General features: G+C 47.5%; 62 protein-coding genes and 2 other annotated features (2 of these 64 running past the window's edge). Of the genes, 11 read left to right on the top strand and 51 right to left on the bottom strand.

Annotated elements, in window-relative coordinates; all coding sequences use genetic code 11:
- The 5 genes from abc-f to KNP96_RS08340 form a co-directional block, all read left to right on the top strand.
- Positions 1-1620, top strand: the 3' portion of a protein-coding gene (gene abc-f, locus KNP96_RS08360; protein ID WP_239456857.1) for a ribosomal protection-like ABC-F family protein. The gene continues 237 nt to the left of window position 1, outside the view; only the last 1620 of its 1857 coding nucleotides appear in the window; its start codon lies beyond the left edge, outside the window; its stop codon occupies positions 1618-1620.
- 224 nt (positions 1621-1844) lie between these two features.
- Positions 1845-3314 carry an alanine/glycine:cation symporter family protein gene (locus KNP96_RS08355; protein ID WP_029333096.1) on the top strand — a complete coding sequence of 490 codons (1470 nt, stop codon included), beginning with the start codon at positions 1845-1847 and terminating at the stop codon, positions 3312-3314.
- A gap of 128 nt (positions 3315-3442) precedes the next feature.
- Positions 3443-4330 (top strand): diacylglycerol/lipid kinase family protein, encoded by an 888-nt coding sequence (locus KNP96_RS08350; RefSeq protein WP_088836635.1) that lies wholly within the window; start codon positions 3443-3445, stop codon positions 4328-4330.
- Positions 4331-4606: 276 nt separating this feature from the next.
- Positions 4607-5329, top strand: coding sequence for a M23 family metallopeptidase (locus KNP96_RS08345; RefSeq protein WP_088836634.1), 723 nt, complete (start codon positions 4607-4609; stop codon positions 5327-5329).
- A gap of 137 nt (positions 5330-5466) precedes the next feature.
- On the top strand, positions 5467-7458 hold the full coding sequence (locus KNP96_RS08340; RefSeq protein ID WP_214769961.1) for a penicillin-binding transpeptidase domain-containing protein: 1992 nt from the start codon (positions 5467-5469) through the stop codon (positions 7456-7458).
- 160 nt (positions 7459-7618) lie between these two features.
- Here KNP96_RS08340 and trpA read toward each other — a convergent pair whose 3' ends face one another.
- The 15 genes from trpA to KNP96_RS08265 form a co-directional block, all read right to left on the bottom strand.
- Positions 7619-8398 (bottom strand): tryptophan synthase subunit alpha, encoded by a 780-nt coding sequence (gene trpA, locus KNP96_RS08335; RefSeq protein ID WP_088836632.1) that lies wholly within the window; start codon positions 8396-8398, stop codon positions 7619-7621.
- Positions 8398-9594, bottom strand: a complete 1197-nt coding sequence (gene trpB, locus KNP96_RS08330) for a tryptophan synthase subunit beta (protein ID WP_088836631.1) — start codon at positions 9592-9594, stop codon at positions 8398-8400. Before trpB ends, trpA begins: the two co-directional genes overlap by 1 nt.
- A 5-nt stretch (positions 9595-9599) precedes the next feature.
- Positions 9600-10169, bottom strand: coding sequence for a phosphoribosylanthranilate isomerase (locus KNP96_RS08325; protein ID WP_088836630.1), 570 nt, complete (start codon positions 10167-10169; stop codon positions 9600-9602).
- On the bottom strand, positions 10156-10932 hold the full coding sequence (trpC, locus tag KNP96_RS08320; protein WP_214765368.1) for an indole-3-glycerol phosphate synthase TrpC: 777 nt from the start codon (positions 10930-10932) through the stop codon (positions 10156-10158). The genes KNP96_RS08325 and trpC overlap by 14 nt, the downstream gene beginning before the upstream one ends.
- Positions 10929-11948, bottom strand: coding sequence for an anthranilate phosphoribosyltransferase (gene trpD, locus KNP96_RS08315; protein ID WP_214769958.1), 1020 nt, complete (start codon positions 11946-11948; stop codon positions 10929-10931). Before trpD ends, trpC begins: the two co-directional genes overlap by 4 nt.
- Positions 11949-11954: 6 nt before the next feature.
- Positions 11955-12521, bottom strand: a complete 567-nt coding sequence (locus KNP96_RS08310) for an anthranilate synthase component II (protein ID WP_088836627.1) — start codon at positions 12519-12521, stop codon at positions 11955-11957.
- Positions 12518-13912, bottom strand: coding sequence for an anthranilate synthase component I (trpE, locus tag KNP96_RS08305; protein ID WP_088836626.1), 1395 nt, complete (start codon positions 13910-13912; stop codon positions 12518-12520). Before trpE ends, KNP96_RS08310 begins: the two co-directional genes overlap by 4 nt.
- A gap of 51 nt (positions 13913-13963) precedes the next feature.
- Positions 13964-14210: a binding site (T-box leader), on the bottom strand.
- A gap of 52 nt (positions 14211-14262) precedes the next feature.
- Positions 14263-14496, bottom strand: a binding site (T-box leader).
- Positions 14497-14546: 50 nt separating this feature from the next.
- The gene (locus tag KNP96_RS08300) at positions 14547-15821 is read right to left on the bottom strand and encodes a dihydrolipoamide acetyltransferase family protein (protein ID WP_214769955.1); all 1275 of its coding nucleotides are present in this window, start codon (positions 15819-15821) and stop codon (positions 14547-14549) included.
- A 13-nt stretch (positions 15822-15834) separates the two neighbouring features.
- Positions 15835-16818 carry an alpha-ketoacid dehydrogenase subunit beta gene (locus tag KNP96_RS08295; RefSeq protein ID WP_214769952.1) on the bottom strand — a complete coding sequence of 328 codons (984 nt, stop codon included), beginning with the start codon at positions 16816-16818 and terminating at the stop codon, positions 15835-15837.
- Positions 16815-17828, bottom strand: coding sequence for a thiamine pyrophosphate-dependent dehydrogenase E1 component subunit alpha (locus tag KNP96_RS08290; protein ID WP_029333083.1), 1014 nt, complete (start codon positions 17826-17828; stop codon positions 16815-16817). Before KNP96_RS08290 ends, KNP96_RS08295 begins: the two co-directional genes overlap by 4 nt.
- A 13-nt stretch (positions 17829-17841) precedes the next feature.
- Positions 17842-19263, bottom strand: coding sequence for a dihydrolipoyl dehydrogenase (gene lpdA, locus KNP96_RS08285; protein ID WP_088836622.1), 1422 nt, complete (start codon positions 19261-19263; stop codon positions 17842-17844).
- Complete coding sequence (buk, locus tag KNP96_RS08280) at positions 19233-20336, bottom strand: butyrate kinase (protein WP_088836621.1); 1104 nt, start codon at positions 20334-20336, stop codon at positions 19233-19235. Before buk ends, lpdA begins: the two co-directional genes overlap by 31 nt.
- A 13-nt stretch (positions 20337-20349) precedes the next feature.
- Complete coding sequence (locus KNP96_RS08275) at positions 20350-21474, bottom strand: Leu/Phe/Val dehydrogenase (protein WP_088836620.1); 1125 nt, start codon at positions 21472-21474, stop codon at positions 20350-20352.
- A 13-nt stretch (positions 21475-21487) separates the two neighbouring features.
- Positions 21488-22408 carry a phosphate butyryltransferase gene (gene yqiS / locus KNP96_RS08270; RefSeq protein ID WP_088836619.1) on the bottom strand — a complete coding sequence of 307 codons (921 nt, stop codon included), beginning with the start codon at positions 22406-22408 and terminating at the stop codon, positions 21488-21490.
- A gap of 144 nt (positions 22409-22552) precedes the next feature.
- Positions 22553-24208: a sigma-54 interaction domain-containing protein gene (locus tag KNP96_RS08265; protein WP_088836618.1), complete on the bottom strand. Its 1656-nt coding sequence runs from the start codon at positions 24206-24208 to the stop codon at positions 22553-22555.
- A gap of 121 nt (positions 24209-24329) precedes the next feature.
- On the opposite strand from KNP96_RS08265, the gene KNP96_RS08260 reads away from it, so the two are divergent.
- Positions 24330-24584 carry a DUF2627 family protein gene (locus KNP96_RS08260; protein WP_088836617.1) on the top strand — a complete coding sequence of 85 codons (255 nt, stop codon included), beginning with the start codon at positions 24330-24332 and terminating at the stop codon, positions 24582-24584.
- A 782-nt stretch (positions 24585-25366) separates the two neighbouring features.
- Here KNP96_RS08260 and spo0A read toward each other — a convergent pair.
- From spo0A to aroQ, 15 genes are all read right to left on the bottom strand, one after another.
- Positions 25367-26080, bottom strand: coding sequence for a sporulation transcription factor Spo0A (spo0A, locus tag KNP96_RS08255; protein ID WP_029333077.1), 714 nt, complete (start codon positions 26078-26080; stop codon positions 25367-25369).
- Positions 26081-26083: 3 nt separating this feature from the next.
- Positions 26084-27790 (bottom strand): DNA repair protein RecN, encoded by a 1707-nt coding sequence (recN, locus tag KNP96_RS08250; RefSeq protein WP_088836616.1) that lies wholly within the window; start codon positions 27788-27790, stop codon positions 26084-26086.
- A gap of 12 nt (positions 27791-27802) precedes the next feature.
- Positions 27803-28252 carry a transcriptional regulator AhrC/ArgR gene (gene ahrC, locus KNP96_RS08245; RefSeq protein ID WP_088836615.1) on the bottom strand — a complete coding sequence of 150 codons (450 nt, stop codon included), beginning with the start codon at positions 28250-28252 and terminating at the stop codon, positions 27803-27805.
- 143 nt (positions 28253-28395) lie between these two features.
- Positions 28396-29202: a TlyA family RNA methyltransferase gene (locus KNP96_RS08240; protein WP_088836614.1), complete on the bottom strand. Its 807-nt coding sequence runs from the start codon at positions 29200-29202 to the stop codon at positions 28396-28398.
- Between the two features lie 6 nt (positions 29203-29208).
- Entirely contained in the window at positions 29209-31095 is a 1887-nt protein-coding gene (gene dxs / locus KNP96_RS08235; protein WP_029333073.1) for a 1-deoxy-D-xylulose-5-phosphate synthase, read from the bottom strand.
- 119 nt (positions 31096-31214) lie between these two features.
- Positions 31215-32084, bottom strand: coding sequence for a polyprenyl synthetase family protein (locus KNP96_RS08230; protein WP_214769950.1), 870 nt, complete (start codon positions 32082-32084; stop codon positions 31215-31217).
- A complete protein-coding gene (locus KNP96_RS08225; protein ID WP_029333071.1) occupies positions 32081-32302 on the bottom strand; it encodes an exodeoxyribonuclease VII small subunit in 222 nt (73 codons plus the stop codon). The genes KNP96_RS08230 and KNP96_RS08225 overlap by 4 nt, the downstream gene beginning before the upstream one ends.
- Before the next feature lies 1 nt (position 32303).
- A complete protein-coding gene (xseA, locus tag KNP96_RS08220) occupies positions 32304-33623 on the bottom strand; it encodes an exodeoxyribonuclease VII large subunit (protein WP_214769948.1) in 1320 nt (439 codons plus the stop codon).
- Complete coding sequence (folD, locus tag KNP96_RS08215; RefSeq protein WP_088836611.1) at positions 33620-34453, bottom strand: bifunctional methylenetetrahydrofolate dehydrogenase/methenyltetrahydrofolate cyclohydrolase FolD; 834 nt, start codon at positions 34451-34453, stop codon at positions 33620-33622. The genes xseA and folD overlap by 4 nt, the downstream gene beginning before the upstream one ends.
- 65 nt (positions 34454-34518) lie before the next feature.
- Positions 34519-34920, bottom strand: coding sequence for a transcription antitermination factor NusB (gene nusB, locus KNP96_RS08210; protein WP_239456902.1), 402 nt, complete (start codon positions 34918-34920; stop codon positions 34519-34521).
- A 121-nt stretch (positions 34921-35041) separates the two neighbouring features.
- Positions 35042-36394 (bottom strand): acetyl-CoA carboxylase biotin carboxylase subunit, encoded by a 1353-nt coding sequence (gene accC / locus KNP96_RS08205; RefSeq protein WP_239456856.1) that lies wholly within the window; start codon positions 36392-36394, stop codon positions 35042-35044.
- Positions 36395-36408: 14 nt separating this feature from the next.
- On the bottom strand, positions 36409-36870 hold the full coding sequence (accB, locus tag KNP96_RS08200) for an acetyl-CoA carboxylase biotin carboxyl carrier protein (RefSeq protein WP_088836609.1): 462 nt from the start codon (positions 36868-36870) through the stop codon (positions 36409-36411).
- Positions 36871-37037: 167 nt separating this feature from the next.
- A complete protein-coding gene (efp, locus tag KNP96_RS08195) occupies positions 37038-37604 on the bottom strand; it encodes an elongation factor P (protein ID WP_088836608.1) in 567 nt (188 codons plus the stop codon).
- A 28-nt stretch (positions 37605-37632) separates the two neighbouring features.
- On the bottom strand, positions 37633-38697 hold the full coding sequence (locus tag KNP96_RS08190) for a M24 family metallopeptidase (RefSeq protein ID WP_029333064.1): 1065 nt from the start codon (positions 38695-38697) through the stop codon (positions 37633-37635).
- 19 nt (positions 38698-38716) lie between these two features.
- Entirely contained in the window at positions 38717-39142 is a 426-nt protein-coding gene (gene aroQ, locus KNP96_RS08185) for a type II 3-dehydroquinate dehydratase (protein ID WP_088836607.1), read from the bottom strand.
- 156 nt (positions 39143-39298) lie between these two features.
- On the opposite strand from aroQ, the gene KNP96_RS08180 reads away from it, so the two are divergent.
- Both KNP96_RS08180 and KNP96_RS08175 read left to right on the top strand, forming a co-directional pair.
- On the top strand, positions 39299-40231 hold the full coding sequence (locus KNP96_RS08180) for a DUF1385 domain-containing protein (RefSeq protein WP_088836606.1): 933 nt from the start codon (positions 39299-39301) through the stop codon (positions 40229-40231).
- A 20-nt stretch (positions 40232-40251) separates the two neighbouring features.
- The gene (locus tag KNP96_RS08175; protein ID WP_088836605.1) at positions 40252-40659 is read left to right on the top strand and encodes an SA1362 family protein; all 408 of its coding nucleotides are present in this window, start codon (positions 40252-40254) and stop codon (positions 40657-40659) included.
- Positions 40660-40738: 79 nt separating this feature from the next.
- Here KNP96_RS08175 and hpt read toward each other — a convergent pair whose 3' ends face one another.
- The 3 genes from hpt to KNP96_RS08160 form a co-directional block, all read right to left on the bottom strand.
- Positions 40739-41266, bottom strand: coding sequence for a hypoxanthine phosphoribosyltransferase (gene hpt, locus KNP96_RS08170; protein ID WP_088838449.1), 528 nt, complete (start codon positions 41264-41266; stop codon positions 40739-40741).
- Positions 41267-41411: 145 nt separating this feature from the next.
- Positions 41412-41834 (bottom strand): transcriptional regulator MntR, encoded by a 423-nt coding sequence (gene mntR / locus KNP96_RS08165; protein WP_029333059.1) that lies wholly within the window; start codon positions 41832-41834, stop codon positions 41412-41414.
- Between the two features lie 24 nt (positions 41835-41858).
- Positions 41859-42689, bottom strand: coding sequence for a lipoate--protein ligase family protein (locus tag KNP96_RS08160; RefSeq protein WP_214769946.1), 831 nt, complete (start codon positions 42687-42689; stop codon positions 41859-41861).
- Between the two features lie 138 nt (positions 42690-42827).
- On the opposite strand from KNP96_RS08160, the gene KNP96_RS08155 reads away from it, so the two are divergent.
- On the top strand, positions 42828-43208 hold the full coding sequence (locus KNP96_RS08155) for a rhodanese-like domain-containing protein (RefSeq protein WP_029333057.1): 381 nt from the start codon (positions 42828-42830) through the stop codon (positions 43206-43208).
- A 239-nt stretch (positions 43209-43447) separates the two neighbouring features.
- Here the strand turns inward: KNP96_RS08155 and gcvPB are convergent, their stop codons facing one another.
- From gcvPB to KNP96_RS08090, 13 genes are all read right to left on the bottom strand, one after another.
- Positions 43448-44926 carry an aminomethyl-transferring glycine dehydrogenase subunit GcvPB gene (gene gcvPB / locus KNP96_RS08150; protein ID WP_088836604.1) on the bottom strand — a complete coding sequence of 493 codons (1479 nt, stop codon included), beginning with the start codon at positions 44924-44926 and terminating at the stop codon, positions 43448-43450.
- Positions 44919-46265: an aminomethyl-transferring glycine dehydrogenase subunit GcvPA gene (gcvPA, locus tag KNP96_RS08145; RefSeq protein WP_214769944.1), complete on the bottom strand. Its 1347-nt coding sequence runs from the start codon at positions 46263-46265 to the stop codon at positions 44919-44921. The genes gcvPB and gcvPA overlap by 8 nt, the downstream gene beginning before the upstream one ends.
- Positions 46266-46278: 13 nt before the next feature.
- Positions 46279-47361, bottom strand: a complete 1083-nt coding sequence (gene gcvT, locus KNP96_RS08140; RefSeq protein ID WP_214765385.1) for a glycine cleavage system aminomethyltransferase GcvT — start codon at positions 47359-47361, stop codon at positions 46279-46281.
- A gap of 182 nt (positions 47362-47543) precedes the next feature.
- Entirely contained in the window at positions 47544-47858 is a 315-nt protein-coding gene (locus KNP96_RS08135) for a hypothetical protein (protein ID WP_088836601.1), read from the bottom strand.
- On the bottom strand, positions 47855-48340 hold the full coding sequence (locus tag KNP96_RS08130; protein ID WP_088836600.1) for a shikimate kinase: 486 nt from the start codon (positions 48338-48340) through the stop codon (positions 47855-47857). The genes KNP96_RS08135 and KNP96_RS08130 overlap by 4 nt, the downstream gene beginning before the upstream one ends.
- Positions 48333-48566 (bottom strand): hypothetical protein, encoded by a 234-nt coding sequence (locus KNP96_RS08125; RefSeq protein ID WP_239456854.1) that lies wholly within the window; start codon positions 48564-48566, stop codon positions 48333-48335. The genes KNP96_RS08130 and KNP96_RS08125 overlap by 8 nt, the downstream gene beginning before the upstream one ends.
- Positions 48567-48601: 35 nt before the next feature.
- Positions 48602-49033 carry a hypothetical protein gene (locus KNP96_RS08120; protein WP_235195262.1) on the bottom strand — a complete coding sequence of 144 codons (432 nt, stop codon included), beginning with the start codon at positions 49031-49033 and terminating at the stop codon, positions 48602-48604.
- Positions 48918-49274: a type II secretion system protein gene (locus KNP96_RS08115; RefSeq protein WP_214769941.1), complete on the bottom strand. Its 357-nt coding sequence runs from the start codon at positions 49272-49274 to the stop codon at positions 48918-48920. The genes KNP96_RS08120 and KNP96_RS08115 overlap by 116 nt, the downstream gene beginning before the upstream one ends.
- 6 nt (positions 49275-49280) lie before the next feature.
- The gene (locus tag KNP96_RS08110; protein WP_251132127.1) at positions 49281-49742 is read right to left on the bottom strand and encodes a prepilin-type cleavage/methylation domain-containing protein; all 462 of its coding nucleotides are present in this window, start codon (positions 49740-49742) and stop codon (positions 49281-49283) included.
- Positions 49711-50022: a competence type IV pilus major pilin ComGC gene (locus KNP96_RS08105; RefSeq protein WP_088836598.1), complete on the bottom strand. Its 312-nt coding sequence runs from the start codon at positions 50020-50022 to the stop codon at positions 49711-49713. The genes KNP96_RS08110 and KNP96_RS08105 overlap by 32 nt, the downstream gene beginning before the upstream one ends.
- A 20-nt stretch (positions 50023-50042) precedes the next feature.
- Positions 50043-50981, bottom strand: a complete 939-nt coding sequence (locus KNP96_RS08100) for a type II secretion system F family protein (protein ID WP_251132126.1) — start codon at positions 50979-50981, stop codon at positions 50043-50045.
- Positions 50982-50998: 17 nt separating this feature from the next.
- Positions 50999-51841, bottom strand: a complete 843-nt coding sequence (locus KNP96_RS08095) for an ATPase, T2SS/T4P/T4SS family (protein WP_214769938.1) — start codon at positions 51839-51841, stop codon at positions 50999-51001.
- A 60-nt stretch (positions 51842-51901) separates the two neighbouring features.
- Positions 51902-52288, bottom strand: a complete 387-nt coding sequence (locus KNP96_RS08090) for a Spx/MgsR family RNA polymerase-binding regulatory protein (RefSeq protein WP_029332995.1) — start codon at positions 52286-52288, stop codon at positions 51902-51904.
- 225 nt (positions 52289-52513) lie between these two features.
- Between KNP96_RS08090 and KNP96_RS08085 the strand changes: the two genes are divergently transcribed.
- On the top strand, positions 52514-52777 hold the full coding sequence (locus tag KNP96_RS08085; protein ID WP_012369782.1) for a DUF2626 family protein: 264 nt from the start codon (positions 52514-52516) through the stop codon (positions 52775-52777).
- Positions 52778-52830: 53 nt separating this feature from the next.
- On the opposite strand, the gene KNP96_RS08080 is transcribed toward KNP96_RS08085, so the two are convergent.
- Entirely contained in the window at positions 52831-53448 is a 618-nt protein-coding gene (locus KNP96_RS08080) for an MBL fold metallo-hydrolase (protein ID WP_088836596.1), read from the bottom strand.
- 167 nt (positions 53449-53615) lie between these two features.
- Between KNP96_RS08080 and KNP96_RS08075 the strand changes: the two genes are divergently transcribed.
- Positions 53616-53795 (top strand): DUF2759 domain-containing protein, encoded by a 180-nt coding sequence (locus KNP96_RS08075; protein WP_029332993.1) that lies wholly within the window; start codon positions 53616-53618, stop codon positions 53793-53795.
- A gap of 154 nt (positions 53796-53949) precedes the next feature.
- Here KNP96_RS08075 and KNP96_RS08070 read toward each other — a convergent pair whose 3' ends face one another.
- The 4 genes from KNP96_RS08070 to KNP96_RS08055 form a co-directional block, all read right to left on the bottom strand.
- Positions 53950-55875: an LTA synthase family protein gene (locus KNP96_RS08070; protein WP_034801229.1), complete on the bottom strand. Its 1926-nt coding sequence runs from the start codon at positions 55873-55875 to the stop codon at positions 53950-53952.
- A 216-nt stretch (positions 55876-56091) separates the two neighbouring features.
- A complete protein-coding gene (locus tag KNP96_RS08065; protein ID WP_214769935.1) occupies positions 56092-57048 on the bottom strand; it encodes an ROK family glucokinase in 957 nt (318 codons plus the stop codon).
- A gap of 84 nt (positions 57049-57132) precedes the next feature.
- A complete protein-coding gene (locus KNP96_RS08060; protein ID WP_214765394.1) occupies positions 57133-57330 on the bottom strand; it encodes a YqgQ family protein in 198 nt (65 codons plus the stop codon).
- On the bottom strand, positions 57314-57671 hold the end of the coding sequence (locus KNP96_RS08055; RefSeq protein WP_214769933.1) for a M42 family metallopeptidase. The gene runs 680 nt beyond the window's last position; 358 of the gene's 1038 nt are visible here — the last part of the coding sequence; its start codon lies beyond the right edge, outside the window; its stop codon occupies positions 57314-57316. The genes KNP96_RS08060 and KNP96_RS08055 overlap by 17 nt, the downstream gene beginning before the upstream one ends.

Genomic DNA, 57671 nt, shown 5'->3' with positions numbered 1-57671 from the left:
TTGACGGGCCTTGATGTTCTCTGGACCGCATTTGCCCAAATCGTCGCCTTACGGACGACGATGCATCAGCTTGAACAACAAATGGCAAGTGCTGACCACCTGGACGATGTGCTAAATGAGTATACGCGTGTGACCGAACAATTCGAACAACAGGACGGTTACCTGCTCGACTCGAAAATCCAGCGCATGATTAACGGACTCCACCTCGATGCCTTGCTGACACGTCCCTTTTCTCAATTAAGTGGTGGCGAACAAACGAAAATCTGCCTCGGCCGGATGCTGCTGGTGGAACCAGACTTGTTGATTCTCGACGAACCGACGAATCACCTCGATCTCGCAGCAATCGAATGGCTCGAACAATTTTTAAACAGTTATCCGGGCGCTGTCATCATCGTCTCGCATGATCGCGTGTTTCTTGACGCAAGTGTCAACTTGATCGCTGAACTTGAAGATGGTGAACTGACAATCTACCCAGGAAATTATTCGGCGTACACGGTCGCGAAAGAACGCCTGCTCCTCGAACAATTCCACGCCTACACGGAACAACAAAAGAAAATCAAACAGATGAAGGATGCGATTCGGCGCTTGCGCCAGTGGGCAAATGAATCCTCTCCGCCAAGCGAAAAACTGTTCCGAAAAGCAAAAGCCATGGAACGGGCACTCGAACGGATTGAGCGACTCAAACGGCCACTCCTGGAAAAAGCGGTGCCTGACATCCGCTTTTCGTCGCAAGGGCAACTCAGTCAAATCGTTTACCGTCTTGAGGATGTCACGCTTTCCGTCGCCGGCCGGAAGTTGTTCGCGTCGCTCGATTTCGAAGCCGCGGCACGTGACCGGATTGGAATCGTCGGTGCGAACGGAAGTGGGAAAACGACGTTATTACGTGTCTTACTTGGACAACTCCAGCCGACGAACGGACGTGTCACGCGTGGTCCGTCAAATCAGGTCGGATTTTTATCGCAACACGTCGATATGCCGGGTGAAGAGCGACTGATCGATTACTTCCGCTCACACGTTTCGGCGGACGAAGGAACAGCTCGCTCCCTGTTGGCCCGTTTCCTCTTTTTCGGTCCACGTGTCTTCTTACCGATTACTGCGTTAAGCGGCGGGGAAAAGATGCGCTTGATGCTCGCGATTCTTGTCCATTCGCCGCTTAATGTCCTGATTCTTGACGAACCGACGAATCACCTCGACATTGAATCCCGCGAGGCGCTTGAAGAAGCACTCGAGCACTTTGACGGAACGCTGATTGCCGTATCGCACGACCGTTATTTCTTGAACCGACTCTTCTCGAAAACCTATTGGCTAGATGACACGACAGAAATCTTTCACGGTTCTTACCAATATGCTGCCGAAAAACGACATGCCCGGTCAATCGTCGAATCAGCGGCACCCACGCCCCGCGCTACCCGGACGCCGGTAGCCGGGAAACATCCGGCTTTAAATGCAGGCGAACTCGAACAGCAGATTCAACAGCTAGAGGATGAGGTGGCTTTACTCGATACATCACTCGCGGCGACACATGATTATGAAGTCCTCACGACATTATTCTCAGAACGAGAACAGCTCGTTAGTCAAATTGATGACTTCTATGAAAAATTGTTGGCAGTCGATCACTAATCAAAAAACGCATCATTTCACCACCGCTGCTTCATTAAGTGCGGTGGTTTTTTAAATTAAAAATGCTTTGATGACGATCTGTTTTTCTGAACCCGAAAAAATATATTTTAAATATTTTAAAAGAAAGTTTCGAAAAAAAGCTTGCAAGTTGTCTGAAAATTCGTATAATTCAACTTATAGCTATTATCAGTTTTTAGCAAAAACACTTTGGGAGGAACTATCACATGGATGCATTTCAACAAGCTGTACAATCGGGCGTCGATTTCGCCAACAACATCTTATGGTCTTATATCTTAATCGCCGCTTTAATCGGAGTCGGCATCTACTTCACCATTAAAACGAAGTTCATCCAATTCCGTTACTTGAAAGAGATGTTCCGTGTCACACTCGATAAAAATGAAAAGACAACAGATGATGAAGGTCAGAGTATTACATCCCTTCAATCATTCTTCATCGGTGCCGCGACTCGAATCGGTACAGGGAATTTGGCCGGTGTTACGATCGCTGTTACACTTGGTGGACCCGGAGCGGTCTTCTGGATGTGGATGGTCGCCCTCCTTGGTGGAGCAACAGCCCTTATTGAAAGTACGCTTGCTCAAGTGTATAAAGTACGTGATACAGGCAATAACGCTTACCGCGGTGGTCCTGCTTACTACATCGCAAAAGGATTGAACAACCGCGTCCTCGGAATCATTTTTGCAATCTTAATCGCCGTCACATTTGGTCTTATTTTTAACTCGGTTCAATCGAACACGATTGCCGCTGCTTTTGACAACGCCTTTGGAATCGACAAAATGATCGTCGGTGGGATCTTAGTCGTTCTTACAGGTCTCGTCATCTTCGGTGGTGTCCACCGTGTCGCGAAAGTTTCAGCAATCGTTGTACCAATCATGGCGTCACTCTACTTGATTGCTGCCATCTTTGTTGTCATCACGAACATCACTGAACTTCCAGGGGTTTTCGCAATGATCTTTAAGAGTGCATTCGGTATCGACCAGGCTGTTGGTGGATCTGTCGGTGCTGCAATCTCGCTCGGTGTTAAACGTGGTCTCTTCTCGAACGAAGCCGGTATGGGTTCTGCTCCGAACGCTGCTGCTGCCGCTGAAGTTTCTCACCCAGCAAAACAAGGATTCTTACAAACACTTGGTGTTTTCCTTGATACGTTGATCGTCTGTACAGCAACAGCGACAATCATCTTACTCAGTGACAGCTACGCTGCCGGTAATGGTGAAGGTATCGCCATGTTACAAAATGCGCTTTCTGAGCAACTCGGTGCCGTCGCACCAGCCTTTATCGCAATCAGTGTCTTCTTGTTCGCTTTCAGTTCAATTGTCGGTAGCTACTACTACGGTGAAACGAACATTGAATTCATCAAGAAAAGTAAATCAACTGTCTTTGGCTTCCGAATTGCTACGATGGCATTCGTCTTCATCGGATCGCTCCTCAGCCTCGGAATGGTTTGGAGTTTCGCCGACCTCTTCATGGCCGGTATGACATTAATCAACTTAACAGCCATCTCGCTCTTAGGTGGAGTCGCAATCAAAGTCATCAATGACTACCAAAACCAACGTAAGCAAGGTCTTGATCCTGTCTTCTCTGCTAAAGCATTAGGTATCGAAAATACCGAATGTTGGGACGATGAAGAAGAAGCGCGTCCAGCTGCTGGTGAAGCACCACCTGTCGCACGACGGTAAACATTTCTTTTCTACTAAAAACCTTGGAGGCGCGTGTAATCGCCTCCAAGGTTTTTTTGCTGCGCTAGGATTATCTTGGTCGTGAGTTGGGAAAATAGGAACAGAGAGTCACTAAGGAGGAATTGAATGTGTCGAAGGCCATGTTAATTATTAATCCCTCATCCGGGAAAGAATTAGGTAAAAAATACGCAGAATTTGCAGAAGGTACACTCGCTCAGCGCTTTGCAACGGTCGATGTCCGGTTCACTGAAAAAGAACTCGACGCAACAGAATTTGCACGTACTGCTTCGACTGAGCAGTATGACGCCGTCATCGCAATGGGCGGTGACGGAACGGTCAATGAAGTCATCACGGGAATCGCAGAACAAGACCACCGTCCGACGCTCGGCATCGTTCCACTCGGGACGGTCAACGATTTAGCACGTGCGCTCCATATTCCGACGGATGCCCGCGACGCGATCAACGTTCTCGAAGATGCTCCGATTCGTCCTTTTGACATCGGTAAGTATGGATCACACTATTTCATGAACGTGATTGCGATTGGGCTGATTGCCGATGCCGTCGAAGAAGTGAGTGTCGAACAGAAGACATCACTCGGTTCTATCGCATATTTCATTGAAGGATTAAAAGCCTTCAAGGATCATAGTCCCTACCCGCTCCAGTTAACAGCCAGAGAAAAATCTTTCGACGGCGAAACACCGTTACTTATCGTTTCGTTGACGAATTCCGTCGGCGGTTTCGAATCATTTGCGCAAGAGGCGCGTGTCGATGACGGATTACTTCATGTTTTTCTTGTAAAACAACTTGGTATTTTAGACGCCTTACAAGCGCTACCTAAACTATTGAAAGGTGATTTATCTGAAGCAGATCAAGTCGAGTACTTTACAACGAAGGAAGTCAAAATCGAATCTTCGGAAACACTTCCGATTAATGCTGATGGCGATACGGCAGGCAAACTTCCGATTACGGTCCAAGTTCTTGGTCAGCACTTAAACGTCATCGCTCCCACGTCCTAAGTACTATCCTTTATGAATATAAGCCCACCAAGCTGCATAGAATCGGTGGGCTTTTTAGCATGGACAAAATAAACCAAAAATGACCATTACAATATATGTTATAGAGTGATAACTTTGAAACAAAACTGAAATATTTCCCCTTTATTTCCGATGCTATAATCATTCTATCAAGAAAACATTTTCTACCTTAACTACATAGAACCTTCACCTTACAATATTGAAAGACTTAGTTTTACTGACGTCCGTCGCCTTTTCCCAATTAGGAGGAACTCACATATGAAGCGTATGTTAACAACAATGACAATGACAGCACTAATGGTTTCAGGCTTCGCTACGACAGGCATCGAAAAAGTCGAAGCAGCAACTACATATAAAGTAAAAGTAATGGCTGACGGTCTCCGTGTTCGAACGGGTCCTTCGACTGCCTATAAAGCAGTCGGAACCGTCAATAAAGGAAAAACATACAAGTACCTCGGCGTATCCGGATCATGGACGAAAATTTCATACTCAGGTTCTTCCCGTTATGTCGCTTCCAAGTATGTCAAAAAGTATAAAGTCACAACAACGACGGCAACAAAAGCATCGAGTGGCTTTTCGCGACCGACAAGTGGTCCAATCACACAAGGATACGGTGCAGCGAGCGGCGTTTACGGTTATACGTTCCATAACGGAATCGATATCGGCGCTGCAACAGGAACGCCCGTCTATGCTTCTGCTGCCGGTAAAGTCATCACGTCCCGTAATTACGGTGCTTATGGCAATTACGTTATGATGACGCACACAATCAATGGACTTGCTTACACGACGGTCTACGCTCACTTGAACAGTCGCTCGGTATATGCCGGTCAAACGATTGCAAAAGGAGCAAAAATCGGGACGGTCGGTGCAACCGGAAACGCCTTCGGCGCCCATCTTCACTTTGAACTACACCGTGGTTCATACGTCTACAGTGCGTCATCTGCTGCAAGCAGTATCAATCCATTAAACTACTTCAATTAACTCAACCACCACTGACTTAAATTCGTCAGTGGTTTTTTTGTGCCTTACGTTTCTCGTGCGTCAAGGGTGTCTTAGGTGAAAGTTAGACAAAACAATGGTACGGTGATTAAATAAATGCTTTTAAGGAGGGATTCACCTTGAAATCACGCTCACTTTTGCTTGCCGCAACAAGTGCTGCGAGCATCGGAATTCTTGTCGGCTGTCAAGATCAGCCGACAGCAGAAGAACGACTCGCTTCCTATTCAAAGCTTTGGGAAAAACAAGACTATGACAAGATGTATGCCGATTATGTCAGTCAAACGACACAAAAAGAGTACGGAGAAAGTCAGTTCATCGAACGAACGAAAAAATTGAACGATACGCTTGAAATCAAAAATATTTCCATTACACCGGGAAAAGCACCCGACACAGATGATGAGAAGAAACAACTATTGCCTGTCACCGTCAAATTCGATACGGTCGCGGGACCTGTATCGTTCAAGAAAGAGGTCCCGCTCGTCTACGAGACAAACAAAGACACAGACAATTGGTACGTCGACTGGGATCCTTCCTTCCTGTTCGAAGACTTTGAACAAGCGGATCAAATCAAATTGAACACGCTTACCGCAAAACGCGGTGATTTAATTGACCGGAATGAAAAACCGCTCGCGACGACCGGTCAAGGCTTTGAAGTCGGTGTGACAGCTGGCCAGCTGGATGACACGACCAAAAAGAAAGTCGCTTCTCTCCTCGACCGGTCGACGAATTCGATTGACGACGCTCTATCGGCATCTTGGGTCAAGGACGGTCAGTTCGTTCCGTTAAAAATATTTGATCCGTCTGACGAAGCAACCGTTAAGCGCTTGACGGCACTTAAAGGGGTCAGCGCCAAGGAAACAGAAGTGCGGACTTACCCATACGGTGAAGCGACGTCCCACTTAATCGGCTATGTTGGATCGGCGACCGCTGAAGACGTCGAACAATCGAACAATAAAATCCAAGCTGGTGAACAGGTTGGTAAACGCGGACTTGAACAGGTTTTCGATGATGAACTTCGTGGCCAGTCCGGAACGAGCATCGAAATCGTGAAGTCGGACCAGGACGAACCGGTAACCGTCGCCGAGACGAAGGTCAAAGACGGGAAAGACATTACGCTGACGATCGATGGTGCGCTCCAACAATCGACGTACGAGACGATGAACGGTGAACCGGGTGTCGCAACTGCACTTGATCCAAGGACCGGTGAAACACGGACCCTCGTCAGCTCCCCCGGTTTTGATCCGAGTGAGTTCACACTCGGCATCTCGCAAGACCGACTCGACACATTGACGAATGATTCAGATCAACCGTTACTCAATCGTTTTACGAGTGCCTTTGCACCCGGATCGACACAAAAACCGTTGACGGCTTCCATCGGTCTAAACGCCGGAAAGTTAAATCCCGATAAAGCCTATTCGATTGACGGCTTAAAGTGGAAAAAGGATGGCTTCAATGTCACCCGGATCCACGAGACACCGGACCCTGTCGATTTACACAATGCGCTAGTCTACTCGGATAATATTTATTTCGCGCAATCGACACTTGAAGTAGGTGCTGACACCTTTACGAATGGACTGGAGGCACTCGGTTACGGTGAAAAAATTCCGTTCGCCTATCCGATGCGGGCTTCACAGATTTCAAACGACGGGACCATTTCATCTGACGGTCAATTAATGGATACATCGTACGGACAAGGTCAGATGTTGACGAACATCGTCCACCTCGCTTCGATGTACGAAATCTTTTTGACAGACGGAATCATCTATCAGCCAACGTTACGGGCGGATGAAAAAACAAAACAGATCTGGAAACAGGATTTAATCTCTAAGAACGACGCCTCGATGATCCGGAAAGACTTGTATGATGTCGTCCATGCCGGATATGACTTACCTGCCGACATACAGGAAGTCGCCGTTGCCGGTAAGACGGGAACGGCTGAACTTAAGCAAGCTGGAGAAACAAAGGGGAAGGAAAATGGCTTTTTCGTTGGTTATGACAACGATGACCCGACGCTACTCGTCGCGATGATGATTGAATCGGTCGAGCAGGAAGACCGGGGCAGTCCGTATGTTTCCGGTCTCGTCGCCGAAGTCTTGAAAGAGGCCAAGTAAAGCGATTGGTCAAGGGTGCGATTTCAGCTGATGTTTGCTGCAGGGTCGCCCGTCACCGCTTTTTATGAAGAAACGTAAAATGGCCGATGATTCCGTAAAAAGTGGAATCATCGGCCATTTGATTGATGTCGGTCTGACGGATGCGTCAGATCTTTTTTAGTTAGACGTGAAGATCGGGTAACCGGGCTGCCATCAATTGCTCAATCGCTGATGTATCTTCTTGTTGTAACAACTCAACGATTTTACTACCGACGATGACACCTGCGACCGAAGCCCCTAACTGTTTGACGTGTGCCGGCGTACTGATTCCAAACCCGGCGAGGACCGGAACAGGACTCAGTTCCGCGACATTTGCAAGATGCGCTTCGAGCGACTCGCCGAACGTCGTCTGCCCTCCTGTCGTCCCGTTGACGGTGACGGCATAGAGGAACCCTTCACTTTGATTCGCGATTTTTTGAATCCGTTCGATCGGACTCGTCAGTGAAACGAGTTGGACGAGGGCGATGTCTTGTTTGTCATGCTTCGCAAAAAACTGCGCACTCTGTTCGAGTGGTAAGTCCGGAATGATTAAGCCATCGACCCCGACTTCACGACAGGTCGCAAGAAAGGCATCGATGCCAAAGCGGAAAATCGGATTCAAGTAGGTCATGACGACGATCGGGACCGTCGTTTCTTGACGGGCGACCCGAATCGCCTCGAGGACGTCGTGTAAGCTGACTTCGTGTGCAAGCGCGCGAAGACCGGCTTCTTGAATGACCGGACCGTCCGCAACAGGGTCCGAGAACGGGACACCGACTTCGATTGCTGTGGCCCCACTCCGTTCGAGGAATGCCAAAATGTCCGGCAGACGGTCGATTCCGCCGTCACCTCCCATGACATACGGGATAAACGCTTTTTCACCGCGGTCATTGACTGTTCGGATTGCTTGTTCTAATCGCATCACGCTTCCCCCTTTAAGGCCGATCTGACCGTCATGACATCTTTATCACCGCGACCGGATAAACAGATGACGAGAATCTCGTCTTCCGACATGTCTTTCGCAAGCTTCGTCGCATAGGCGACGGCATGTGCTGTTTCGAGCGCCGGAATGATGCCTTCTTTTTGGCATAACAACTGGAGCGCATCGAGTGCTTCTTGATCGGTGACGGCTTCATACTGGACACGACCGATGTCTTTTAAGAGACTATGTTCCGGTCCGACGCCTGGATAATCGAGCCCGGCTGAAATCGAATGGGCTTCCGTGACTTGACCGTGTGCATCCTGTAGCAAGTACATCATCGACCCGTGTAAGACACCGACTTCACCTTTCGTCATCGTCGCTGCGTGTTTGTCCGTCTCAATCCCGTCTCCTGCTGCTTCAATTCCGTACAGCGCAACCGTTTCATCATCGATGAACGGATGGAACATACCAATCGCGTTACTCCCGCCACCGACACAAGCGACGATCGCGTCCGGCAAGACACCCTCTTTTTCAAGGATTTGCGCCCGCGTCTCTTTCCCGATGACGGATTGGAAATCACGGACGAGCTCCGGGAACGGATGCGGTCCGAGAACCGATCCCATCAAATAGTGTGTATCCTCAACATGTTTGACCCAGTAACGTAACGCTTCATTGACGGCATCCTTCAGGGTCCGACTGCCCTGTGTGACCGGGATGACCTTCGCCCCAAGCAGTTCCATCCGGAAGACGTTCAATTCTTGACGCCGGACATCCTCTTCCCCCATGAAGATGACACATTCTAAATCAAGTAGGGCACAGACGGTCGCCGTGGCAACACCGTGTTGTCCGGCACCGGTCTCGGCGACGATTTTTCGTTTCCCCATCCGCTCTGCGAGTAGAGCTTGTCCAATCGTATTATTGATTTTATGAGCGCCCGTATGGTTCAGGTCTTCCCGTTTCAAGTAAATCTTCGCGCCACCGATTTCCCGCGTCAAGTGTTCCGCGAAGTAGAGTGGCGTCTCACGCCCGACGTAATTTTTTAAGAGATCGTTCATCCGTTCATAAAACGCCGGGTCCTCTTTGACTTCGGCATAGGCCTGTTCCAGTTCAAGGACGGCTTGCATCAATGTTTCCGGAATGTAGCGTCCACCATAAACCCCATATTGACCAAGTGCATCTGGTTGTGAATAACCCATCGTGCTCATCTCCCCTTTACGGCATGTGCGAATGCCAGCATTTTTTGTTGATCTTTTTGAAACTCCGTTTCGATTCCGCTCGAGACATCCACTGCGAACGGTTGATAGCGCGCGATTGCTGCTGCGACGTTCGATGGTGTCAAACCACCTGCGACGAACATCGGTCGTGTACTTGTTAAATCCGTCGACCAATCGAACGGTTGTCCGCTTCCAGCTTGGGGCGCGTCATAGAGAATGTAATCAGCCTCCGTATCGATTGAAGTGGCGCCCGCGACGAGTGCCTGAATGATCGGAACTTTCGTTTGTGTACGAATCGCTTCGTCCACCATACCGTGAATTTGAATCAAATCCAGTCCAACCGTTTCAATCGCCGCTTCGACTTCTTGTAAGGTCGGCGAGACGAACACACCGACGACTTGGACCGTTGCCGGAACCAATTGCCGCAATTTAGCTGCTTGTTCGAGCGTGACCTGACGTTTACTCGGCGCGAACACGAAACCGATGTAGTCGGCGAGTCGGCTCGCGACCACCACATCATCGGCGCGCCGTAACCCGCAAAATTTAATGCGTGTCATAGACCGGTCCGTTGACTGCTTGGATGAAGGCGGTGGGATCCTCTGCGCGCATCAGCGTTTCACCGACTAAAATGCCGTCTGCCCCGTCCTGATGGAGCTGACGTGCCTGCTCGACCGTCTGAATCCCGCTTTCACTGATATACCGGACGCCCGGGCGCTTCGTCTGCAACAGCCGTGTCGATGTCGCTAAGTCGACGGCGAACTTTTTTAAGTTTCGGTTGTTGATGCCGATGATGCGTGCACCGAGCTGTTCTGCTTGCTTCAGTTCCGCTTCATCATGGACTTCCACTAAAACTTCGAGACCGTTTGCGTAGGCATAGTGATACAAGTCTTCCAGTGTCGCTTCGTCAAGTGCCGCGACGATCAACAGGATTAAGCTCGCTCCATGCGCTTTCGCAAGGTCGATTTGAATCCGGTCAATCATAAAATCTTTACACAGGATGGGCACATCGACTGCATTTGCGACTGCCTCAAGGTCTGCCATGCTTCCTTTGAAATACGTCGTATCCGTCAAAACCGAGATGACCGTTGCCCCGCTTGCTGCATACCGTTTTGCTTGAGCGACAGGGTCGACGTCGAGCGAGATGTCGCCTTTTGAAGGAGATGCCCGTTTAATTTCCGCGATGACCGACAGGTCGTCTTGGCCGAGTCGTTCGTGAATCGAACGGTGTAACGGTGACCGTTCGATTTGCTTGACTCCTGCCACCTTGAGTTCAGCTACTTCGCGTTTCTTCGTTTCAATGATGCGGTCTAAAATATTCATCCGATTGCCTCCTGTCGTTTCGTCTGTTGCAATTGTCGCAGTTTTTCTCGTGCTTGTCCGGAATCGATACTGACGATCGCACAATCGATTCCTTCCCGAATCGTTTTGACCCGTCCTTCCGCGAACAGGGCGATGCCGGCGTTGAGTAAGACCGTATCCCGGTAGGGTCCCGCTTCCCCGTCAAGGACACGTAGTAAGATGTCGGCATTTTCTTGTGCCGACCCGCCACGGATTGCTTCGAGTGGGGCGACGGTCAATCCGACTTCTTCCGGGTGAAGACTGAAGCGAATCAGTTCTCCGTCGTCGAGTAACACAAGTTGGTTCGTTCCGACGAGAGACGCTTCATCCATTCCATTCGCTCCGTGTAAGACGATTGCCCGTTTGCGTCCGAGACGGTGTAACGTCAACGCCATCGTCTCGAGTAAATCTTCCCGGTAAATCCCGAGCAATTGTGTTTTTAAAGAGACCGGGTTCGTTAACGGACCAATCAAGTTGAAGATCGTCGGGATCCGTAAATCGCTCCGGACCTTCATGATTTGTTTGACACGCGGGTGCATCCGCTGAGCGAATAAGAACGCAATCCCGTTTTCTTCGAGTCGGTTTGCGAGTTGCTCGGGTGTTTCATCCAGTTTAACACCTAATGCCTCGAGGACATCGGCACTGCCCGTTTTACTCGAGATACTCCGGTTACCGTGCTTGGCGACTTTCGAGCCTGCACCTGCGAGAACGAAGGCGGCTGTCGTACTGATGTTGAATGACTGTGAGCCATCGCCACCCGTCCCACAGTTGTCGATGAAGTCCGTTCCTGTGACGGGAATGTCGAGTGCGACTTCCCGCATGATTGAGGCGAGTCCCGCCAGTTCATCCGCTGTTTCGCCTTTTGCTTTTAAGGCGACGAGGAAGGCGGCGATTTCGCTGTCCGTCACGTTCGGTTCAAACAGTTGTCGTGCTGCTTGTTGCATCTCTTCGTATCGTAAATGCTTCGCAGCTGCTAGTTTCGTTAATATCTCTTTCATGTCTTGTCACTCCCCTGTCAGTTCAATGAATCGTTTAACGATTTGTTTTCCGTCGATCGTTCCGACCGACTCTGGGTGAAACTGAATCCCGTACGTCGGGTGTTCGATATGTTCAAATGCCATGATCGTCCCGTCTACTGTTTCCGCCGTAATGCGTAACACGTCGGGTGCGGTCTGCCGGTCGACAATCAGTGAATGATACCGCATGACTTCGAATTGTTCTGCGAGTCCCTTAAATAAGTTCCCGTTCTGTCGAATCATCGATGTCTTGCCGTGCATGATGTCCGTTGCCTGGACGACTTGTCCCCCGAAGGCTTGTCCGATTGCTTGGTGACCAAGACAGACGCCAAGGATTGGAATCGAACCGGACAGTTGTTTGATGACATCTAGACAAATCCCGGCATCATTCGGATTACCTGGTCCCGGCGATAAAATGATTCCGTCCGGTTGCAAGTCTTGAATGCCTTCGATTGTCATCGCATCGTTACGGACGACTTGTACGGCGGTATGTTCCGCCGCATATTGATACAGGTTATAGGTAAAGGAATCATAGTTATCAATCAATAAAATCATTTCCAAACCTCCAGTAACGACTTCGCTTTATGCAATGTCTCTTCATATTCGAGCGTCGGGTCCGAGTCATAGACGATTCCGGCACCGGCTTGGACATAGGCCGTACCGTCCTTGATGACCATCGTCCGGATTGCGAGTGCAAAATCAAGATTTCCACTGACATCGAAGTAACCGACGGCGCCCGCATACACTTCCCGCTTCAACGTTTCATACTGTTCAATCAATTGCATCGCCCGAATTTTCGGCGCCCCGGAGACCGTTCCAGCGGGTAAACAAGAAATCAAGGCGTCGGCTCCTGTCTGCCCGTTCGCTAACGTCCCTTCGACGACGGAGACAAGATGCATCACGTTTTTGAAACGTTCGATTTCCATGTAGCGCGATACGTTAATGCTTCCGACCTGACAGACCTTGCCGAGATCGTTGCGGCCAAGATCGACGAGCATCCGATGTTCGGCACGCTCCTTCTCGTCTGCAACGAGCTCAGCTGCCAACCGTTCGTCTTCTTGTTTCGTTTGTCCTCTGCGCCGTGTCCCGGCGATCGGATTCGTCGTCACGCGTCTTCCCTTGACCTGAACGAGACTTTCCGGCGATGCCCCAAGGACAATCAACTCGCCGAGGTCGATATAAAAGAGATAAGGGCTCGGGTTGTCTTGCCGTAACTTCCGGTAGAAGTGAAACGGATCCCCCGCGAAGGTCGCATCGAGTCGTTGCGATAACACCAGTTGGAAGACGTCTCCTTGCCGAATATGTTGTTTCGCTTGTTCCACGAGCTGGATAAAATCTTCCTTCTCCATCTGCGGCTGATATGAAATGTTTTCAAGGGGACGTTCCAGTAAGGTTTGCTCCCCTGTCCGTTCGAGTTGTTGCTTTCTTTGTTCTAACCGCTCCATCATTTCACTGCGGTCCGTCACACCACCGAGTGACGTATGGACCAAGTGGACGCGATGTTCAAGATGATCGTATAAAATGATTTCATCATAGACGGCGAGTAACGCATCCGGTAGGTTCCGGTCAATCTTTGGCATCACTCCGATGTTTTCATAGGCGCGAATCGTGTCATAGCCGACGTAACCGATCGCCCCACTTAAAAAGGGTAAGTCCAGTTCACTTGTTGGTCGTGTGATGTAGTGTTGCAGTAAATGGACCGGATCGCCGATCGTCGTAACCGATTCGTCCGTCTTTAAATCATGCCGCGTGACTTGATTCCCCTCTGCCCGTAGCAAAGCGACTGGGTCGACCCCGATGATTGAGTAACGTGCATTCCCGGACTGGGTCGAACTTTCGAGTAAACACTTTCGATTCCCGTCGATCCGTCGAAAAATCGAAATTGGTGTCAGCTCGTCCCCGTTCATCTCAAGTCGTTCGATTACTAATTCTTCTGTCTGAATCATCCTGATTTCGCCTCCTGGTATAAAAAAAGTCCTCCACATAGCAATTGCTACATGGAGGACGATTAACTCGCGGTGCCACCTCGATTGGAACGGTTGTTGCGTTCCCACTTTTCCGGTGCTTCCTCATTTCAAGGACACCGTAGCCTGCGATAACGGGGGCTTCCGTCATGACCTACTGTAAATTCAGCCATGCTCTCATGAGACCATTCATTAAACCTCCCTGTGCCGAAGTCCCACCTTTCTCCGGCTCTCTGAAACAGTGATGTGTTTAACTACTTAACTCATTCATCGATTTTTTTATGTTGTTGTATACGAAAAGGGTCTTCCTGTCCATTCATGTGATCATTCACATGAAGGACGGGAAAACCCGCGGTACCACCTTCGTTGACTATCCAATAGTCCCCTCGAACGAACCGGCGCACCTGATTCGTCGTCCTCGATAACGGGAGGTCACCGTCAGAGCCTACTTCAAGTTCGGTCTGATGCTCAAAAGCCCATTCACCTGTTTCCCGATACTGATTCGCACCACCCATCAGCTCTCTTCAATCGTTTCACGGGCTACTCTTCTTCGTCGTAGCGTTATGTTGTTCAATTGTTTATTATATTACGTCGCTTCGGGCGACCTGTCAACTATTTAGTATAAAGCGAGTTGATCCGGGTCAATCGATTCGAGCGCCTGCTTGACGGTCTGCAGGAATTGACCGGCCACTAACCCGTCAAGTACACGGTGATCAATCGACATACATAAGTTGACCATGTCACGTGCTGCGAACATGCCGTTGACCCAAACCGGGCGCTTGACGATTGATTCGACGGATAAAATCGCCGCTTGCGGGAAGTTCAAGATCGGTGCCGATTGGATCGAACCGAACGAACCCGTGTTATTGACGGTAAACGTACCACCTTGCATCTCGCTTGACGATAACTTACCGGCCTGCGCCCGTTTACCGAAGTCATCGATTGCCCGAGCGAGTCCTTTAATGCTCAGTTCATCCGCATGTTTGACGACCGGGACGAATAACGCTTCTTGCGTCGCGACGGCGAGTGATAAGTTGATTGCCCGTTTTTGAATGATTTTATCGCCTGCCCACTGCGAGTTCATGATTGGGTGTTTCTTCAGTCCTTCGACTGTCGCTTTCATGAAGAACGGTAAAAACGTCAATTTGACGCCTTCTTGTTTGAAGAACTGATCTTTATGACGATTCCGTGCTTCGACCAGATTCGTCACGTCGACTTCAACCATCAACCAGGCGTGCGGTGCTTCTTGTTTCGAGCGCACCATGTTACTCGCGATCGCTTGACGGACACCTGCCGTCGGAATTTCAATATCGCCGTCTTCCGTCGTACTCATCGTCGGTTTTGGCGCAGACTTCGGTGCCGGTGCCTCGACTGCCGCTTCCGCTTTTGTCGGTACGGTCTCAATCGTTGGTGCCTCGACAACATCCGGTTGATTGACCTGACCGGATTCAACGAGTTTCAGCAAGTCTTTGCGTGTAATCCGACCACCCGCTCCCGTCCCGTTGACGTGATCGAGATTGATGCCGTGTTCTGCTGATAACTTCAGCACAGCTGGTGAATAGCGTTTTTTCATCGACTGATCCGTTTCTACCGTCTGCTCTTTTACAGCCGGGATTTCTTCTTCGGTCGCTGCGACTTCCGTCGATCCACCACTGACTTGTAACGTGACGATTGCTTCCCCGACTTGGAGCGTGTCCCCTTCTTCAGCGAGCAGCTTGTCGATGACACCATCGAACGATGATGGTACTTCGGCTGTCACTTTATCGGTGATGACTTCAGCAATCGGATCATATTTTTTGACAGTGTCTCCTGGTTTGACGAGCCATAACGAAATCGTTCCTTCCGTCACGCTCTCACCAAGTTGTGGCATCGTTAATGTTTCTGTCTTCATTGACGGGTCCCCCTCAGTACGCGTAGAGCGTCCGGATTTTATCTTCAATTTTTTCGCTTGAGATATTAAAGAATTTCTCCATCGTCGGTGCATATGGCATCGCCGGTACATCGGGTCCGCACAATCGTTCGACTGGTGCATCAAGATCGAACAACGCTTCTTCCGCGATAATCGCCGAGACTTCACTCATGACACTGCCTTCTTTATTGTCTTCCGTCACGAGCAAGACTTTACCCGTTTTTTGTGCCGCTGCGACGACTGCCGCCCGGTCAATCGGATAGACCGTCCGAAGATCAAGGATATGGACGTCGATGCCGTCTTTTTCAAGACGTACTGCTGCGTCAAGCGCCATTTGGACACAAAGTCCGTATGAGATGACGGTGACGTCTTCTCCGTCCCGTTTGACATCGGCCTTCCCGATTTCAACCGTGTAATCTTCTTCCGGAACTTCACCTTTTAACAACCGGTAGCCCCGTTTATGTTCAAAGAACAGCACAGGATCATTCGAGCGAATCGCAGCCTTCAATAACCCTTTGGCATCGTATGGGTTTGACGGAATGACGATTTTTAGACCCGGCGTCGAATTGAACATCGCTTCGACCGATTGTGAATGGTACAACGCACCATGAATGCCGCCGCCAAAGGGTGCGCGGATGACGATTGGACAAATCCAGTCATTGTTCGAACGGTACCGGATTTTTGCCGCTTCACTGACGATTTGGTTGACGGCCGGCATGATGAAGTCGGCGAACTGCATCTCAGCAATCGGACGCATGCCATACATGGCGGCTCCGATTCCAACACCTGCAATCGCACTCTCAGCGAGTGGTGCATCGATGACACGTTCTTCCCCGAACTGCTCGAGCAATCCTTGTGTCGCCCGGAATACTCCACCACGGACACCGACGTCTTCTCCTAAGATAAAGACGGAATCATCCCGTTCCATTTCTTCTTTGATTGCGCTATTGATGGCTTCAATTAAACTTAATGTCGTCATTTCGTTTCCTCCTCGTCGTACACGTAACGAAGTGCGTTTTCCGGTAAGTCATACGCCGCTGCTTCTGCATAAGCCGTCGCTTCTTCGACTTCACGTTCGAGCGTCGTCTCGATTTCTGTCGCTGACTCCTCCGTCAAGACACCCATATCAATCAATTTCGCACGGAAAATCTTGATGCCGTCACGTGTTTTCAGTTCTGCCAGTTCTTCTGCCGAACGGTATGATTTGTCATCATCGTCTGACGAGTGGGGGACAAGACGTTCAACTTCGACTTCGATTAACGTCGGACCTTCCCCACGAATGCCACGGTCACGTGCTTCCTTGACTGCTTTATAGACGGCGAGTGGATCAATCCCGTCAATCGTCACACCCGGCATGCCATAGCCGATTGCGCGGTCTGCGACATGTTTCGCTGACAATTGTTTCGAGAGGGGTGTTGAAATCGCATATTTATTGTTCTCACAGAATAGAATGACCGGTAATTTATGAATCCCGGCAAAATTTGCTCCTTCGTGGAAATCCCCTTGGTTCGATGATCCTTCACCAAACGAAACGTACGCAACAAGTGGTTCCTTACGCATTTTCGCAGCCAGGGCGATCCCGACCGCATGCGGGACTTGTGTCGTGACAGGACTCGATCCCGTGACGATGTTTAAAGCACGTGAGCCGTAGTGTCCCGGCATTTGACGTCCACCTGAGTTTGGATCTTCCGCTTTCGCGAACGCAGACAACATGATGTCACGCGATGTTTGACCAAAATGAAGGACGACCCCTAAATCACGGTAGTACGGTAAAATATAATCCGTTCCTTTTTCGAGTGCGAATGCCGCCCCGACTTGCGCCGCCTCTTGCCCCTGGCAAGAAACGAGGAACGGAATCTTACCTGCCCGGTTCAATTTCCACATCCGCTCATCGATTTTTCGTGCCCGTACCATCGTCTCGAACATCTGGATTGCATCCTGCTCCGTCAGTCCGAGCTCAACGAGTTCTTTAAATTCTATTTTTTCCATCTGTTATTCCTCCTTATGCGTGAACCGCTAATCCGTCAACTGCTAATGCTGCTTCACCGAATGCTTCTGACAGGGCCGGGTGCGGGTGAACGAGCTGCCCGACTTCCCATGCCGTCGCATTCAAGACAAGCGCCAGCCCGCCTTCGCTAATCAGTTCCGTTGCTTTTGGTCCGACGATATGGACACCGACTAAATCGTCCGTTTTGGCATCAGAGACCAGCTTGATGAACCCGGCGGCTTCACCTTCGATGCGTGCCTTACCGAGTCCGTTAAACGAAAACATCCCCGTTTTGACGTCCATGCCGGCATTTTTTGCTTCTGCTTCCGTCAGACCGACCGAAGCAGCTTCCGGTACACTGTAGATACAGCGTGGGACAAACGCGTAATTGAGTGGCGTCGTCGATCCATTGACGATTGCTTCGACCGCTTTTGCGCCTTCAGCAGATGCAACGTGTGCCAGTTGCAGACGTCCGATGACATCGCCAATCGCATAGATATGATTGTCTTTTGTCCGGAAATCATCATCGACTTGAATAAACCCGTTTTCGACGACGATGTTCGTATTCTCAAGCCCAATCCCTTCGACGTTCGCCATCCGTCCGATCGCGACAAGCAACTTGTCCGCCGCAAGCGTCGTGATGTCACCATTTCGATCGACGTCGATCGTCACACCGGACTCCGTCATCTTGAAGCTGTCACTTTGCGCAGCCGCGCTCGTCAAAATCTTGACTCCGCGTTTTTTCAACTGACGAGCGACTTCACGACTGACCGCCTGATCTTCAGTCGGTAAAATCCGGTCGCTGAACTCGACGACCGTGACATTGACATCAAAGTCCGTCAACATCGATGCCCATTCGATTCCGATGACCCCGCCGCCGATGATGACGATCGAGGCAGGTAACGCATTCATGTCGAGTGCTTCATCCGAGCTGAGGACATATTCGGAATCAAACGACAGACCGGCTAGCGGACGCGGGCGTGATCCTGTCGCGACAATCAATTGACGCGGTAAAATCAATTCCCCTTCCCCTTCTTCCGGTTCGACACTGATTGTCCCCGGCATCGGTGAAAAGATGCTTGGCCCAAGAATCGATCCCCGACCATGGAAGACTTCGATTTTGCCTTTTTTCATCAAATGTTGAATCCCGGATTCCAGTCCATCGATGATGTCTTGTTTCCGTTGTTTGACCTGTTCGAATCGTAAAAACGACTCCGGTACGTCGACGCCATATGTAGCGGCGTGTTTGACTGTCTGATAGACCGCTGCTGATTTCAAGAGTGCCTTTGAAGGGATACAGCCACGGTGTAAACAGGTTCCCCCGAGTTTTCCTTGTTCTACGATCGCGACCGTCTTGCCGGCTTGTGCAGCGCGAATTGCTGCGACATAACCGCCCGGTCCGCCACCTAAGACAACGACGTCGAATTCTCTAGCCATGTTGGTTCGCCTCCATATTCCTTAACTTCTTCTTCTCCACGTAACACGCGTATTACACCTTCCGCAAGTGCACGTAACTCATCTTCACCCGGAATCCGGATCACTTGTCCGAGGTGTGCGACGCGTTCTTCGATTGCACTCGTCAACCGGTCGCTGTATGCTAAGCCACCTGTTAAAATGATGGCATCGATTTGACCATATAAGACTGCACTTTGGGCAGCAATTTCTTTTGCAATCCGGTAAGCCATCGCGTCGTACAGTAAGGCAGCCTTCTCGTCCCCGGCATCGATTCGACGTTCAATTTCGATTGCGTCAAATGTCCCTAGGTGCGCGACAAGTCCGCCTGACCCTACGACCAGACGCTTCATTTCCTCGAGTTTATACTTGGTACTATAACATAGTTCTACTAGTTGACCAACAGGAAGGGACCCGCTTCGTTCCGGCGAAAATGACCCTTCCCCGTCAAGACCATTATTGACATCGATGACCCGTCCGTCGAGATGTGCACCGACGGTAATCCCGCCTCCCATGTGTGCAACGATCAGACGCATTTCTTCATACGGCATCTCCGCTTGTTTCGCATATCGTTTCGCGACTGCTTTTTGATTCAAGGCATGAAAAATGCTTTTGCGTTCAAGTTCAGGTAATCCCGTAAGTCGGGCAATCGGCTCAAGTTCATCTACGACGACCGGATCGACGATGAACGATGGAATCGATAACGTGCGAGCGATTTCGTCTGCTAGTAGACCTCCGAGATTCGATGCATGGACCCCAAAAATGCCACTCAATAAATCTTCACGCATTTCCTGGTTGACGGCATACGTCCCACTGACGAGCGGACGAAGCAGGCCGCCGCGTCCAACAACCGCAGTAAGCGCTTTCAATTCAATCTTTTCTTGTGCCAATACATCCAACACCACTTGACGCCGTATTTCCAGCTGAGCGTGAAGCGGTCCTCCGACCGCTTCAGCTGGGTGGCGTAACGTCTTCGCAAACAACTGCTCCGTTCCTTCGAAGATTCCAATCTTCGTCGAAGTCGAGCCTGGATTGATCGTTAAAATACGTTCGCTCATCTGAATCCTCCTCTTATCCGCGTGACCCTAAGATATTTTTATCACGACGTAAGAATTGACTGCGTGCACTGCGCATCGTCGCAATTCGCTCTTCTGCCATTTTTTCAGCTGCACGATACGTCGGCAAGTGGTCACGTTTTGAAATCTCGATGACTTTTGCGACAGCGTCATACACAAGTTCAACTTTTTTCATTGCCCGGTCACGGTTGTATCCATCCAGTTCGTCCGCGACGTTGATGACACCACCTGCATTGATGACGAAGTCTGGCGCGTACAGAATACCGCGTTCTTCGAGCATGTCACCGTGGCGATCTTCTTTCAGCTGGTTGTTTGCCGCACCGGCGATGACTTTGACTTTCAGTTGAGGAATCGTTTCGTCGTTCAATGTTGCCCCAAGCGCACATGGTGCGAAGATATCGGCGTCAACGCTGTAAATTTCATCTGGTCCGACAATTAAAGCACCGAATGCTTCTTCCGCACGACGTAAGGCATCTTGATTGATGTCCGTGACGATTAATTTTGCTCCTTCTTCATGGAGATGACGGCAAAGATTGAATGCCACGTTCCCGACACCTTGGATGGCAATTGTTTTTCCACCAAGCGAATCTGTTCCGTAGACTTCTTTGGCTGCTGCTTTCATCCCACGGTAAACACCGTACGCTGTGACCGGTGACGGGTTTCCGCTTGAACCGAAGGCTGGACTGACACCTGTCACGAAATCTGTTTCCATGTGAATATAATCCATGTCAGCGACCGTCGTATTGACATCCTCCGCTGTGATGTAACGCCCGTTCAATGACTGGACATAACGGCCGAATGCACGGAACAAGGCTTCTGATTTTTGTGTTTTCGCATCACCGATGATGACGGCTTTCCCGCCACCGAGGTTTAGTCCCGCTGCTGCATTTTTATACGTCATCCCTTTTGATAAACGAAGAGCATCAACTAATGCTTCCTCGTCAGATGCATAGTTCCACATACGAAGACCGCCAAGCGCTGGACCGAGCGTCGTATCGTGGATGGCGATGATGGCTTTTAACCCCGAAACTTTATCATGACAGAACACGACTTGTTCATAATCTTCCATTTCCATTGTTTCAAAGATACTAAAGCGTGTTTCTACATTTGTTTCAACCATTTTAAGTTCCTCCTCAGATTGTTTGTTTGATTTTTTTCGTTTGTTGCGCATTAAGTAAAGCAAAGGCTAATGAATAGAGTTTCGCTTCTGCCGTATCTGCCCGACTTGTCAATACGACGGGTGCTTTCGCTCCAACTAAAATCGCCGCGACTGAAGCATGTGCAAAATACATCAGTGATTTATAAATGACGTTCCCGACTTCAATTTGTGGCACGACAAGAAGATCTGCTGCCCCCGCAACGTCACCTGTCAGTCCTTTTTGTTTGGCTGCGTCTAGATTAACGGCGTTATCAAGCGCGAGTGGTCCATCGACAAGGCAATCCTTGATTTGACCGCGGCGGTTCATCTGTGTCAATAAGGCGGCGTCGATCGTCGCCTGCATTGTCGGATTAACGACCTCGACTGCTGCGAGGACGGCTACTTTCGGAAGTGTATAGCCGATTGCGCGAAGTGCCGATACCCCGTTTTCGATGATGTGGACCTTATCTTCAAGCGTCGGTGCGATATGGATTGCAGCGTCCGTTAAACCGATTGCCGATTCGCGACCTGCTACTTCAAACAATGCGACATGAGATAAGACGTTCCCCGAACGTAATCCCATCTCTTTGTTCAGAACGGCTTTCATGAACGTTGCTGTCGGAACAAGTCCTTTCATCAAGACGCTCGCATCCCCTTTACGTACAGCGTAAGCTGCACGTTCTGCCGCCTCTTGAGCAGTCGCAGTGTGTGTGATCACAAATTGCGACTCCGACAATCCACGCGCATGGATCATCTGTTGAATCCGGGTCGCATCCCCAAATAAATGAAAGCGAGCTAAATCATGTTCAATCGCAAGTGCGACGGCATCCATGACTTCTTCGTCATCCGCGGAAGCAATCGCAACGATTGAATCCTCAAGCTGAGCAGCTTGTTTTAGCATTTGATCAAACTTCACTTTGTTTCCCCCTAACCTGTCATTCAATTATTTAATAGCAATTTTCGTGCCATAATGAAAACGCTCTCTTTTCGGCATGAACCTTTTCTTAATTTTGCATTTAATTGCATTTAATGCAATATGTTGCACGCAAAAAACTGCAAATTATTGATAAATATTAAATCGCTCCACTTTATAATACAAAGCACGCAAGGAAATGCCGAGTTGTTTTGCGGCTTCTGTTTTATTGCCATCAAAAGCCTCGAGAGCTTCGCGAATCAAACGTTCCTCGACATAAGACATCTCGTCAGACAGATGCTTAATTTCTTTTTTAGGACGTTCAACTTGTTTTTTAGCGACCGGATGATCGAGCTGAAGGTGGCCTTTTCGCAAAACATCTTCCGTCTTGTCCGTAAAGATCAACGCACGACCGATGACATTCTCAAGCTCACGGACATTTCCTTTCCACTCCTGCTTTCGAATCACTTCCAGTGCATCTTCCGAAATCCGGGCGACGGACCGGCCATAACTTTGATTTAACTTCCGTAGCAAGTGCGTTGATAGCGGCAAAAGATCATCCGGGCGTTCACGCAAGGCTGGTATGTGAATCGGAAGTCGATTGATCCGGTAGTAAAGATCTTCGCGAAACTCACCGGTAATGATTTTTTGCTCCAGGTTCGCATTTGTCGCTGCAATGATTCTTACATCGACCGGTACCGATTTCGTCCCACCGACGCGAACGACTTCATTTTCTTGTAAGACCCGTAATAACTTCACTTGTACATCGAGCGGCAGTTCTCCAATTTCATCAAGAAAAAGTGATCCGCCATGCGCCTCTTCAAAATAACCACGCTTTCCACCACGGCGCGCTCCCGAGAACGCTCCTTCTTCATAACCAAACAGCTCACTCTCTAACAGACTTGGAGCGATTGCTGCACAGTTAACACGGACAAGCTGTTCGTATCGCCGCTCACTCGCAGCGTGAATCGCATGCGCAAACAATTCTTTGCCTGTTCCTGACTCTCCCCGAATCAAGACATTAACCGGCATCGTTGCAGCAAGCTTTGCTTGATCGACGACGAAACGCATCGCTTCACTTTCAGCGATGATATCGTCAAACGTATATTTCGCCTCGAGTGTCCGAATTTTTTGACGCGCCGCCTTCAATTCTTTCGCGAGCGCCTTCATTTCAGAAATATCACGAATGACACCAACCGACCCCCGAACTTGCCCATCCACGACGACCGGTTCCGCATTGACGATGATATCACGTCGATCGTGGCCAATCTTCATCCGCGCATCACGAACACTTTCACCCGTCTCAAGGACACGCAGGTGAACCGATTCCTGCATCCCGATGTCAGCGCTTGCTGGTTTGCCGATGACGTCCTGTCCACTATACCCCGTCATTCGTGTATAGGCCGGGTTGATTAACATCGTTTGACCGTCTTGATCGGCAACCGAAATTGCCTCACTTGTACAATGGATGATGGCTTCAAGCATTCGTTCTTTTTCCGTCAGCCGTTCAATCAGAACGCGTACGAATTCCCCCGGCAGAACGGCTGCTTCGGGAAAGAATTGAATCAACTGTTCGAATACGCCACGTTTTCCCGTCGCATCGATGATGAAGTCGACCGTCGTTCCTTCAAAAGCAGTCCAAGATGTCTCGACACGAATTTCTCCGCGTCTTGCCAGCTGAAGACCTGGTGCTTGTTCATTTGAATCAACGACTCCGATGACCGTCAAGAGCGGTGAACGTTGGAAGGCATGTAGCACTTCCGTCCCGCCTTGACCGGCACCGACAATCAGAAGATGATGCATCGTTATTCCCCCTTTGAAACTGCTTACATCTTTATCCTACCTATAATAAAACAAGAGGGCAAACCCGATTCGCAGTCTTACCTGATTTTTGATACAATACGCTTGGAAAGGGGTCACTTCTATGCGAATCATCGGACTACTAACTTTATTAATTCCTGGCATCATTGGAGCCATCGGAATCAAACTTATGCGTGACAGTGTCTTTTTAATTGCCCAGTTCCCATTTGCATACCTTGGGGACTCGGCCTATGTATATGTTTTACAGGGGTTTGTCGGACTCGCCTTAGCGATGGGTGGGATTGGTTTTGTCGCAGGGTATGTTTTTTATCGTGATAAGAAACGTGGAAAAGTCTCCGAACGGTATCAAAAAAAGTGAACACAGAAAAAGGTCCCCATCTCTTGAACTCATTTCAAGCGCGGGACCTTTTACTCATATAAAGTTGGATTCACGTACGGATGAACTCCTCTCATAGTAGAACTATTCGTGTACTTCAATACCATAGGTTGTCCTCTTAATGAAGAGGTTGAAAGAAATCAGATCTGGCTATCGAGCGATCGATAGAATGGTGATACTACTCCATTATCTGACTGTACTTGGACCTAGGTGAAGCTTAATGTCATCCGCTTCGAGCAGTAACACTTTCGGTTGCTAACAATCACTGCTAGACAACACTCCTTTTCACGAACTGTACTTGTATCTCGGACATTTACGTTACCTTCCACTTTCCCCTTGCTTTGAAATCATGGAAGTCCCTATCACTTCGAGATTCTCATCTAGAAATGATACGAAAGGTCTTGATAAAACATCTATCAAGAGAATGTTGTCCATCATTCTTGAGCTATTTACAGGTAGCGTCCTGAGATGAGGCTTGTAGAATGGGTTCTCCGGAAACCGATTCGACTCGACGTTCATCTGACGTCTTTCCAAATGATTTGGTACCTTTATTATAACAAACATTTCAGTTTATGCAATGTTTTTTATTGAATATTCTAACAAATATAAATAATTTCTTTTATTACTTCGTCACTTGCGCCTCTCACATCTCCCCCTCTTCGTTCTCACGGACGAGCTATCAGCTTTACAAGGTACTCTTTCTAGCAAAAATCATTTTGATTCACAGTAAAAACCACTCGATCTCATGGATCGAGTGGTTAATTTCAAGACGGTTTCATATAATTTGAGACGTACGAGATGAACTCCGAGTTTTTCGGACTCTTTTCTTGCTCAATCCGTCCTGTGAACAGGGTATGATCACTCATCCCTTCTTTCCAGGCCGATTTGATGGCATGGCGCATCGCCCGTTCCACACGGGAAGATGTCGTTTTATGGGTGCGGGCAATCGTCGGATATAACTCTTTTGTGATTAATCCGAGCAGTTCTTCACGTTCTAAAACGAGCCCAACCGCATCTTTTAAATAAGTAAATCCTTTAATATGCGGCGCAATCCCGACTTCTCGTAAAACGGTCGCTATTTTCGAATCCATCGTTTCCGGTTGAATCGTTGGATTATTGTTCGTCACAAGGCGAATTTTGTTGACTAACTGATTCATGCTGAACGGTTTCAGCAAGAAATAAGCAGCACCTAACGTCACTGCCTGTTGTGATACCTCATCTTTACCGAAGGCACTCAACATGATGACAGCCGGATTATTTTTTTGTTTCATCAATTCTTCGAGGACCCCTAATCCATCCAGGTGCGGCATGATGATGTCTAGCAACAACACATCGGTCTCGACTTCTTTTAATTTCTCAAGACACTTCTCCCCATCATATGCGACACATACGACTTCCATATCCTCTTGAGTAGCGAGATGCTGGCGAATCAATTCGACCATCTCTCGGTTGTCATCTGCGATCCCGACTCTAATCAATCCTTACACCCCATTTTTAAGCGATTCCTTCATACTCATTGCTTGGTCCATCAATTCTTCCGCATGACGAAGCGTCAAGTCCGTCATATGTGTTCCGGAAATCATCCGTCCAAGCTCATTTCCACGGTCTGCTTCCGTCAAGACGTTGACCTGTGTCGTCGTCCGGTCCGTCTCTTCGACTTTACGAATATAGAGATGCTGATCCGCCATCGAGGCGACTTGCGGCAAGTGTGTAATACAGAGCACTTGTCCTTCAATCGATAAACGATAGATTTTCTCCGCCATTGCTTGCGCGACCCGTCCCGATACCCCCGTATCGACTTCATCAAAAATAATTGATGCGACGCCGAGCGAACGCGAGAAGATTGACTTGAGTCCGAGCATGATCCGAGATAGCTCCCCTCCGGAAGCGACTTTCCCGAGCGATTTAAACGGTTCACCCGCATTTGTCATGATATAAAATTCAATTTGATCGATTCCATTTTTTCGTAAGGCCGGCGTTTTTCCATCTTGCATGAACCGAATTTCGAACCGTGCTTTTTCCATGTAGAGTTCACGCAGTTCTAAATGAATCGCCTCGCCAAGCAACTGTGCCGCTTTTCGGCGTGCCTTCGATAGCTTATTGCCAATCTCAAACAGCTCACTTTCAAGCAACTCGACTTCTGCCTTTAGCTTTTCAATGCGTTCATCACGATTCGTCATCGTATCAAGCTCAATCCCAATTTTTTCACCATAGGCGATGACTTCCTCGATTGTCGCACCATATTTCCGCTTCAGCTGTTGGAAAACAGATAAACGCTGTTCAATTTCGTCTAACCGGTTCGAATCAAACTCTAATGTCTCAAGTTGATCACGAATCGCGTACCCGACTTCTTCAAGACCGTAAAAAGCGCTCGCGATGGCATCACTTTGATTCGCGAACTGATCATCGATGCTCGATGCTTGTTGAAGCTCCCGCATCGCATCCCCAACTGAATCAATCCCGCGCATTTCATCATGAAGTGCATCGTAGGCGGCTTTTAACGAATCGTGCAGCTTTTCGAAGTTCGCGAGTCGGTTCCGTTCACCCAACAGTTCATCTTCTTCTCCTTGACGAAGGTTCGCACTCGTGATTTCTTCTGTCTGAAATGATAATAAATCAATCCGTTGTGCAAGTTCCTGCTCACTCTGTGCCAGTGATTGTAATGCTATCCGTTTTTCCTCGTACAGCCCGAACTTTTTTTGATACTCGTGCAGACGCGGGGAAATCGTCTCATGACCAAAATCATCAAGAATCGATTGGTGGTACATATTTTCCATCAAGTGTTGGTGTTCATGTTGACCATGGAGGTCCACGAGCACACGACCGAACTCACGTAAAATCGTCAGCGTGACGAGCTTATTATTGACACGACAAACACTTTTACCAGAAGCAAATAAGTCTCGGCGTAAAATGATGGATCCATCTTCGACGTCGATGCCATATTCCTCAGCTAATGTGTAGACCATATGCCCGTCCTCAATCATGAACAGTCCTTCGAGTTCCGCCTTATCTTCGCCGTAACGAACAAATTCAGCAGAACCCCGTCCGCCAATCAATAAACCGATTGCATCGAGGACGATGGATTTACCAGCACCCGTTTCTCCAGTCAAGACAGTCATTCCTTTTTTGAAATGAATCTGCAGCTGGTCAATGATCGCGAATTGTTTGATCGATAATTCAGCTAACATCTTGTCAACTCCTTAAAGCATCCCTAAAATTCGTTCCGTCACTTCTTTTGCTGTATCTTCACTTCGAGCAATCATTAAAATCGTATCATCGCCACAAACCGTCCCGAGCAGTTCCGACCAGCCTAAGTGATCGAGTAGGACACCGATTGCATTGGCGTTACCCGGTAAGACATGCATGACAATCAAATTTTGAGCAAAATCAATCGAAATAAAGCTATCACCTAGTAAACGGCGTAATTTCCCTAATGGATTAAAACGCTGATCGGCAGGCAAACTATACTTATAACGGCCATCGTTTAACGGCACCTTTACAAGATGTAGCTCCTTAATGTCTCGCGATACAGTCGCTTGCGTCACTTTGTATCCAGCATTCCGAAGTTCTTCGACCAATTCATCTTGAGTCTCGATTTCAGATTGCGTAATGATTTCCCGAATCTTAATCAACCGTTGCCCCTTTGTCATCCTTGCACCTCGCTATATTCTTCGCTGTTACTATTGTAATCCAATAAATCATGAAAAGTCCACGTTTGCCATTTTTCGTACGGGTCGAAAAAAGAAGCAGACTCCAACATGACGAAGTCTGCTTCCATGATAGTTTTCTTTTTTTACAACGCTTGATGTGCCAGACGAACCGTATCCGCTGGGTCAACGATTGTTTCCATGCCGGGTGTTGTCAGCTGCGCATGTAAGAGAAACTCGATATTTCCTTCACCACCTGTAATCGGTGAAAAATCAAGTTGCTTCACATGGAACCCTTCACGAATGAAGAATTCGACCATCTCCTCAAGAACTCGTCCGTGAACACGTTCATCCCGAACGATTCCTTTTTTCCCGACATCGTCCCGTCCCGCTTCAAACTGTGGTTTGACGAGGGCAATGACGTCGCCCTCCTCAGCTAAAATCGTTTTCAGTGGTGGAATGATGAGACGAAGTGAAATAAAGGAGACATCGATTGTCGCGAAACTTGGCTGAACGGGAAACATGTCTCGTGTCGCATGACGGAAATTCGTTTTCTCCATCGCCGTCACACGAGGATCTGACCGAAGTTTCCAATCGAGTTGATTTGATCCAACATCGAGGGCGTACATATGTGCCGCACCATTTTGAAGGGCACAGTCCGTAAAACCACCTGTTGATGAACCGATATCGAGCCCTGTCCGGTCCGTCACGTCGATGTCAAAGACCTCAAGTGCCTTCTCCATCTTAAAACCACCGCGCCCGACGTATGGCATCACTTGTCCTTTAACGGCCAAGTCGATGTCGGACTTCACTTTTTCTCCTGCCTTCTCTAATCGTTCCGTTCCACTGAAGACGAGCCCGGCCATGATCGTCCGCTTCGCTTTTTCACGTGTTTCGCATAAACCGCGCTCGACGAGTAACACGTCGAGGCGGATTTTTTTAACATTTTCCATTAATCGTTACACACTCTGTTTCTTTCCTTGATTGACAAAAGCACGTACTTCTTCCGCGATTTGTCCAGGCAATAATCCGATTTCTTCAAGTAGCTCGTTGACGCCACCGTGCTCGATATACCAATCTGGAATACCGAATCGTTTGACGCGCGGGAACGCTTCCTGCTCATTCGCATGTTCAAGAACTGCAGAACCGAAGCCGCCTTTTAAGACTGCTTCCTCCAGCGTGACGAGTGGAATACCTTCCGCATACAGTGCATCCAACATCTTCCCGTCGAGTGGCTTGATTGTCCGCGCATTGATGACACGAACAGACAGTTCTCCCTCGAGCAGATCTGCGATTTTCAACGCATCTTGGACTTGTGGTCCGAATGCCATGATTGCAACATCCGTTCCTTCACGTTCGACTTCCCATGTATCGAGCGAAATTTCGTGTAACGTCTCATCCATCGTTACACCGATTCCTTCCCCTCTTGGGAAACGGACAGCAATTGGTCCTTCATACTTCACAGCCGAATAAAGTAAATGTTGCAGTTCGTTCTCGTCTTTCGCCATGACGATCCGGATATTCGGAACGTGGCGCATGAACGCGATATCGAAGACGCCTTGGTGTGTTTCTCCGTCTGCTCCGACAAGACCTGACCGGTCAATCGTAAACGTCACGTCAAGATTTTGACGCGCGACATCGTGGACGAGTTGATCGTAAGCTCGCTGGAAGAAGGTCGAATAAATGGAAACGACGGGTTTCATCCCTTGCGTCGCTTGACCCGCCGCGAACGTGACGGCATGTTGTTCCGCAATCCCGACATCAAACATTCGGTTTGGGAACTCCTTCTCAAAGCAATCGAGTTTTGAACCGACGCTCATTGCCGGTGTAATCAATGTTAATTTTTCATCATCTCGTGCCATCTTCGTCAACGTATTCGCGACCGTGAATGAATAACTCGGCGCTTTCGATTTACCTTTGATGACTTCACCAGACTCCATCTTGTATGGTCCGAGACCGTGCCAGGTTCCAACTCCATCATATTCAGCTGGGCGATACCCTTTTCCTTTTTTCGTGATGACATGAAGCAGGACCGGACCTTGCTCTTTTTTGACGTAATTCAACTGTTCAATCAAATCCGTCAAGTCATGTCCATCGACTGGACCGTAGTAGTTAAAACCGAGTTCTTCAAAGAACATTCCTGGAACAAGTGCGCCTTTGACGGCTTCTTTTAGTTTTTCACTACCTTTTTCAAGACTTCCACCGATCAGCGGGATTTTCTTGATTAATGTCTCAAGTTCATCTTGCGCATAACGGACTTTACGTGAAGAACGAATACGACCTAACATCTGATGCATCGCACCGACGTTCGGTGCAATCGACATCTCGTTATCATTAAGGATGACGATGACATTTTGTTGTTCCGCACCGATGTGGTTTAAAGCTTCAAGTGCCATTCCACCAGTCAATGCACCATCTCCGATGATCGCAATCGCGCGGTCGTCATTTCCTTTTAACTCGTTTGAGACGGCAATACCCATCGCTGCCGACAACGAGGTCGAACTATGCCCAGTTTCCCAGACGTCATGAATGCTTTCATTTCGTTTCGGGAATCCGCATAATCCTTTGTGTTTGCGTAACGTATCAAACTGTCCCGCACGTCCCGTCAAGATTTTATGCACGTATGCCTGGTGACCGACATCCCAAACAAATTTATCGTTCGGACTATCAAATTCTCGGTGAAGTGCTAATGTCAATTCGACGACACCGAGATTCGGTGCTAAGTGACCACCCGTCGTAGCCAATTCTTCAATCAAAAAGCGTCGGATGTCGCCTGCGAACACATCGAGTTCTGAGACTGACATACGCTTTAAAAATGACGGATCCTGTATTTCTGTCAACTTCATACCTTACCGCCTCTTTTCCTTACATTCTTATATCGTTTGTACCCTACATTGTACTAGAACAATCTAACGAACGCCACATAACTGGCACATAAAAAAGACGACGCCAGGCGTCGTCGATCTCAATGGTCACGCTTGACGACGAAGTCGAGCAAGTCCTTAAGTGTCGTCGCTTCGACCGATAACGCATCAATCGCTTCCTCAGCAGCTTGTACTTGTGCCGCAAGAGCCGTCTTCGCACCCTCTAGACCAAGTAGTTTCGGATAGGTCGCTTTGTCGTTTCCTTCGTCACTCCCGACCGGCTTACCAATCTTTTCAGCATCTCCCGTTACATCTAAAATATCATCTTGAATTTGGAAGGCGATTCCAAGATGACGTCCGTAACGTTGTAAGTGGACTACATCATCTTCGTTTGCTCCAGCAAGAATTCCTCCTGCCTCAACAGCAAACACGAGTAATGCCCCCGTCTTGCGCCGATGAATCGATTCAAGAGCCTCGACATCATCAATGCCACCACGTTCACCGAGCATATCGTCAAGCTGTCCACCGACCATCCCGGCCGCTCCAGCTGCCATGGCGAGACGCTCGAGCAACTGAATCTTGATGTCTGCCGACGCGTCCGTCTCGAGTAAACAGGTAAAGGCATTCGTCAACAACGCATCGCCTGCTAAAATCGCTGTTGCTTCGTCAAACTCGATATGGTTCGTCTTACGCCCACGACGCATGTCATCATCGTCCATTGCTGGTAAATCGTCATGGATTAAAGAATATGTATGAATCATCTCAAGCGCTGCTGCCGTCGCGTCCCCTGTTGTCCGCGAGACACCGTATGCATCAAGGACAGCATAAATCAACGCCGGGCGGACACGCTTCCCTCCAGCATCGAGTGAATAGCGCATCGAAGCACGTAATTGTTCTGGTGCATCGAGTCGGGTCATAAATGATTCGAGCGCACGCTCGACTTGAGCTTTCCATTCCATCAAGGCAATCATTGTGCTCCCCCTTTTTCACGTAACGTTCCATCTTGTTCCAAGATTAAATCGAGTTTCTTTTCAGCTGTCGATAGTTTCCCCTGGCAAAGAGCAGTCAGTTTTACACCTTCCTCATACAACGTCATCGCTTGCTCAAGTGGGGCTTCCCCTTCTTCAAGCAATTCGACGATTTCTTCTAAGCGTTCTAACGCCGCTTCAAATGATTGTTCCGTGTCCATCTCACTCATCCTCTCGTTTCGCTAGAATACTTCCGTCATGAAACTGAATCCGGAAGGCGTCATCCGTCACTTGTTTTACCGATCGAACGAACTCTCCGTTTTGTTCGACATACGTATAACCACGTAATAAGACACGGGTCGGACTAACCGAGTCAAGGCGTGCCACCATTTGGTGCAATCGCTCATGCTTCATCTTCATGTACGGGCGAATCCGTTCCAACTGTTTACGCATCCGCTCAACTTCACGCGACTGCTCTTCAAGACGCTCCCGAACCGGAATCCGTGCTAAACGGTTCGATAGGTTTAACACGCCTTGCTGTTTCGTTAAAATGAGTTGTTTTCCGATCCGATTCAAGTTCATATCGGCCCGGTCAAGGCGCTCCTGTTTTAATCCAAGCAAAACGCGGGGAGACTTTAATCCATAACTCATCGCAAGCCGGGTTACTTGTTCCCGTCGGCTCTTGACGAAATAGTCATAGTTTCGTGTCAAACGTCGACTCAGTTCACCGACTCGTTTTTCCAGTTCGGCCGCCTCTGGTGTTACGAGTTCGGCTGCAGCAGTCGGTGTCGCTGCCCGGACATCCGCGACGAAATCACTGATGGTAAAGTCCGTTTCATGACCGACTGCAGAAACAATCGGGATCTGCGACTCATAAATCGCCGTAACGACGTTCATTTCATTGAACGCCCAAAGTTCTTCGATCGAGCCGCCACCGCGACCAATGATTAACACGTCACACGCCTGACGCGCATTCATCTGTTCGATGGCACGAGTAATTTGCGGTGCCGCCTCTTTCCCTTGAACGAGCACTGGCGCGAAGACGATTGCCGCTTGCGGATAGCGTCTCCGTAGTGTCGTCGCGATATCGTGAAGTGCCGCACCTTTTGGTGATGTGATGATTCCGACACGTTGCGGAAACGCCGGGAGCACTTTTTTTAACGCTGGATCGAACCACCCACGTTCTTCGAGTTGTTCTTTCAAACGGACGAAAGCTTCATACAGGGCGCCGACGCCATCTTCCGTCATCCGCTCGACGTAGAGTTGCATCTCGCCGGAAGCGAGATACACGGATAACCGCGCCGTCATGACGACACGCATCCCGTCTTTGATCGGTGATTTCAGGCGACTTGCGTCACGTGCGAACATGACCGCCTTCATCCGTGACTGGTCGTCCTTCAACGTAAAATAAAGGTGACCGGAAGAGTGTCGTTTAAAGTTCGACACTTCTCCCACCACCTGCACTTGCTGTAACAGCGAATCACTTTCAAGTTCACGTTTCACATACCCAACGAGCTCGGAAACTTGAAGTGGGTCATTCATCGTGCTGCCTCGATTGTATTATGGAGCAACATCGTGATCGTCATCGGACCGACACCGCCAGGAACGGGTGTGATCATCGAGGCGACCTCTTTGACCGAATCAAATTCGACGTCCCCGACAAGTTTACCGTCAACACGGTTGACACCGACATCGATGACGACAGCATCCGGCTTGACCATATCTGCCGTAATCAATTTTGGGACACCAACAGCGACAATCAAGATATCCGCTTGACGCGTCATCTCAGAAAGGTTTGCCGTCTTCGAGTGGCAGTAGCTGACTGTCGCGGATTCATTTAAAAATAACATCCCGACCGGTTTGCCGACGATTTGACTCCGACCGACGACGACGACGTGGCTGCCTTGGATCGGAACATTCATTTCTTTGACGAGGTGCAGAATTCCATTTGGGGTACATGGTAAGAACGTTGGTTCACCAATCATCATTTTCCCGACCGAGACCGGATGGAACCCATCGACGTCTTTGTCCGGTGAAATAGCGAAGATGACTTTACTCTCGTCGATTTGTTCCGGCAGGGGCAGTTGAACGAGAATTCCGTGGACACTCGCGTCTGCGTTTAGTCGTTCAATCAACTGGAGTAACTCCGATTCTGATGTCTCTGCCGGTAAACGAATCAAATCCGACTCCATGCCAATTTCTTGTGCCGCTTTTTCTTTCCCGCGGACATACGATTGGCTTGCTGGGTCTTCACCGATTAATACAACGGTCAATTTCGGTTGAATACGTTGTTCTTTCAGACGTGCGACTTCTTCTTTCAGCTTCAAACGATACGATTTTGCGATTTCTTTCCCATCGATTACTACTGCCATGATTTGTCCACTCCTCCAAAAAATTCGTTTCACTCTGCACCTTGAAAAAGGTTATCTTTATCTACTTATGAATTTTCTTTGACTGCTTGTTGTGCGACCTTACCAAGCACACCATTGACGATTTTCGTTGCTTCTTCGTCTGCGAACGCTTTTGTTAATTCGATTGCTTCGTTGATTGTAACGCGGATTGGAATTTTCGGTTCGAACATCAATTCATAGACGGCAAGACGAAGAATCGTCCGTTCGATGTTACCAAGACGCTCAAATGACCAGTTGACGAGCGCTGCCCGTAAATGTTGATCAATCTCATCCTTGTTCGTCTCTACACCAACTACTAATTGCTCTACAAATGTATCATATTCTTTGCCTTCTACTGCGAATTCAATGGCCTCTTGTGCAGACAAGTCAGAAAGTTCCATTTGGAACAAAGATTGTACTGCGAGTTCGCGTGCCATGTGTCGTTTCATCATGATTTCACGTGCTCCTTTTTTTGTCGTTCTCAATCAATTAGTTTAGCACATTCCCCTTTTAAAAAACATAGTGAACGCCAAAAAGACGGGAGTAAAATCCATCGACTCCCGTCATCGTTCATTTTACGATTGCTGCTTTTAACTCACGTTCCGCAAACTTCGTCGTGAAGGTTCCCCGGCGGAATACAGGATGCTGTAAGACCTTTTGATGGAACGGAATTGTCGTTTTGACACCCTCAATCCAAAATTCAGCCAAAGCACGCTCCATTTTCGCACAAGCTTCCTCGCGCGTCTCTGCATGGACAATCAATTTCGCAACCATCGAGTCATAGTACGGAGGAATCATGTAACCTGGATAAACGGCACTATCGATTCGGACACCCATACCACCTGGCGCGACGTATTGTGTGACGCGACCCGCATGTGGTCGGAAATCGTGATCTGGATCTTCTGCGTTAATCCGGCACTCGATTGAATGCCCACGGAACTCGATATCCTCTTGTTGAACTGCTAACGGGTGGTCGAGCGCGACTTGGAGTTGTGCTTGAACAAGATCAAATCCTGTAATCATTTCTGTCACCGGATGCTCGACTTGAATCCGAGTATTCATTTCCATAAAGAAAAATTCTTCTGTTTCTTCGACAAAAATGAATTCGATTGTTCCGGCACCCGTATAGTTGATGGCTTTTGCCGCTTTGACAGCTGCTTCTCCCATTTTCAACCGTGTCGCTGCGCTGACGGCTGGCGAAGGAGCTTCTTCAATCAACTTCTGCATCCGCCGTTGCACCGTACAATCTCGTTCTCCGAGGTGAATGACGTTCCCATGTCGATCGGCAAGCACTTGAACTTCGACGTGACGGAATTCTTCGATGAAACGCTCTAAATAAACATCGCTGTTGCCAAATGCTTGTTTTGCCTCGCGACGTGTTTCTTCCAGTCCATCAATCAGTTCTTGTTTTGTCCGGGCAACACGAATCCCGCGCCCTCCGCCACCTGCCGTCGCTTTAATGATGACCGGATAACCGATTTCTTCAGCGAGACCAATTGCTTCTTGATCCGTCACCGTTCCGTCAGAGCCCGGCACGACCGGGACACCACATTCAATCATCGTTTTTTTCGCGACATCTTTAATGCCCATCTGGCGAATCGCTTGCGACGTCGGACCGACGAATTGAATACCACATGCTTCACACATCTCCGCGAAGTCAACGTTTTCAGCCAGGAATCCGTATCCCGGGTGAATCATCGTTACGTTTCGATTTGTCGCAACGGCGAGAATATTCGTCACATTCAAATAAGAAGACGTCGAACTGACATCGCCGATGCAATATGCTTCGTCTGCCATTCGGACATGAAGTGCTTCTCGATCCGCTGTCGAATAGACAGCAACCGTCTGGATCCCAAGTTCCTTAGCCGCACGAATAATCCGAACGGCGATTTCTCCACGGTTCGCGATTAGTAGTTTTTCCATTCCCATCACCCCGCTCAAGGACGAATCCGGAAGAGTGGCTGACCAAATTCAACAAGGTCTCCATCTGCGACGAGAATTTCGACGACAGTTCCGGCAATTTCCGAATTTAAGTTATTGAATAGTTTCATCGCTTCTAAAATGCAGACGACTTGACCCACTTCGATTTGATCGCCGACTTTGACGAAAGCAGGTTTTTCAGGATTTGCACGTGAATAAAACGTACCGACCATTAGCGCGTTAATTGTGACCGTATCATCCTTCTCTTCCATGACTTCAGGTACAACGGCCGGCTTTTGTGCCGTTTCCACTACTTTTTGCTGGACAGGTGCCGCTGCGACCGCGTCGTGCTGAGATACTACGACACCGTCCCCTTGTTTTTTAAGCTTTAATTTATACGTGTCTGTTTCTAGAGAAAGTTCATTTACGTTTGATTGATCAAGCATTTCTAACACTTGTTTCAACTGATCGATTTTCATCTTCTTTCCATCCCCCATCTAAACATTCATTCTTAATATTATACCAGGTGCTAATGCCTACTCAAATATTAAGTTTAACTGGTCATACCAGAGGATGCAAGTACCGGCGAGTGAAAAAATACCCCTTGACTCGGAAACGAGTACGAAGGGGCATTGGCATATCTGTATTATCCGTTGTAGCGTCCTGTGAAATCACCTGTCCGCGTATCAACTGTTACTTTTTCTCCTGCTTCGATGAAAAGCGGCACATGGATGATGTGACCCGTCTCAACTGTCGCATTTTTCTTGACGTTAGAAGCTGTATCGCCTTTGACGCCCGGCTCTGCTTCAACAATCGTCATAACGATCGTGTTCGGAAGTTCGAGTCCGAGGATTTCGCCGTTGTAGACTGCGATTTGAACTTCCATGTTCTCAAGGAGATATGGAAGTGCTGCTTCAACTTGTGCTGTCGTCAATTCAAGCTGCTCATACGACTCCGTGTCCATGAAGACATACGTTTCACCCATTGGGTAGAGGTATTGCATCTTGTTACGCTCGATGTGGGCACGTTCGACGCGCTCGCCACCACGGAATGTCATCTCTTGGATGTTCCCGTTACGGATGTTACGCATTTTTGTCCGCACGAATGCTGCACCTTTACCAGGTTTTACGTGTTGGAACTCAAGGACTTGCCAAATCATTCCGTCTGAAGTTTTAATCGTCAAGCCTGTTTTTAAATCGTTTACTGATACCATACTGGTTCCTCCTAAATGTTCATCTTACTTAGAGTGTAATGAGTTCTTTCGATGAAGACGAAAGAATTTCGCGCCCTGATTCGGTAATCAAGACATCATCCTCAATTCGGCATCCACCAACTTGTGGCACATAGATTCCTGGTTCGACTGTCACGATCATCCCTGGTTCAAGCTTCGTTTCCGAACGGAACGAAAGTCCCGGTCCTTCATGCACCTCAAGACCAATGCCGTGACCAGTCGAGTGACCGAAGTATTCGCCATAACCAGCTTCTTTGATGATGTCACGTGTTAACGCGTCTGCTTCGATTCCAGTAATCCCTGGACGAAGTCCGTCTACGCCCGCAAGTTGTGCTTGTAAGACCGTATCGTAGATTTTTTGTAACTCGGAATTAATTGGACCGACCGCAATCGTTCGCGTAATGTCAGAGACGTAACCGTTCAACAATGCACCAAAGTCGAGTGTTACGAGCTCACCCGTTTCAATCACTTTTTGGCTCGCGACACCGTGCGGTAACGCTGAGCGGTAACCAGATGCGACAATCGTATCGAATGAAGACGACGTCGCTCCATGCTTACGCATGAAGAATTCGAGTTCGTTCGACACTTCGAGTTCTGTTTTCCCCGGCTGGATGTACGTCAAAATGTGTTCAAAGGTAGCGTCTGCTAGTTTTACCGCTTCCTTAACCATCTTAATCTCTGATGAATCCTTAATCAAGCGTAGGTTTTCGACGATTCCGGTCGTTGGAATCAGTTCGATTGCAGAAGCTTCATCATATGCTTCGAATAAACCAAGTGTCATCGTATCTTTTTCGACCCCAACCGCTCGCACGCGTGCGCCTGCGATGAGTTCACCCATCGTCGCCGGAATCGACCGATCGATTTGAACGATTTCCATTCCTTTGACTTGATCAGCAGCTTGCTCCGTATAGCGGAAATCCGTCACGAAATAAGCATGTTCTGCCGTAACGAGACACGCGCCACTTGAACCGGTGAATCCTGAAATGTAGCGAATATTTTCTGCCTTCGTCACGATAAGTCCTGGTAAGTCACGTTCTTTTAAAGCGGATTGTAATGCTTCAATACGATGTTGCATGTCTGTTTCCCCCTTTAAGTTATGTAGCGTCCGGATGAAGTAACGCTTCAGTAGCGAGTATATACCCCGTCATCCCAAGTCCACTGATGACACCACGACAGACCGGTGCGATGAGTGAGCGATGTCGAAACTCTTCTCGCGCATGAACATTCGATAGGTGCACTTCGATTGTCGGCACTTCAATCGCTGCGATCGCGTCACGTAAGGCGATACTCGTATGTGTGTATGCAGCTGCATTCAACACAATGCCATCATACCCCCGCGCTGCATGTAGAGAATCAATCAACGTTCCTTCATGGTTCGATTGTTCAAACGTAAACTCAACTTCCGGAAAACGTTCCATCATCAACGTTTCTAAATCATTCAACGTCTTTGCACCGTATGTTTCCGGCTCACGCGTTCCAAGTAAATTCAAATTCGGTCCATTTAAAACCAATACGCGCACATCATCACCTCCATTCGTCCTTCTGATTGTATCATAAGACGTTTTCCGTCTCCTAAAGATTCACCCGTCATCAAGCAGTCCCCCATAGTTTTTTTGAATAGAATCTAGTAAACTGACGATACACGATATTTTATTTGAGATAGGATGCGTTTAAATATGAAAACCGCAAAAGCTCCCGTCGGTGGACAAGCCATCGTCGAAGGCGTAATGTTCCAAAATGCGACACATGCTGTTTCTGCAATTCGTCGAAATGATGCGACGATTGAGACATTTGAACAGAAAAAGCCGATTCGTCCACGGATTGCGATTGGTAAACGAATCCCGCTTCTCCGCGGACTGTTCGCTCTTGTCGAATCATCTGCGAATGGAGCAAGCCACATGAACTTCGCAAGTGATCGTTACGGCGTTAATCCCGGAGAGGAAGAACCCGAAGAAACGAATCAAGGACAATTGACAAAATGGCTCGGTGTCGCTTTACTTGGTGTTTTATCATTCTTTTTCGGAAAGTTACTGTTTACGCTGTTGCCGGCATTCTTAGCCTCACTATTCAGTTCTTTCCCAGCATTATCCGGCCACTTCGTCCAAAACGTCATCGAGGCGTTGATTAAGCTGACCCTACTGTTTGGATATTTGTACTTGATTTCATTGACACCACTCGTCAAACGATTGTTTCAATACCACGGGGCGGAACATAAAGTCATCAATTGTGTCGAATCCGGTCATCCACTGACCGTCGAAAACGTCAGAAGAAGCAGCCGCCTCCATTATCGTTGCGGTTCAAGCTTCCTGATCTTCACAGTCATCGTCGGTTTCTTCGTTTATTTAATCGTCCCGACCGATCCATTATGGGTTCGACTCGCCTTCCGAATCGCTTTACTTCCCGTTGTCATCGGTCTGTCTTTTGAAGTTCTTCAATTAACAAATAAAGCCCAAAATATCAAGGGATTACGTGTCATCGCCTTGCCAGGCCTATGGTTACAGTACTTGACGACAAAAGAACCAGACGATTCACAGATTGAGGTTGCGATTTATGCGTTTGAAGCACTCGAAAAACAGGAAGATAACATACATGAGAATGCACTGGGTTAATCGATAACAGGGGTGATAATATGATTAGACAACGGATCGGCTCTACATTCGCACTTATCGTGTTACTGTTTGCTTTCGTCGGCTTTGGATATAAGCTTATCAATGATCCTGGCGGTCTGTTTTCACAATTACTGTTCGTTGCAGTTGTGGCGGGAATCATTTTCTTGATCTTTAAGTTCATGACGCGCAATAGCGGTGCTGCAAGCGGCGGAAACGCACAATATCGAAAATCAGTCGCGCAATCGAAAAAATTGCACGGTAAACGAGATCAAGGTCCGCGTCGAACAGACTTTAAGAAAAAACAAATCAAAACGGCGACGAAATCCTCGACTTCGAACAAAGTACGCCCACTTCGCGATCGGTCGAAAGGTCCTAATTTGACCGTCATCGAAGGTAAAAAAGGCAAAAAGAAAAAACGTGCTTTTTAATATTAAAAAGAGAGAGCTGCTAAAACACAGCCCCCTTCTATCGTTCGACCGTCAGCGACTCGTGTCTGCTGACGGTTTTTTATTCTGTCTCGACCCAACCAATGTACGGCAAATTGCGATACTCTTCTGCACAATCGATGCCATAGCCGACGACGAAGTAATCCGGAATCTCAAATCCAACATAATCTGCCGTCAACTCGACTTCACGACGCGCAGGTTTATCAAGTAACGTACAAATCTTCAAAACACCCGGCTTATGCAATTTCATATGCTCGCACAAAAAGCTCAGTGTATGTCCCGTATCAATAATGTCCTCGACAACAACAACATACTTCCCTTCGACATCCAGGTCTAAATCTTTTTTCAATTGAACGCGTCCAGAAGAGACCGTCTTCGCACCATATGATGAACAGGCAACGGTATCGATTTGAACACTTCCTTTAATTTGCCGCATCAAGTCCGCTGCAAAAACCATCGACCCTTTCAACACGACGACAAGGACAATTTGACGCCCGGCCGCATCCCGTTCAATCTCGATTGCGAGTTCACTCACTTTTTTAGCTAAATCAGTTTCTGAAACCAATTTTTCTTTGATGACGATTTCCATAGTATCCGGGTGAATTTCCACCCGTCACCCCCTTCGGTCATTTTCATCGTCAGTATAGCATAATCCGTTCAATTCACGTACTTTTTTATTATTTTATAACCAAATGTTCGTTTATAAGGCGTTTAACGTAAAAAAACAAGCCCACTCAGTCTTCTGGGTGTGCTTGTTGATAATTATGAAGTTCTTCCTGTAAAGCCGGGCGTTCAGCGAAAAATTGAATCATCCCATTGATTTTATCAAGTGCTTCGATACTCAAGTGATGTTCAATTCCCTCGACATCTTTATAGATTAGTGACTCTTCTACGCCGACAAGGCGCAAGAAATCCTCTAACAGCGCATGCCGTTCGACAAGTCGTTTCCCAATCTTTCTACCTTTTGCAGTCAACATGAGACCACGATACTTTTCGTAGACGAGGTACTCTTCACGGTCTAACTTTTGCACCATCTTCGTTACAGAAGAAGGGTGTACGCCTAATAGTTCTGCGATATCCGATACACGGGCATATCCTTTTTCTTCGATCAAGATATAAATTTGCTCTAAATAATCTTCCATACTCGGAGTCGGCACGACATCACCTTCCAATCTTTCGCTTTAACGTTTCCAGTTCCATTCATCACTACGATACTTCTCGGCTAACTGTTCAATTTCCTGCCATTGCCGCTCATTGAATTCAAGCGGAACGAATTCCAATTGAAGCGCATCCTCAAAACCACGTGTAAACGCATCACGAACTTCCTCGAATGACACTTTCCGGCCCGCGAGTTCATTCAAGGCAACCGCTTTCCCTGCAAAGCGTGACTTCATCCGTTGACGCATCGTTTCATCTTCATAAAGGAAGCAGTCAAACAATTCACCTTCATCAACCGATAGAGGCACTGATCCATGCTGAAGCACAACGCCTTGATGACGAACTTGAGCACTCCCCGCGACTTTCCGTTTTCCGACTGCCAATTCATAGTAAGAGGCTGCATCAAAACAAACGGCCGATTTCGGCTTTCGTAACTCTTCCTTTTCTTCTTCCGTCATCGGAACTGAAAATTCAACGGGAATACCGAGGTGATGATAGCCTTTCCGGATTCCTTCCGTCAACAGGCGATAACTTTCGATTACAGTTCGTGGTAGTCCTTCTGTCGCCTCTTGAATGACGACACTATATGTGAGTTCATCCGCATGTAAAACCGCTCGACCACCAGTCATCCGTCGAACGATTGGGATACCGAGTTCTTCAATTCGCTTTCGATCGATATCACGTGTCGCACGCTGGAAATGACCGACACTGAGTCCGCGTGGTTCCCATGAGTAAAAACGAAGCGTAGGCGCAATCTCTCCTCGCCCGACAAAAGCAATCAATGCTTCATCAATTGCCATGTTCATTGCCGGCTCTAATGCTTCGGTCGTCAATACTTGCCATTTCTTTATCAAGCGAACACCCCCAAAACGTTTCCGTATAAGTGTATCAGACCCTTTCTATCCTGCGCAACGACGAGTCGATTGCCGAAATCGATTTCGTTTACTATAATGATAGAGATGTTATATGAACGAAGGGGTTGGAAGTTGAATATGGAAACAGGCACAATCATCACAATCGTCTTATGGGTGGCATTGATTGCTTATGTCGTCTGGCGTTTCATGCCAGTCAAAGGCATCACAAAACTCTCGCAAGAGGAATTCCGCGCGAACTACCGTAAGGCACAAATCGTCGACGTCCGGGAAACACAAGAATTTAAAGGCGGTCATATCGTTGGCGCGCGTAACATTCCGGTTAGCCAAATGAAGATGCGTTCGAAAGAGCTTCGTAAAGATATGCCGATCTACTTGTATTGCCAAGGCAGCATGCGATCTTCACAAGCAGCTAAAGTCTTGAAAAAAGCCGGCTACACGAACTTGTACCAGCTTAAAGGCGGTTTCAAACAGTGGACTGGAAAAGTCAAACGTAGCTAATTCACTATTCAAGCGAAAAACCCTTCCTACGCCTCAGGCTCAGGAAGGGTTTTTCGCTTGTCGACTCATTGACGAGACGCTCTGATTAAAAAGGTCGTGAACGACAAAAATAGGCATAGAAATGACCGATGATCCAGTAAAAATAGAATCATCGGTCATTTAATTAATGTCGACTGGAAACGTCCGTCATAGGAATCGATCTTAGTCTGACTTACGAGTCAGTTCGTTTTCAGTAACCGTTATGCATGGACTTCCTGTTTCGGCTCATAACGCAACACCGGTTTACGCGCTGCCAACGTCTCGTCCATCCGTTTGACGACCGTCGTATGCGGTGCGTTCAGGACGACATCTGGCGTTTCTTCGACTTCACGTGCGATTTGGAGCATCGCGTCACAGAACGCATCGAGTGTTTCTTTCGATTCCGTTTCCGTCGGCTCAATCATGATACACTCTTCGACATTTAACGGGAAATAGATTGTCGGTGGATGGTAACCGAAATCAAGCAGTCGTTTTGCGATATCAAGCGTCCGCACGCCAAGTGCCTTTTGGCGACGACCCGACAAGACGAACTCATGTTTACAATAGACATCATACGGTGCGTCATATGCGCCTTTGAGGCGTGCTAACATATAGTTTGCGTTCAAGACAGCTTCTTTCGAGACACGGGCGAGACCTTCTCCGCCCATCGTCCGAATGTAGCTGTAGGCGCGGACATTAATCCCGAAGTTTCCGTAGAATGGTTTGACACGTCCGATTGCATCTTTGCGATCATAATCAAGGATGAATCCTTCGTCTGTTTTTGCGACGATCGGTTTCGGTAAATAAGGGATCAAGTCTTGTTTGACACCGACCGGACCTGAACCAGGACCACCACCACCGTGAGGGCCGGTAAACGTTTTGTGGAGGTTCAAGTGAACAACATCGAAGCCCATATCGCCGGGACGTGCAATCCCCATGATGGCATTCGAGTTTGCTCCATCGTAATACAATTTCCCGCCTGCTTCATGGACTGCTTTTGCGATCTCGACGATATCCGATTCAAACAATCCGAGCGTGTTCGGGTTCGTCAACATTAAAGCCGCTGTATCGTCTCCCACTTTGCTCTTTAAGTCTTCTAAGTCAACAAGACCTCGCTCATCTGACAAGACCGTCACGGTATCAAATCCTGCGACAGACGCCGATGCCGGGTTCGTGCCGTGTGCCGAGTCTGGAACGAGTACTTTCGTCCGTTTGAAGTCGCCGCGCGCATGATGATAGGCTTTGATCAACATCAATCCAGTCCACTCTCCGTGTGCCCCTGCTGCTGGTTGAAGCGTCACTTCATCCATTCCCGTGATGACTGCTAACTTTTCTTGTAAGTCATACATCAAACCGAGCGCTCCTTGAATGCTCTCAACCGGTTGAAGCGGATGAATGTGGGCAAACCCGGGAAGTCGTGCCATATCTTCATTGATTTTAGGATTGTATTTCATCGTACATGAACCGAGCGGATAGAACCCGGAATCCACACCGTGGTTCCGGTTTGAAAGTGCCGTGTAGTGTCGTACGAGATCCAGTTCCGAAACTTCCGGTAACGCGACGTCTTCTTTTCGGACAAAAGAAGCTGGCAACATGTCTTCGATTGCTTCTTCTTCGACCGTCGCGAGTGGTAACGCATATGCGACACGACCGGGTTTTGAGATTTCAAAAATCAATGTTTGTTCGCTTGATTTATGCATGAGTTAATCCCCCTAACGCTGACACGAATTGATCGAGCTCTTTTTTCGTCCGTAATTCTGTTGCACAGACAAGCATTTCACGACTTCGTTTTGCGTCGTATGTGCCGAGCGGCAATCCACCGATAATTCCCGCTTTAAGCAATTGACGACTTGCTTCTTCCGCATCGATTGGTAATTCGACGACGAATTCATTAAAGCTCGGTCCATCATCGACGATGCGGAAGCCGGCTGCTTTCAATGATTTTTTCAAGGCATGTGCCGTTTGCAAGTTGCGGACCGCTAAATCACGAATCCCTTGTTTTCCGAACGCGCTCATCGCAATCGATGCCGCCAATGCGTTCAATGCTTGGTTGGAACAAATATTTGATGTCGCTTTATCACGACGAATGTGCTGTTCGCGAGCTTGGAGCGTCAAGACGAAACCGCGTTTGCCATCCTCATCCACTGTCTGACCGACCAGGCGTCCTGGAATTTTACGCATTAAGGCTTTTGTCGTCGTGAAGTAGCCACACGTCGGTCCACCAAAACTTTGGGGAATCCCGAACGGTTGGCAATCGCCAATCGTAATATCCGCACCGAGTTTCCCAGGTGCTTCAAGCAGTCCGAGGGCAAGCGGATTGGCTGAGACGATAAATAAACCGCCTTTTGCATGTGTTGCATCTGCTAACGCTTGTAAATCTTCGACGCGTCCATAAAAGTTCGGGTATTGGACGATGACACATGCGATATCATCAAGTCCGTCTAATTGTTCGATTGCCGTCTCGCCGTCCCGTAATGCAAGCGTCTTGACATCGAGCCCCGGCCCTTTCGCATACGTCCGAACGACATCATGTGCTTCCGGATGAACCCCATCCGACAAGACGATCGTCTTTTTCTTTTTATGGGCACAGGCAAGCATTGCCGCTTCCGCTAGTGCTGTAATGCCGTCGTACATCGATGAGTTCGCGACATCCATTCCTGTCAATTCACAAATCATCGTCTGAAACTCGAAAATCGCTTGCAGTTCCCCTTGTGAGATTTCAGGTTGATAGGGTGTATACGCCGTATAGAATTCTGAACGCAACAACATATGATTGACGACAGCCGGTGCATAGTGATCGTAAATGCCTGCACCGAGGAACGATGGATATTGCTTCGTATTCATATTTTGGTCAGCAAGCTTCGAGAGTGTCCGAATCAAATCTGTTTCCGGTAGCGGAATCCCGACTTCTTCTAACGTCCCTTGGTCGCGGACAGCGGCTGGAATGTCTGCTAGTAAATCTTCAATCGAATTTGCACCAATCGTCTGTAACATCTCTTTTTCATCTTCTTGCGTCATCGGTAAATAACGAAAATCCATCTATAAGTCCCCCTTAGTTGGCTCGACGATAAAACGGTGTGTTCACACGTTTTGCGGCTAGTTTCTTTCCACGTACTTCCACTTCGAACTGGTCCTCTGTCGCATATTCTGCTGGTACGAGCGCCAAGGCAATGGCTTTACCGATTGTCGGCGGCAACGTCCCTGTCGTCACAAAACCAACAGTCTCTCCATTCAGTAAAACCGGAGCATCCTGACGGACAATCCCTTTATCGACGAGTTCAAGTCCAATCAAACGGCGTGGTGCGCCTTGTTCTTTTTGTTGTGCGAGCACATCTGACCCGATGAATTTTTTCGCTTGTGGTTTGACGGCAAACCCCATCCCTGCTTCGATTGGTGAAATCGTCGCCGATAACTCATGACCATAGAGTGGTAAACACGCTTCAAAACGTAAAGTATCACGCGCGCCAAGACCACATGGAACGACACCTGCTTCAAGTAGTGTCTTAAAGACATGTTCTGCATCTGCTGCCGGCATATATAACTCGAATCCGTCTTCTCCCGTATAACCACTGCGCGAAACTAACATGTCGATGCCTGCCACTTTCCCGTAAACGAACCGGAAAAATTTAATTTCATTTAATGCGAGCTCCGTCATCGACGACAGGACTTCTTCTGCTTTAGGACCTTGGACGGCAATCTGCCCATACGCATCCGATTGGTTTTCAAGTAACACGTTTCCTTCCAGATACGAACGAAGATGCGCTTCATCTTTCTCGATATTCGAGGCGTTGACGACTAGTAAATATTTTTCCTCTTCCAGTCGATATACGAGCAAGTCATCGACCGTCCCACCATCTTCTTGACATAAAACATTGTATTGAGCCTGTCCAATGGCGATCTTAGAGATATCATTCGACAGCGTCTTTTGAAGAAACGCTAATGCTTCAGGACCTGTCACTAACAATTCTCCCATATGAGATACATCGAACATCCCTACTTGTTCACGTACTGCAATGTGTTCTTCCTTGATTGATGAAAACAGAACCGGCATTTCAAACCCTGCAAAATCGACCATTTTCCCCATCGGTGCGATCGTTTCAAACAATGGCGTTCTCTTCAATGTCGTCTGACTCATACATATCCCCCTATTTACGAACATTTTATGTTCCTTTTCTCTTTAATGTTCAACTTTCATTTACATTCTATCAACTTCAAACCTATTTTTCTAGGTTTATTCGGAAATTGAACAAAACTAAAGAGAGAAAGGACAAAGTCCCTTCTCTCCTATTGTTTCACATTCGCTCAATGAAAGCCATTTCAAAATTGCTTGAGTCCAGCTGTATGTTGAACTTCTGTTGAAAGTCGTTGCCCTTCAACCATTAGTTGACGCGCCCCTTGCTCAACACGCTTCCCTTCACTCACAAGATGATCGACATTTCCTTTAATTTGATCAATCCGATTCGTCGTATGGTCGACGCCTGCCTGCAACGTTTGCTGGCGGATCGTAAATCGCTCCAACAACTGTTTCACAAGCCGTAAGTCTTGTGAAATCTTCTTTTTATAAAGCACAAATCCATAAGCAACTAAGCCGAGGATCGCTACTACAATGATTCCAATGTTAATCCAAATCATGACTTTTCCTCCAATACCGATTCTATTTCTGCCGTTAGCTCCCGAATCGATTTCATTCCCTCTAAACGAAGATCCGCACCGTCTGCATAGATAGGACGTCTGCGCATATACAAAGACTTCACAGTCTCGTACTTCCCTACTAAGGGACGATTTCGGTCCGACTCAATTCGTCTCCAAATCGAATCGAATGGTGTATCAATCCAGATTACCGTACCCGTTTCCTTCATCCATGTACGATTTTCGGGTCGTTCAATGATTCCACCACCCGTGATGACAATTTGTGATTGACTGTTTCGTAACAATTCGCTTTCGCGCGCTCGAAACCCTGCCTCACCATGTGCTGCAAAAAAATCAGCAATTGATTGACCATACTCTTGAACAAAACGTTCATCCAGTTCATCTACGTCATATCGTTCGCTCAACTTCCGACCAATCGCTGTTTTACCAGTTCCCATAAAACCAATTACATAAACCTTATCCATCCGAAACGACCGCCTCGATTCTTTGTCCATTATCTAAGATTGCTTCCATTTTAAAGCCTTTATCCGTTCGGATACAAGTAACTCGTCCAATCGGATAACGGATCGTCTCATCTTGGCGACAGTCATGTGATGCCGCTCTGACAAGGGACTCGAGTTGAAGCGCCTCTTGCTCTAGCTTATACTGTTTGATGGTCTCATCCATCCGCATACAACCTAGTAGCATCATGGCACCAATTCCTATCAGAATCAATAAGGTTTGAATCAGGATGAAGCCGGTTTCTTGCAGGCGTAAGTTCGAGACCGCTGATTGAGTTCGATTACGATTCGGGCACCGTCTTCTTTGATTCGATAATGCGTCACGTCGTGGGCATACGTCAGTTCGCCTCCAAACTCTTTTTTGAGCCGTATTTGATTTTGTACACGAACGAGCCGCCATTTAATCGGCTCCTCTCCTGGATCGACATCCCGCCCCCTCAGCTCTTCTCCTACTAATCCACACTCAATGCTGCGCCACATCAATCGTTCGACGGTATGAAAAAACAGGTCCTCTTCCATCCATTCTGTTTGGTTGGCGTTGCTAACGAGTTGTGTCATCGTCAATAATCCAAGGAGTAATAGAGGACTCAACCAAAGGACCATTGAAATTTCGAGGAGGGTCGTTCCGGATTCGGCTCGCAAGGCATAACGTTTCAAGACACCACTTCCCTTCCTCGACACGATACCCCGTCGAATCACCCGCCACTTGCTTCGATGCCATCTCGTCCAAGCGCCGTGTCTCAACAATTAACTGTGTTTTTTGTTTTTCGAAATTCAAGTAAGGATCAATCGCTAATACTAAGAACAAACTGATGGCGACAAGTGAGAGCATCACTTCAAGGAGAGTGAATCCACGCTCTTCCTCCGAGCAAACAACTCTTTTTACCTTTGACCGCATGCCATTTCACCTCATTTGTTGAATCAACATTTGATAATTTCCGAGGAGGAATTTTATTTCATATTCTTGTTTTGCTGAACGGCAGTACCACGTCGAGGCATAGGTCGAATGATAACTTTTAAAGTAAATCACTCGCCCGGTCGTCGGGATGATACAACTATGACCAGGTTGAAACGTTCTCTGCCACAGGATTCGATCGTTCACCATGATAAAATATCCCGCCCCGTCTGCACGCCATCGAAATTGAATGGTATTTTGATTATCCGTTTTAGAGTATTGCAGCAACCGTAACGTCTGAAAATCTTGCCGCATCATCGCAATATCTTGTTCGAGTAAATAAATTGCCGGGCGCCGATCAATAACAGTCGGCAATAACAATAAGCACAGCAGACCTGTAATCATTAAGACTCCACTCATTTCAATCAATGTAAACCCGTCACTTCGTAAGTTCGCCTGTTTTTGAATCATAGGTATACGTCTCCTGATCGCAGAGCAGTTCATTTGGTTTTTCAGCAGTACCACGGTTAATCGTCTGCAATGTTTCCGGATATTTTTTTTCTTTCGCATAATAGAGGTTGACCTCGGAACGAATGACACGGATGTTCGCTTCACAACTAACACCTTTCGCTTGATCTTTCCCGCTCGTCATCGTCGGAATTAATACGAGCAGCAGTAGCGAAATAATTAATAAGACAGCAGCCATTTCAAGTAAAGTGAATCCACGTTCGTTTTTCAAGAATCGTCTCATAATCAAAACTCCTTCTTTCTTCAAAATGGAAGTTGTTGAATCGCCAGTTGGATCGGGTAGTACAAAATAAAAAATAAGCTGCCTGTCATGATCGTCAAGCCTCCATACAAGACCGGTTCAATCAACAGCAGTTTTTTCTCTAACTCTTCTTCAATCGATTCATGCAACAAACTGGCTTGTGCTAGCAATAATGGACCTAGGTCACCACTTTCTCGAGCAAGGTGAACGAGCCCAACGGTTTCAACATCAATGATTTGTTCTTGTAAGATGGCTTCAGATAACGAGGTGCCCGCTTGTTGATGTTGGTGAAGCATCGCGTACATTTGTTGTTTCTTTCCCGTCTGTCCCTGTTCAAGCGAGCGGAAAGCCTCTTCTAACGAGAAACCTGCGTCAATAAAGGAACCAATCTCAATCGTAAACAAGTAACTGTAATACAACTGAAGGAGTTTCTGAATGATTTTAAACTGTAATAGCCGTTTGACCGGAATCAGACGAAAGGTGAGAAGGAGGATTGAAAGTAACAGAATCGGAGTCGCTGCAAGGACGTACTTGGCTGAAGGGTGTAAAATTAAGACTAAAAAGCGCGGAAGACTTTCTGGACTCGACATCTCGAGTAGGGAAGGAAACACGTAGAGGGCATAAAACATGAAAAGTAACATCAAGCTTGAGGCGAGGACAAGTGGATACCGCGCCATTTTCCAAAATTTCTTTTTCATTTGATTTTCTAACTCCAGCAAGCGAATGACCTGTTGTAAAATCATCAAGGGGCGTTCCGTTTGATCACCCACCTGAAGCAGACGCTGGAGCGAAGGGGACAAGGCGAGTGGTTCTAATGCGATGGATAACGGATTTCCGCTCTCTAACCGACGTTTGATTTCTTCAATGACCGGCAGAAGGATCGGCTCTTCGAATCGTTGTAAGATTTCTAACGTTTCTTTCGTCGAAATGCCTTTTGACAATAGTCGATGAAATCGGTTTAAAAAGCGACATTTGCTGTTCGTGTTAAGTTTTCTACTGTACAGTGGACATACCCCTCCTCCCGGTAAAGATGAATGATTTTTTTACAGACCGCTAACTCCTCCCCTGAAATCCCTAGCGATTTTAAGCGTAACAACACTTCATTGACTGTTCCGGCATGTAAAGTAAATACGACGACGTGCCCACTAAGAGCAGCATTGATCGAGAGTCGTGCCGCTTCAGCAGTTCGAACTTCCCCAAAAGCAATCCAGTCCGGGTCTGCCCGAAGAATTTCCTCAAAACAACGTGTCGCGTCAAAACCGGCCTTTTCATTTAACTCAAGCTGTAAGACACCAGGCACCGTACATTCGACGGGGTCCTCGACAGAGATGATCCGCTTGCCTTCCATCGATGCCATCAAGGAATAGAGCATCGTCGTCTTACCTGCCCCCGTCGTCCCAGAAATGATGATACAACCGTGACTTTGTTGTTGAAGCCATTCTAAATCCTCAATCGGATTGAGAAGCGTCGATGCAATCTCACTCGAGACAACCGCCCGGTAGAAGCGCCATGACATCGCGTCCCCGTGACGACTTGGTAAAATCGAGACCCGCATCCCGCTTTGGTCAACCGGATAGACACCACTTTGCGGAATCCGTTCATTTTGTTCTTTCAAGTTGGATTCATAGCGAATATGACTAACGATTGAACTGTATTGACTAAAAGGGATTGCTTCTTGTTCCTTTAATCCGTCGGCCGTCCTACAAATGACACGCGCCATCTGTTCATCTGGAACAAAATGCACATCGGTGACACCACCTTTTGCAAATCGCTGAATCAATTGACTGACAAGTTCTCTCAACATGACACCTCCTTACTTAAAAAAGTACAAAAAAAAAGAAGCCCGAACAACTCGGCTTCTTTAAGATACTTGGGCGATTAAGCGTGCTTTGCGCTTCGCTAGTGTTTCAAGACCTGGTTTATCATACCCGATTACGAGTTGTTTGCCATCAGTAATGATTGGACGACGTAACAGTTTCGGATTATCACTCATCAATCGGAGTAGTTCGCTTAATTTCATATCCTCTACATCAATCCCAAGATCTTTGAAAGCTTGGCTGCGTGTTGCGAGTAAACTTTCGATGCCGTCTGTCGATAATTTCAACAATTCCATCAATTCGTCCACTGTCGGAGCATTTCTGAACAGATGGCGTTCTTCTACATCAACATGTTCCTCTTTTAACCATGATTTCGTTTTACGACAAGATGTACAGCTCGGATACGTGAAAAATATCAACTCATTTGCCATTGTTGCTCCTCCTCTCAAAATATGCGCTTCTCATTACAGAAACTATACCACGGTTTTTTTACTTTGTACACCTTTTGTACAACTATTGTACAACTTTTTATTAAACTTCATCTTTTGTTCACAGTTATTCCTTAACAAACACTAGAACATGATGGACGGATGATTGTTTGCTTGGTAAAATAAGTACGTATATTGACTATCTGTCGGATTTAGGGGGTTATATGAATGGGGAGAATGTACCGCGTACTCGGATTTTGGACTGGAATCATTGCAGTCATGGCATTTATCGGCGCACTCGGCGGCGACGCGAGCTCAAGTGAGCATACGGATTCATTTTTAGTTATGGGCTTTGTCTTCTTGGCACAAACTGTCTTCTTTGCAGCATTAGGCTATCTTCGCCTAACTGAAAAAACGTATGTCTACATCTTTGCAGCTTACTTAACAGTATTCTTTATCGTCTTCACGTATTGGTCCAACTTCCAGATGTAAAATAAAAAAACGCCTTTTCTTCAATCGAAGAGAAGGCGTTTTTTTACACGTAATCAAAAGAACGGGTTGTTCTTAACTTCTTGACGCAATGTTGTCGTCGGACCATGTCCAGGGTAAAACGTCGTGTCATGCGGCAACTCAGCGATGATTCGATCAATCGAGCGCATCAACGTGTCTTGGTCGCCACCATGTAAGTCCGTCCGCCCAACACTCTGCTTAAACAACAAATCGCCGGCAAAGGCAACCCGTTCATTTTTGAAGTAGAACGTAACGCTACCAGGCGAATGCCCAGGCGTTTCGAGAACATGCATGTTAAAACTACCGATTGAGAGTGGTCCAGGCTCTAACCGATGCTCAGCCGGTTTGACTTTGACCGGCGGCACACCAAACTTAGACGATCCATTTAAATCGGGATTCGCCAACCATTTTGCTTCTTTTTGATGAAGATAGACTGGAGCCGATGTGAATCGTCTCAACATGTCAACGCCACCGATGTGATCAAAATGAGCGTGTGTTAAGAGGATTGCTTCGACTTGCGCGTTCCGCTGTTCGATTTCGTCAAAGAAACGCATATCTTCCGTTCCCGGATCAATGACGAGACATTTCCCATCTCGAAAAAGAAGGTATCCGTTTTCCGAGGCGATACCTGAAGTAATACTTACGATTTCCATATGATCAGACTCCTTTTAAACATCATTCTTTTCTACTATACACGAAATTGTCGAAAGTTCCCTCTTCCCCCTCTCGACTTTAGGCGGATAGTCAGCTAAACTAAAAAGTGAGATTTAAGTGAAATCTTCGTGAACTTCATAACGTGATTTTTAAGGGGGAGTACGTCATGCATTTGGATCAACCAATCGGTTGGCTTTTCTTCATCGTAGCACTCGTCGGTGTTTGGGCCGTCGTCCGTTCACTTAAGAAACGCCAAATGTTTCCACTCGTATTTGCTGGACTGACTGTTGTACTATTCGGCTGGTTCGGTATTGCGACGCTGATTTTCGGTGGAATCCCATCGTAATCGTTGGATAAACATTAAAAAGGTGAGCTTTCTCGTCGAGAAGGCTCACCTTTTTTGTCGTCATAAGTCTTGCGAAACGAATCATGCGAACAAAAGAAAGCCGAAATCCCTTAAGACGTAGAGGGATTTCGGCTATTTTAGTGTTTATCACGACTTATTTAGACTTTTGTAAGAAACGTAGCAAGTCACCGTAAATGACTTTGTCCGACAGACCGAGTTCTTTTTCTGACTGCTTGACTGCCTCTTTACAGATGGCTCCATTTTCTTCATCCGTCACTTCTTCACCTGTTTTCCGGTCATAACACGTTTCTTGTGTATAAACGGTTTTATCGGTGATGATAGACCCATCACGGAACAAGGCGTAATCTTTATGTTCTTTTGAGAACAAGTCTGTTCCGAATAAGACTTCATCCTTAAAGTCTTTTCCTAATAGGTGGAGCAACGTTGGTTTCATGTCGATTTGACTCGCCACTTCTTCGTGCTTCACACCTTTAGTTTGTCCTGGTAAGTGAATGACGAACGGAACACGTTGCAACTGAGCGACGTCATATGCCGTCAACTCATCTTTTTCGAGGAGTTCCGCCATCGCCGCGTTATGGTTCGTCGAGATTCCGTAATGGTCTCCATACAACATGAAGATTGTATCGTCCCATGTACCATCCTCTTTCAGACCATCGATGAACTTACCGAGTGCCATGTCTTGGTATGCGAGGGCTTGGACATAATGATTCAATGTCGTCGAGCTCGTCTCAAGCGGTGGGACGAGTTCATCTTCCGGTTTCGGCATTTCGAACGGATAGTGGTTCGTCAATGTGATGAACTTCGAATAAAACGGACGTGGAAGATCTTTCAACATTGGTAACGACTGTTCAAAGAACTTATCGTCGAGTAAACCCCACTCCGTTAAATCATCCGGGTTACCGAGATCATAATCGGTCTCTGAGAAGAAACGATCGACACCAAAACTGTTGTAAACGATGTCACGATTCCAGAACGATTTATTGTTCGCATGGAACACGGCAGAATAATAGCCGTCTTCTTTTAACATCTCTGGTGTTGCCCGGAATTCATTTTCCCCATTCGTAAAGAACGCAGAACCACGACCAAGTGGATAGATTGAATTCTCTAAGATGAATTCAGCATCCGATGTCTTCCCTTGTCCCGTATTATGGTAGAAGTTATCCCATGAATGTGACTCTTTAATTAATTTGTTTAAGTTCGGTGTGATTTCTTGACCATTCGGCGCTTTCAGGCCAACCGCAAATGATTGGGCCGATTCGAATGACATCACGATGACGTTTTTACCTTCGTACTTACCGAACATGACCGGGTTCGGCTCAGCATACTTCGACGCGACGAAGTTTTGAACTTCCGACAATTCAGAACTGTCCGCAAGAGCTTTTTGTGCTGATGTTTTTGATTGAATCAACGCGTCATACATATGGAAGTTAAACGTTCCGATATTTTTGACGAGTAGTTCGCGGTCAAATGCCCGTGTCAATAGTTCCGGACGTTCCGTTTCAGCAAGTGCCAAGTTTCCAAGGAAGACAGCAGTTGCTGCGACGAACGCTAAAATCGCGCGTCCTCGTGACGCGACATTTTTAGACATGTCCATTTTCCGTAAGAAGAATGGAAGAATCAATAGATCGCCGACAATCAATAAGTCTGCCCATGTCAACAATGATGTAAGCGATGCTGAGACCGTCTCAGCATTTGATGTTTGGAACAAGACCGGTAACGTCAAGTAGTCATTGAAAAAGCGGAAGAAAATGATGTCCGCATAAAGAACGAGCGTCGCCAGGACGAGTATTCCGTAGATGAACCATTTTTGAACGTTACCACGGAAGAAGAAACTAAATCCAAACATGAAGAGCGCCGAACTGATTGGATTAATCAGTAAGATGAATGCTTGTGCTGAATTCGTAATCGGAACATCGAAAAACAGCGTGTATGCTACATACGTTTTTAACCAAATCAACAATGTCGCAATCCAAAAAAGTTTATGTTCTGTGTAGGTGCTTTTCACACCTTGGCCTACCTTTAGTCGCATGCGCGACCAAATGCCAGAGTCTTGCTGCATAAAAACCTGCCTCCTAATATACGTGTGTTCTTGACCTGGAACTTTTACACGTCAATCCATATTCTATTTATACCCGTATCACGTGAAAATTTTACGCTTACTTTTACAAAAATGCAACCTGAACAAAGCAGATACTTAACAATCACATACTTTCCTTACGTTTGTAAACAAAAAAAAGATTCGCAAAAGCGAACCTTTTTCTGAAATTTAATGAAATCATTTTTTCAAGAACATTTGTTTCGCAAGCCATGCACAACCGATGACACCTGCGTCATTCTCAAGTTCAGCAATTTTGAAAGTCGTCGACTCAAACACACGCGGTAACGCGAAGCGTTCAAATTGTTTTTTGAGCGGTACCATCAAAGCATCCCCTGCTTTTGAAACCCCACCACCGATAACGATCATTTCCGGATTGATGCTGTTCGCGAGATTCGAGATTGCTAATCCGAGATGGAACGTCACTTCCTCGACGACTTCCGTCGCAACCCGGTCGCCTTTCGTATAGGCATCGAAGACATCCTTCGCCGTCACGGCTTGAATATCGTTCAGAACCGTTTCCTGTCCTTTTCGTTTTTCGAGCCCGAGACGTGCTACACCGGTCGCAGAGGCGATCGTTTCAAGACATCCTTTTCGTCCACAACCGCACAGGACGCCGCCTTCTGCTAACATCGTGATATGCCCGATTTCTCCTGCCATCCCGACTGTCCCGTGAACGATTTGACCGTTCGTAATCAATCCACCACCGACGCCTGTCCCGAGTGTCACAGCAAGTAACTCCGTCGCTCCACTACCGGCACCTTTCCACATCTCACCAATTGCCGCTGCATTCGCATCATTTTCAATAACAGCCGGTAAACCCGTCAATCGTTCAAATTCACCAATCAACTCAAAGTTATTCCAACCGATGTTTACGGCACGTTCGACGACACCGGTATTAAAGTCGATGAAGCCTGGTGCACCGATTCCGGCACCAACGAAGTCTTCCGGACGTTTATTACTCTCTTTACATTTCTCAAAAAAAGATGTCGCGATGTCGCCTGGAATCTGTTCCCCATCATTCAGGATAACCGTCTCGATCTCCCATTTTTCAACGATGATGCCTTGTAAATCAAGAATTGCCATCTTGACTGTCGTTCCACCAATATCAATCCCGAGTAACCATTTCATCTGCATAGCTCCCTTATTCGTAAATGATTTCATCTCTATTAGTTTAGCTGAACGGCAATCTTGTGCAAAGGGTTGCACAAGATTTTTTTCTTACGAATGTCGTGATTTTTTCAATTCATGTGCCAAAATCACTTTCGCTGAATCATATTGCTTTTTTTCTAACACACCGGCTTGCTCGAGCTCATCGAGTTCGAGCATCATCATTGCTATATCCGACTCGCGATCGCCTAAATAGACAATCGTCCCGTACGTTTTCAATAACTGTTGCACATCATAAAGTGTTTTCATCATTCATTTTCTCCTTCACGAACACATTCAGTAAATCATACGTCGCTTGAAGTGACGCTTCATGCGTCCGTTCATACGAGTGACTCGATTCGATTCCTGGACCAAGCAGTCCATGACGGACGTCGTGCCCCGCACTGACGGCTGCTGAAGCGTCAGAACCGTAATATGGATAGATATCGACCTTATACGGAATCGAATGGCTTTGGGCAAGACGTGTGAACTGATGACGTAATGCAAGGTCATACGGTCCTGAGCTATCTTTCGCACAGATTGATACCGTATATTCATCCGAGTGTTGTCCTTCTCCTAATGCGCCCATATCGACAGCGATGTATTCTGCG

The organism is Exiguobacterium sp. s133 (assembly GCF_018618595.1).
GTDB lineage: Bacteria > Bacillota > Bacilli > Exiguobacteriales > Exiguobacteriaceae > Exiguobacterium_A > Exiguobacterium_A oxidotolerans.
This window is presented reverse-complemented; position numbering and strand designations above follow the sequence as displayed.

Bases quoted from the DNA above. Each gene is read 5' to 3' on its own strand.
- accB (WP_088836609.1), bottom strand. From the start codon at position 36,870: ATGAAAATCGATCAGTTGAAACAAGTGTTAGAAATGCTTGATCAATCA.
- folD (WP_088836611.1), bottom strand. From the start codon at position 34,453: ATGGCAGTAGTAATCGATGGGAAAGAAATCGCAAAATCGTATCGTTTG.
- KNP96_RS08345 (WP_088836634.1), top strand. From the start codon at position 4,607: ATGAAGCGTATGTTAACAACAATGACAATGACAGCACTAATGGTTTCA.
- gcvT (WP_214765385.1), bottom strand. From the start codon at position 47,361: ATGAGTCAGACGACATTGAAGAGAACGCCATTGTTTGAAACGATCGCA.
- nusB (WP_239456902.1), bottom strand. From the start codon at position 34,920: ATGAAACGACACATGGCACGCGAACTCGCAGTACAATCTTTGTTCCAA.
- KNP96_RS08310 (WP_088836627.1), bottom strand. From the start codon at position 12,521: ATGATTTTATTGATTGATAACTATGATTCCTTTACCTATAACCTGTAT.
- KNP96_RS08240 (WP_088836614.1), bottom strand. From the start codon at position 29,202: ATGGAAAATGTTAAAAAAATCCGCCTCGACGTGTTACTCGTCGAGCGC.
- gcvPA (WP_214769944.1), bottom strand. From the start codon at position 46,265: ATGGATTTTCGTTATTTACCGATGACGCAAGAAGATGAAAAAGAGATG.
- KNP96_RS08300 (WP_214769955.1), bottom strand. From the start codon at position 15,821: ATGAAGACAGAAACATTAACGATGCCACAACTTGGTGAGAGCGTGACG.
- xseA (WP_214769948.1), bottom strand. From the start codon at position 33,623: ATGAATGACCCACTTCAAGTTTCCGAGCTCGTTGGGTATGTGAAACGT.
- lpdA (WP_088836622.1), bottom strand. From the start codon at position 19,263: ATGGCTAGAGAATTCGACGTCGTTGTCTTAGGTGGCGGACCGGGCGGT.
- KNP96_RS08110 (WP_251132127.1), bottom strand. From the start codon at position 49,742: ATGATTCAAAAACAGGCGAACTTACGAAGTGACGGGTTTACATTGATT.
- KNP96_RS08065 (WP_214769935.1), bottom strand. From the start codon at position 57,048: ATGCAGATGAAATGGTTACTCGGGATTGATATTGGTGGAACGACAGTC.
- KNP96_RS08295 (WP_214769952.1), bottom strand. From the start codon at position 16,818: ATGACGACATTAAGTTTAATTGAAGCCATCAATAGCGCAATCAAAGAA.
- hpt (WP_088838449.1), bottom strand. From the start codon at position 41,266: ATGGAAATCGTCATCAAAGAAAAATTGGTTTCAGAAACTGATTTAGCT.
- ahrC (WP_088836615.1), bottom strand. From the start codon at position 28,252: ATGACAAAGGGGCAACGGTTGATTAAGATTCGGGAAATCATTACGCAA.
- KNP96_RS08080 (WP_088836596.1), bottom strand. From the start codon at position 53,448: ATGGAAATCGTAAGTATTACTTCAGGTATCGCCTCGGAAAACGGATAC.
- KNP96_RS08230 (WP_214769950.1), bottom strand. From the start codon at position 32,084: ATGATTGCCTTGATGGAATGGAAAGCTCAAGTCGAGCGTGCGCTCGAA.
- KNP96_RS08075 (WP_029332993.1), top strand. From the start codon at position 53,616: ATGCATTTGGATCAACCAATCGGTTGGCTTTTCTTCATCGTAGCACTC.
- KNP96_RS08355 (WP_029333096.1), top strand. From the start codon at position 1,845: ATGGATGCATTTCAACAAGCTGTACAATCGGGCGTCGATTTCGCCAAC.
- KNP96_RS08225 (WP_029333071.1), bottom strand. From the start codon at position 32,302: ATGGACACGGAACAATCATTTGAAGCGGCGTTAGAACGCTTAGAAGAA.
- KNP96_RS08290 (WP_029333083.1), bottom strand. From the start codon at position 17,828: ATGGAAAAAATAGAATTTAAAGAACTCGTTGAGCTCGGACTGACGGAG.
- KNP96_RS08190 (WP_029333064.1), bottom strand. From the start codon at position 38,697: ATGCAACATCGTATTGAAGCATTACAATCCGCTTTAAAAGAACGTGAC.
- KNP96_RS08130 (WP_088836600.1), bottom strand. From the start codon at position 48,340: ATGGATAAGGTTTATGTAATTGGTTTTATGGGAACTGGTAAAACAGCG.
- KNP96_RS08275 (WP_088836620.1), bottom strand. From the start codon at position 21,474: ATGGTTGAAACAAATGTAGAAACACGCTTTAGTATCTTTGAAACAATG.
- buk (WP_088836621.1), bottom strand. From the start codon at position 20,336: ATGAGCGAACGTATTTTAACGATCAATCCAGGCTCGACTTCGACGAAG.
- KNP96_RS08155 (WP_029333057.1), top strand. From the start codon at position 42,828: ATGGAAACAGGCACAATCATCACAATCGTCTTATGGGTGGCATTGATT.
- recN (WP_088836616.1), bottom strand. From the start codon at position 27,790: ATGTTAGCTGAATTATCGATCAAACAATTCGCGATCATTGACCAGCTG.
- KNP96_RS08125 (WP_239456854.1), bottom strand. From the start codon at position 48,566: ATGATGCTACTAGGTTGTATGCGGATGGATGAGACCATCAAACAGTAT.
- KNP96_RS08260 (WP_088836617.1), top strand. From the start codon at position 24,330: ATGCGAATCATCGGACTACTAACTTTATTAATTCCTGGCATCATTGGA.
- accC (WP_239456856.1), bottom strand. From the start codon at position 36,394: ATGGAAAAACTACTAATCGCGAACCGTGGAGAAATCGCCGTTCGGATT.
- KNP96_RS08105 (WP_088836598.1), bottom strand. From the start codon at position 50,022: ATGAGACGATTCTTGAAAAACGAACGTGGATTCACTTTACTTGAAATG.
- KNP96_RS08325 (WP_088836630.1), bottom strand. From the start codon at position 10,169: ATGACACGCATTAAATTTTGCGGGTTACGGCGCGCCGATGATGTGGTG.
- gcvPB (WP_088836604.1), bottom strand. From the start codon at position 44,926: ATGCATAAATCAAGCGAACAAACATTGATTTTTGAAATCTCAAAACCC.
- KNP96_RS08175 (WP_088836605.1), top strand. From the start codon at position 40,252: ATGATTAGACAACGGATCGGCTCTACATTCGCACTTATCGTGTTACTG.
- KNP96_RS08265 (WP_088836618.1), bottom strand. From the start codon at position 24,208: ATGCATCATCTTCTGATTGTCGGTGCCGGTCAAGGCGGGACGGAAGTG.
- trpD (WP_214769958.1), bottom strand. From the start codon at position 11,948: ATGAAAGAGATATTAACGAAACTAGCAGCTGCGAAGCATTTACGATAC.
- KNP96_RS08180 (WP_088836606.1), top strand. From the start codon at position 39,299: ATGAAAACCGCAAAAGCTCCCGTCGGTGGACAAGCCATCGTCGAAGGC.
- trpA (WP_088836632.1), bottom strand. From the start codon at position 8,398: ATGCGATTAGAACAAGCAATCCGAACAGTCAATGACCGCGGTGAAAAA.
- dxs (WP_029333073.1), bottom strand. From the start codon at position 31,095: ATGAAGTTGACAGAAATACAGGATCCGTCATTTTTAAAGCGTATGTCA.
- KNP96_RS08115 (WP_214769941.1), bottom strand. From the start codon at position 49,274: ATGCGGTCAAAGGTAAAAAGAGTTGTTTGCTCGGAGGAAGAGCGTGGA.
- trpE (WP_088836626.1), bottom strand. From the start codon at position 13,912: ATGATTCAGACAGAAGAATTAGTAATCGAACGACTTGAGATGAACGGG.
- KNP96_RS08135 (WP_088836601.1), bottom strand. From the start codon at position 47,858: ATGATTTGGATTAACATTGGAATCATTGTAGTAGCGATCCTCGGCTTA.
- KNP96_RS08070 (WP_034801229.1), bottom strand. From the start codon at position 55,875: ATGCAGCAAGACTCTGGCATTTGGTCGCGCATGCGACTAAAGGTAGGC.
- efp (WP_088836608.1), bottom strand. From the start codon at position 37,604: ATGGTATCAGTAAACGATTTAAAAACAGGCTTGACGATTAAAACTTCA.
- trpB (WP_088836631.1), bottom strand. From the start codon at position 9,594: ATGGGTTATTCACAACCAGATGCACTTGGTCAATATGGGGTTTATGGT.
- trpC (WP_214765368.1), bottom strand. From the start codon at position 10,932: ATGAATATTTTAGACCGCATCATTGAAACGAAGAAACGCGAAGTAGCT.
- KNP96_RS08090 (WP_029332995.1), bottom strand. From the start codon at position 52,288: ATGGCAAATGAGTTGATATTTTTCACGTATCCGAGCTGTACATCTTGT.
- KNP96_RS08060 (WP_214765394.1), bottom strand. From the start codon at position 57,330: ATGAAAACACTTTATGATGTGCAACAGTTATTGAAAACGTACGGGACG.
- KNP96_RS08085 (WP_012369782.1), top strand. From the start codon at position 52,514: ATGGGGAGAATGTACCGCGTACTCGGATTTTGGACTGGAATCATTGCA.